Origin of the sequence: Roseomonas sp. KE2513, assembly GCF_016107305.1 — a bacterium.
In the GTDB taxonomy this organism is placed as follows: domain Bacteria; phylum Pseudomonadota; class Alphaproteobacteria; order Acetobacterales; family Acetobacteraceae; genus Roseomonas.
The window spans coordinates 1-56,047 of record NZ_RCVR01000029.1 but is presented as its reverse complement, the minus strand read 5'-3'; the positions used below and the strand labels follow the sequence as shown (position 1 = coordinate 56,047).

52 protein-coding genes and 3 tRNA genes (1 of these 55 cut by a window edge) are annotated in these 56,047 nt (G+C 68.8%); 42 read left to right on the top strand and 13 right to left on the bottom strand.

Annotated elements, in window-relative coordinates; translation table 11 throughout:
- The 4 genes in view from D9599_RS22670 to D9599_RS22655 are tightly spaced (each overlapping or abutting the next) and all read right to left on the bottom strand, a layout consistent with a single transcriptional unit that may run on beyond the window.
- A protein-coding gene (locus D9599_RS22670; protein WP_198383574.1) for an acyl-CoA dehydrogenase family protein crosses the window boundary here: on the bottom strand, positions 1-968 show its 5' portion. It extends 193 nt beyond the left edge of the window; only the first 968 of its 1,161 coding nucleotides appear in the window; the start codon lies at positions 966-968; the stop codon falls past the left edge of the window.
- Positions 968-1,777 (bottom strand): enoyl-CoA hydratase family protein, encoded by an 810-nt coding sequence (locus D9599_RS22665; RefSeq protein WP_198383573.1) that lies wholly within the window; start codon positions 1,775-1,777, stop codon positions 968-970. Before D9599_RS22665 ends, D9599_RS22670 begins: the two co-directional genes overlap by 1 nt.
- Positions 1,774-2,280, bottom strand: coding sequence for a MarR family winged helix-turn-helix transcriptional regulator (locus D9599_RS22660; RefSeq protein WP_198383572.1), 507 nt, complete (start codon positions 2,278-2,280; stop codon positions 1,774-1,776). Before D9599_RS22660 ends, D9599_RS22665 begins: the two co-directional genes overlap by 4 nt.
- Complete coding sequence (locus D9599_RS22655; protein WP_198383571.1) at positions 2,277-3,029, bottom strand: SDR family NAD(P)-dependent oxidoreductase; 753 nt, start codon at positions 3,027-3,029, stop codon at positions 2,277-2,279. Before D9599_RS22655 ends, D9599_RS22660 begins: the two co-directional genes overlap by 4 nt.
- A 108-nt stretch (positions 3,030-3,137) precedes the next feature.
- Here D9599_RS22655 and D9599_RS22650 point away from each other — a divergent pair, with 108 nt between their 5' ends.
- The 3 genes from D9599_RS22650 to D9599_RS22640 all read left to right on the top strand — a co-directional run bounded on the left by D9599_RS22650 (position 3,138) and on the right by D9599_RS22640 (position 6,924).
- Complete coding sequence (locus D9599_RS22650) at positions 3,138-5,453, top strand: bifunctional salicylyl-CoA 5-hydroxylase/oxidoreductase (protein ID WP_198383570.1); 2,316 nt, start codon at positions 3,138-3,140, stop codon at positions 5,451-5,453.
- 77 nt (positions 5,454-5,530) lie between these two features.
- Entirely contained in the window at positions 5,531-5,932 is a 402-nt protein-coding gene (locus D9599_RS22645; RefSeq protein WP_198383569.1) for a DUF2382 domain-containing protein, read from the top strand.
- 68 nt (positions 5,933-6,000) lie between these two features.
- Positions 6,001-6,924 carry a YsnF/AvaK domain-containing protein gene (locus D9599_RS22640; protein ID WP_198383568.1) on the top strand — a complete coding sequence of 308 codons (924 nt, stop codon included), beginning with the start codon at positions 6,001-6,003 and terminating at the stop codon, positions 6,922-6,924.
- A 57-nt stretch (positions 6,925-6,981) separates the two neighbouring features.
- On the opposite strand, the gene lpxB is transcribed toward D9599_RS22640, so the two are convergent.
- Positions 6,982-8,124 (bottom strand): lipid-A-disaccharide synthase, encoded by a 1,143-nt coding sequence (lpxB, locus tag D9599_RS22635; RefSeq protein ID WP_198383567.1) that lies wholly within the window; start codon positions 8,122-8,124, stop codon positions 6,982-6,984.
- Positions 8,125-8,241: 117 nt separating this feature from the next.
- Between lpxB and D9599_RS22630 the strand changes: the two genes are divergently transcribed.
- Entirely contained in the window at positions 8,242-8,496 is a 255-nt protein-coding gene (locus tag D9599_RS22630; RefSeq protein ID WP_198383566.1) for a SemiSWEET transporter, read from the top strand.
- A gap of 7 nt (positions 8,497-8,503) precedes the next feature.
- Here D9599_RS22630 and D9599_RS22625 read toward each other — a convergent pair whose 3' ends face one another.
- Positions 8,504-9,166 (bottom strand): GPP34 family phosphoprotein, encoded by a 663-nt coding sequence (locus D9599_RS22625; RefSeq protein ID WP_198383565.1) that lies wholly within the window; start codon positions 9,164-9,166, stop codon positions 8,504-8,506.
- A gap of 74 nt (positions 9,167-9,240) precedes the next feature.
- Positions 9,241-9,693 carry a phosphoribosyl-AMP cyclohydrolase gene (hisI, locus tag D9599_RS22620; protein WP_198383564.1) on the bottom strand — a complete coding sequence of 151 codons (453 nt, stop codon included), beginning with the start codon at positions 9,691-9,693 and terminating at the stop codon, positions 9,241-9,243.
- Between the two features lie 56 nt (positions 9,694-9,749).
- Between hisI and D9599_RS22615 the strand changes: the two genes are divergently transcribed.
- The 4 genes from D9599_RS22615 (at position 9,750) to D9599_RS22600 (ending at position 14,039) form a co-directional block, all read left to right on the top strand.
- A complete protein-coding gene (locus tag D9599_RS22615; RefSeq protein ID WP_198383563.1) occupies positions 9,750-10,235 on the top strand; it encodes a Fur family transcriptional regulator in 486 nt (161 codons plus the stop codon).
- A gap of 130 nt (positions 10,236-10,365) precedes the next feature.
- Positions 10,366-11,280: an aldo/keto reductase gene (locus D9599_RS22610; protein ID WP_198383562.1), complete on the top strand. Its 915-nt coding sequence runs from the start codon at positions 10,366-10,368 to the stop codon at positions 11,278-11,280.
- The gene (locus tag D9599_RS22605) at positions 11,267-12,616 is read left to right on the top strand and encodes an NTP/NDP exchange transporter (RefSeq protein WP_198383561.1); all 1,350 of its coding nucleotides are present in this window, start codon (positions 11,267-11,269) and stop codon (positions 12,614-12,616) included. Before D9599_RS22610 ends, D9599_RS22605 begins: the two co-directional genes overlap by 14 nt.
- 157 nt (positions 12,617-12,773) lie before the next feature.
- Positions 12,774-14,039: an acyltransferase gene (locus tag D9599_RS22600; RefSeq protein WP_198383560.1), complete on the top strand. Its 1,266-nt coding sequence runs from the start codon at positions 12,774-12,776 to the stop codon at positions 14,037-14,039.
- Positions 14,040-14,070: 31 nt separating this feature from the next.
- On the opposite strand, the gene metC is transcribed toward D9599_RS22600, so the two are convergent.
- From metC to D9599_RS22580, 4 genes are read right to left on the bottom strand one after another with little or no spacing between them, the layout of a single operon-like run.
- On the bottom strand, positions 14,071-15,264 hold the full coding sequence (gene metC, locus D9599_RS22595) for a cystathionine beta-lyase (RefSeq protein ID WP_198383559.1): 1,194 nt from the start codon (positions 15,262-15,264) through the stop codon (positions 14,071-14,073).
- Positions 15,264-16,133, bottom strand: a complete 870-nt coding sequence (locus D9599_RS22590) for a sulfurtransferase (RefSeq protein WP_198383558.1) — start codon at positions 16,131-16,133, stop codon at positions 15,264-15,266. The genes metC and D9599_RS22590 overlap by 1 nt, the downstream gene beginning before the upstream one ends.
- Positions 16,130-16,858: an alanyl-tRNA editing protein gene (locus tag D9599_RS22585; protein ID WP_232480791.1), complete on the bottom strand. Its 729-nt coding sequence runs from the start codon at positions 16,856-16,858 to the stop codon at positions 16,130-16,132. Before D9599_RS22585 ends, D9599_RS22590 begins: the two co-directional genes overlap by 4 nt.
- Positions 16,858-17,553 carry an NUDIX domain-containing protein gene (locus D9599_RS22580; protein ID WP_198383556.1) on the bottom strand — a complete coding sequence of 232 codons (696 nt, stop codon included), beginning with the start codon at positions 17,551-17,553 and terminating at the stop codon, positions 16,858-16,860. Before D9599_RS22580 ends, D9599_RS22585 begins: the two co-directional genes overlap by 1 nt.
- Positions 17,554-17,705: 152 nt before the next feature.
- Here D9599_RS22580 and D9599_RS22575 point away from each other — a divergent pair, with 152 nt between their 5' ends.
- A complete protein-coding gene (locus D9599_RS22575) occupies positions 17,706-18,632 on the top strand; it encodes a DMT family transporter (protein ID WP_198383555.1) in 927 nt (308 codons plus the stop codon).
- Positions 18,633-18,639: 7 nt separating this feature from the next.
- On the opposite strand, the gene parA is transcribed toward D9599_RS22575, so the two are convergent.
- On the bottom strand, positions 18,640-19,263 hold the full coding sequence (gene parA / locus D9599_RS22570; protein ID WP_198383554.1) for a ParA family partition ATPase: 624 nt from the start codon (positions 19,261-19,263) through the stop codon (positions 18,640-18,642).
- A gap of 186 nt (positions 19,264-19,449) precedes the next feature.
- On the opposite strand from parA, the gene D9599_RS22565 reads away from it, so the two are divergent.
- From D9599_RS22565 to D9599_RS22445, 25 genes are all read left to right on the top strand, one after another.
- The gene (locus D9599_RS22565; RefSeq protein ID WP_198383553.1) at positions 19,450-20,901 is read left to right on the top strand and encodes an NAD(P)H-hydrate dehydratase; all 1,452 of its coding nucleotides are present in this window, start codon (positions 19,450-19,452) and stop codon (positions 20,899-20,901) included.
- Positions 20,902-21,002: 101 nt separating this feature from the next.
- A tRNA-Leu gene (locus tag D9599_RS22560) sits at positions 21,003-21,087 on the top strand.
- Positions 21,088-21,145: 58 nt separating this feature from the next.
- A complete protein-coding gene (gene tig, locus D9599_RS22555) occupies positions 21,146-22,489 on the top strand; it encodes a trigger factor (protein WP_198383552.1) in 1,344 nt (447 codons plus the stop codon).
- Positions 22,490-22,683: 194 nt separating this feature from the next.
- Positions 22,684-23,361 carry an ATP-dependent Clp endopeptidase proteolytic subunit ClpP gene (gene clpP / locus D9599_RS22550; RefSeq protein WP_043831266.1) on the top strand — a complete coding sequence of 226 codons (678 nt, stop codon included), beginning with the start codon at positions 22,684-22,686 and terminating at the stop codon, positions 23,359-23,361.
- A gap of 196 nt (positions 23,362-23,557) precedes the next feature.
- Positions 23,558-24,814: an ATP-dependent Clp protease ATP-binding subunit ClpX gene (gene clpX, locus D9599_RS22545; RefSeq protein ID WP_043831265.1), complete on the top strand. Its 1,257-nt coding sequence runs from the start codon at positions 23,558-23,560 to the stop codon at positions 24,812-24,814.
- A 189-nt stretch (positions 24,815-25,003) separates the two neighbouring features.
- Positions 25,004-27,424 carry an endopeptidase La gene (lon, locus tag D9599_RS22540; RefSeq protein WP_198383551.1) on the top strand — a complete coding sequence of 807 codons (2,421 nt, stop codon included), beginning with the start codon at positions 25,004-25,006 and terminating at the stop codon, positions 27,422-27,424.
- Between the two features lie 114 nt (positions 27,425-27,538).
- Positions 27,539-27,610: transfer RNA gene (locus D9599_RS22535), tRNA-Val, on the top strand.
- 71 nt (positions 27,611-27,681) lie between these two features.
- Positions 27,682-27,758, top strand: a tRNA-Asp gene (locus D9599_RS22530).
- Positions 27,759-28,017: 259 nt separating this feature from the next.
- A complete protein-coding gene (locus D9599_RS22525) occupies positions 28,018-28,386 on the top strand; it encodes an NADH-quinone oxidoreductase subunit A (protein WP_043831262.1) in 369 nt (122 codons plus the stop codon).
- A 118-nt stretch (positions 28,387-28,504) separates the two neighbouring features.
- Positions 28,505-29,092: an NADH-quinone oxidoreductase subunit B family protein gene (locus D9599_RS22520; protein WP_198383550.1), complete on the top strand. Its 588-nt coding sequence runs from the start codon at positions 28,505-28,507 to the stop codon at positions 29,090-29,092.
- The gene (locus D9599_RS22515; RefSeq protein ID WP_309228687.1) at positions 29,085-29,762 is read left to right on the top strand and encodes an NADH-quinone oxidoreductase subunit C; all 678 of its coding nucleotides are present in this window, start codon (positions 29,085-29,087) and stop codon (positions 29,760-29,762) included. Before D9599_RS22520 ends, D9599_RS22515 begins: the two co-directional genes overlap by 8 nt.
- Positions 29,763-29,782: 20 nt before the next feature.
- On the top strand, positions 29,783-31,000 hold the full coding sequence (locus D9599_RS22510) for an NADH-quinone oxidoreductase subunit D (RefSeq protein WP_232480793.1): 1,218 nt from the start codon (positions 29,783-29,785) through the stop codon (positions 30,998-31,000).
- Complete coding sequence (locus tag D9599_RS22505; protein ID WP_198383548.1) at positions 30,997-31,653, top strand: NAD(P)H-dependent oxidoreductase subunit E; 657 nt, start codon at positions 30,997-30,999, stop codon at positions 31,651-31,653. Before D9599_RS22510 ends, D9599_RS22505 begins: the two co-directional genes overlap by 4 nt.
- A gap of 2 nt (positions 31,654-31,655) precedes the next feature.
- Positions 31,656-32,966, top strand: coding sequence for an NADH-quinone oxidoreductase subunit NuoF (nuoF, locus tag D9599_RS22500; RefSeq protein ID WP_198383547.1), 1,311 nt, complete (start codon positions 31,656-31,658; stop codon positions 32,964-32,966).
- 5 nt (positions 32,967-32,971) lie between these two features.
- Positions 32,972-35,035, top strand: coding sequence for an NADH-quinone oxidoreductase subunit NuoG (nuoG, locus tag D9599_RS22495; RefSeq protein WP_198383546.1), 2,064 nt, complete (start codon positions 32,972-32,974; stop codon positions 35,033-35,035).
- Positions 35,035-36,045 (top strand): NADH-quinone oxidoreductase subunit NuoH, encoded by a 1,011-nt coding sequence (nuoH, locus tag D9599_RS22490; protein ID WP_043831495.1) that lies wholly within the window; start codon positions 35,035-35,037, stop codon positions 36,043-36,045. Before nuoG ends, nuoH begins: the two co-directional genes overlap by 1 nt.
- Before the next feature lie 44 nt (positions 36,046-36,089).
- Entirely contained in the window at positions 36,090-36,578 is a 489-nt protein-coding gene (gene nuoI, locus D9599_RS22485) for an NADH-quinone oxidoreductase subunit NuoI (protein WP_198383545.1), read from the top strand.
- Positions 36,575-37,270, top strand: a complete 696-nt coding sequence (locus tag D9599_RS22480; protein ID WP_198383544.1) for an NADH-quinone oxidoreductase subunit J — start codon at positions 36,575-36,577, stop codon at positions 37,268-37,270. Before nuoI ends, D9599_RS22480 begins: the two co-directional genes overlap by 4 nt.
- Complete coding sequence (nuoK, locus tag D9599_RS22475) at positions 37,270-37,581, top strand: NADH-quinone oxidoreductase subunit NuoK (RefSeq protein WP_043831248.1); 312 nt, start codon at positions 37,270-37,272, stop codon at positions 37,579-37,581. Before D9599_RS22480 ends, nuoK begins: the two co-directional genes overlap by 1 nt.
- A gap of 6 nt (positions 37,582-37,587) precedes the next feature.
- Positions 37,588-39,504 carry an NADH-quinone oxidoreductase subunit L gene (gene nuoL, locus D9599_RS22470; protein WP_198383543.1) on the top strand — a complete coding sequence of 639 codons (1,917 nt, stop codon included), beginning with the start codon at positions 37,588-37,590 and terminating at the stop codon, positions 39,502-39,504.
- Positions 39,501-41,012 (top strand): NADH-quinone oxidoreductase subunit M, encoded by a 1,512-nt coding sequence (locus D9599_RS22465; protein WP_198383542.1) that lies wholly within the window; start codon positions 39,501-39,503, stop codon positions 41,010-41,012. The genes nuoL and D9599_RS22465 overlap by 4 nt, the downstream gene beginning before the upstream one ends.
- Positions 41,013-41,016: 4 nt before the next feature.
- Entirely contained in the window at positions 41,017-42,438 is a 1,422-nt protein-coding gene (gene nuoN, locus D9599_RS22460; RefSeq protein ID WP_198383541.1) for an NADH-quinone oxidoreductase subunit NuoN, read from the top strand.
- The gene (locus D9599_RS22455) at positions 42,435-43,157 is read left to right on the top strand and encodes a biotin--[acetyl-CoA-carboxylase] ligase (protein ID WP_309228686.1); all 723 of its coding nucleotides are present in this window, start codon (positions 42,435-42,437) and stop codon (positions 43,155-43,157) included. The genes nuoN and D9599_RS22455 overlap by 4 nt, the downstream gene beginning before the upstream one ends.
- A 22-nt stretch (positions 43,158-43,179) precedes the next feature.
- On the top strand, positions 43,180-44,001 hold the full coding sequence (locus D9599_RS22450; RefSeq protein ID WP_198383540.1) for a type III pantothenate kinase: 822 nt from the start codon (positions 43,180-43,182) through the stop codon (positions 43,999-44,001).
- Positions 43,998-45,650 (top strand): ribonuclease J, encoded by a 1,653-nt coding sequence (locus D9599_RS22445; protein WP_198383539.1) that lies wholly within the window; start codon positions 43,998-44,000, stop codon positions 45,648-45,650. Before D9599_RS22450 ends, D9599_RS22445 begins: the two co-directional genes overlap by 4 nt.
- Before the next feature lie 7 nt (positions 45,651-45,657).
- Here D9599_RS22445 and D9599_RS22440 read toward each other — a convergent pair whose 3' ends face one another.
- The gene (locus D9599_RS22440) at positions 45,658-45,945 is read right to left on the bottom strand and encodes a hypothetical protein (protein ID WP_198383538.1); all 288 of its coding nucleotides are present in this window, start codon (positions 45,943-45,945) and stop codon (positions 45,658-45,660) included.
- Between the two features lie 83 nt (positions 45,946-46,028).
- Here D9599_RS22440 and D9599_RS22435 point away from each other — a divergent pair, with 83 nt between their 5' ends.
- The 8 genes from D9599_RS22435 (at position 46,029) to D9599_RS22400 (ending at position 55,938) form a co-directional block, all read left to right on the top strand.
- The gene (locus tag D9599_RS22435; RefSeq protein WP_198383537.1) at positions 46,029-46,289 is read left to right on the top strand and encodes a DUF1467 family protein; all 261 of its coding nucleotides are present in this window, start codon (positions 46,029-46,031) and stop codon (positions 46,287-46,289) included.
- Positions 46,290-46,605: 316 nt separating this feature from the next.
- Positions 46,606-47,922, top strand: a complete 1,317-nt coding sequence (gene proS / locus D9599_RS22430; RefSeq protein WP_198383536.1) for a proline--tRNA ligase — start codon at positions 46,606-46,608, stop codon at positions 47,920-47,922.
- The gene (locus D9599_RS22425; RefSeq protein WP_198383535.1) at positions 47,922-49,175 is read left to right on the top strand and encodes a lipoprotein-releasing ABC transporter permease subunit; all 1,254 of its coding nucleotides are present in this window, start codon (positions 47,922-47,924) and stop codon (positions 49,173-49,175) included. Before proS ends, D9599_RS22425 begins: the two co-directional genes overlap by 1 nt.
- A complete protein-coding gene (locus D9599_RS22420; protein ID WP_198383534.1) occupies positions 49,168-49,872 on the top strand; it encodes an ABC transporter ATP-binding protein in 705 nt (234 codons plus the stop codon). Before D9599_RS22425 ends, D9599_RS22420 begins: the two co-directional genes overlap by 8 nt.
- 49 nt (positions 49,873-49,921) lie before the next feature.
- The gene (locus D9599_RS22415) at positions 49,922-50,884 is read left to right on the top strand and encodes a tripartite tricarboxylate transporter substrate binding protein (RefSeq protein WP_198383533.1); all 963 of its coding nucleotides are present in this window, start codon (positions 49,922-49,924) and stop codon (positions 50,882-50,884) included.
- Positions 50,884-52,113 (top strand): M28 family metallopeptidase, encoded by a 1,230-nt coding sequence (locus D9599_RS22410; protein WP_198383532.1) that lies wholly within the window; start codon positions 50,884-50,886, stop codon positions 52,111-52,113. Before D9599_RS22415 ends, D9599_RS22410 begins: the two co-directional genes overlap by 1 nt.
- Positions 52,114-52,167: 54 nt before the next feature.
- Complete coding sequence (gene dnaE / locus D9599_RS22405; RefSeq protein ID WP_198383531.1) at positions 52,168-55,626, top strand: DNA polymerase III subunit alpha; 3,459 nt, start codon at positions 52,168-52,170, stop codon at positions 55,624-55,626.
- Between the two features lie 141 nt (positions 55,627-55,767).
- Positions 55,768-55,938: a hypothetical protein gene (locus D9599_RS22400; protein ID WP_198383530.1), complete on the top strand. Its 171-nt coding sequence runs from the start codon at positions 55,768-55,770 to the stop codon at positions 55,936-55,938.
- The last annotated feature ends 109 nt before the right edge of the window (positions 55,939-56,047 follow it).

Below are 56,047 nucleotides of genomic sequence, written 5' to 3'. Positions count from 1 at the left end.
TGGAGCTTCGCCATGGAGGCTTCGCGGGACACGCGGGGCGTGCCGGAATCCTTCAGCCAGGCGGCGCGATAGACGAGGAGGGCGGAGGTTTCCACGTCCACCGCGCTCTCGGCGATGGCAGCCTGGGTCATCTGCTGGTCGAAGAGCGGGCCGCCGAAGAGCTGGCGGTTGGTGGCGCGGGCGACGGTGAGGTCGAGCGCGTGGCGCGCGAAGCCGAGGGCCGCTGCACCCACTGTGGCGCGGAAGACGTCGAGCGTGGCCATGGCGACCTTGAAGCCGTCTCCCGGAGCACCGAGGCGGTGGCTGTCGGGCACGCGCATCGCGTCGAAACGGAGCGTCGCGAGGGGGTGGGGGGCGGAGACCTCGATGCGCTCGGCAATGGTGAGGCCGGGTGTGTCGGCGGGGACGAGGAAGGCGGTCAGGCCCTTGGCGCCGAGAGCCTCGCCGGTGCGGGCGAAGACGACATAGGTGCCGGCGATGCCGCCGTTGCTGATCCAGGTCTTGGAACCGTCGATCCGCCAGTGGGCGTTGCCGTCGCGGGTGGCGGTGGTGGCGAGGGCCGCCACGTCCGAGCCTGCCTCTGGCTCGCTGAGGGCGAAGGCGGCGAGCGAGGTGCCGGCGCGGGCGGCGGGAAGGACCGCCTCCCGCAGGGCGGCGTCGCCGAAGAGGGTGACGGAGCCGGTGCCGAGCCCGGCCATGGCGAAGGCGAAGTCGGCGAGGCCGGAGTGGCGCGCGAGGGTTTCGCGGGCGATGCAGAGGGAGCGCACGTCAAGGCGGCCGTCCTCGGGGACGGCGACGCGGAGGAGTCCGGCCTCGCCCATGGCGCGGGTGAGATTGCGGACGGCGGTGTCGGTGTCGCCTTCCGACAGGCGCTCGGCGTTGGAGGCGGCCCAAGCCTCGACCTCGTCCGCCCAGGCGCGGTGGCGAGGTTCGAGGAAGGGCCAGAGGAGGAAGTCGCGGTCTGCCATCAGTCGCCCTCGAAGACCGGGCGCCGCTTCGCCACGAAGGCGTCGTAGGCGCGGCGGAAGTCTCTGGTGGTCATGCAGAGGGCCTGGGCCACGGCCTCGGCCTCGATCGCCTGCTCGACGGACATGGACCACTCCAGGGAGAGCATCCGCTTCGTCATGGCATTGGCGAAGCCGGGGCCTTCCACCACCTGGCGGGCGAGGTTGGCGGCGGCCTCCATCAGCGCCTCCGGCTCCACGGCGCGGGAGAAGAAGCCCCAGTCCAGCCCCTCCTGCGCGGACATGGAGCGACCGGTGTAGAGCAGCTCGGAGGCGCGGCCCTGGCCGATGATCCGGGGCAGGATGGCGCAGGCGCCCATGTCGCAGCCGGCGAGGCCCACGCGGTTGAAGAGGAAGGCGACCTTCGCGCGGGGGGTGGCGAGGCGGATGTCGGAGGCCATCGCCATGATGGCGCCGGCACCGGCCGCGACGCCGTCCACGGCCGCCACGATCGGCTGCGGGCAAGCCCGCATGGCCTTCACCAGCTCACCCGTCATGGCCGTGAACTGCATAAGGCCCTTGGTGTCGCGGTCGAGCAGCGGGCCGATGATCTCGTGCACGTCGCCGCCGGAGCAGAAGTTGCCGCCCGCGCCGGAGAGGACGAAGGCGCCGACCTCCTCGTCGTTCGTGCCTGCGCGGAAGATGGCGGCCAGCTCGGCGTAGGACTCGAAGGTCAGAGGGTTCTTCCGCTCGGGACGGTCGAGCAGGATGGAGGCGACGCGGCCCTCCACGGTGAGGCGCACGTGTTCCGCGCGGAAATTCCTGAGGCTCATGCGCCCCCCTCTGACATGGCGGCGCGGACTCCGCGGCGCGTGCGGTCCAGCAGGCGCAGCAGGGCCGCGCGGTCGGTGGCGGAGAGGCCGCCGAGAAGCTCGGCCACCCATTCCTCATGCGCCGCGGTCTGGCGCGCGAACTCGCGCCGGCCCTGGGGCGTGAGCCGGAGGGTGACAGCGCGGCGATCCTCACGGACGGCACGGCGCTCGATCAGCCCTTCCTCCTCCAGCCTCGCGGCGAGGCCGGTGACGTTGCCGCCGGTGACCATCATGCGCCGGCTGATCTCGCCGGGGGTAAGGCCTTCGGCCGCGCGCTCGAGCTGGGCGAGGAAGTCGAAGCGGGGCAGGGTGGTGTCAAAGCGGGCGCGGAGGCGGCGGCGGATCTCGGCCTCGATCAGCCGCGCGCAGGAGAGCATGCGCAGCCAAAGGCGGAGGTCGTCCTTGTGCCCGGCCGGGGAGTGGTCGAGGGCGGTTTCCGCATCGACATGGGTGTCGGGGATCATGGGACCTCTCCGCCATCCACCGCGAGGGCGCGGCCGTTGACCGCGCTCGCGGCATCGGAGCAGAGGAAAGCGACGGCGGCCGCCACTTCCTCGGGCTTGACGAGGCGGGCCTGGGGGTTGTGGCGGGCGAGTTCGGCCCGGGCCTCGGCCTCGCTGCGGCCGGTTTTCGCGGTGATGCGGGCGACGCTCTCGGCCACGATGTCGGTCTCGGTGAAGCCGGGGCAGACGGCGTTCACCGTGACGCCCTTGGTGGCTACTTCCAACGCGAGGGCGCGGGTGAGGCCAAGCAATCCGTGCTTGGCGGCGGTGTAGGCGGTGACATAGGGGTAGCCGCGGAGCGCCGCGGTGGAAGCGATGTTGACGACGCGGCCCCAGCCGGCCTCCAGCATGGCCGGCAAGGCTGCGCGGGTGGCAGAGGCAGCACCGAGGAGGTTCACGCGCAGCATCCGCTCCCAAAGGGTGTCGTCGGTGCGGAGGAAGGGGGCGCTTTCCGCCGCGCCGGCGGCATTGACGAGGATGGCGGGGTGGCCGGCACGGGTGAGGGCGGCGGCAAAGGCGCCGGGCTCGGTCACGTCGGCGGTCTCGAAGCCGGCGGCACGGCCGGACTCCACGGCGGCGCGGAGAGGGGCCTCGCGGCGGCCCGTCACGGTCACGCGGGCGCCGGCGCGGGTGAGAGCTTCCGCCACGGCCAGGCCGATGCCCGTGCCGCCTCCTGTCACAATCGCATGGCGTCCAGTGATGCCGTTCATGATCCTTGAAGCCTAAAGGAATACGGCAGCGACCCGCAAGCGCCAGTTGAAACCTTGAAAACTTGAAGCCTAAACTATCTTCTGTCCCGGCAGCCCAGGAGATTTCCCATGCGGATCGCGGTCATCGGCGGCGGGCCCGCCGGGCTTTACTTCGCCATCCTGATGAAGCGCGACCGGCCTGAGGCGCGGATCACGGTGATCGAGCGCAACCAGGCAGACGACACCTTCGGCTTCGGCGTGGTGTTCAGCGACCAGACGCTGGAGACCTTCGAGCGCGCGGACCGGGAAAGCTACAAGGCCATTACGGACGCCTTCGCCTACTGGGACGATATCGAGATCGTGGCCAAGCGGGGCAACGAGGTGGCGGCCCATCGTATCGGGGGGAACGGTTTCTGCGGCTGCTCCCGCCGGACGCTGCTGATGCTGTTGCAGGCGCGTGCCCGGGAACTGGGGGTGGAACTGGAATTCGGGCGGGAGGCGATGCCCGAAGATTTTCCGGATGCCGATCTCGTCGTGGCGGCCGATGGCATTAACAGCCCGGTGCGGCAGCGCGACCTCGAGCACTTCAAGCCAACGGTGGATCTGCGGCCAAACCGCTTCGCCTGGATGGGCAGCACCCGGCCCTTCGACGCGTTCACTTTCTTCTTCAAGGAGCGGCCGGAGGGGATCTTCATCGCGCACTGCTACCAGTACGAGAAGGGTGCCAGCACCTGGGTGCTGGAGACGGACCCCGAGACGTTCGAGCGGGCCGGGCTTGGTTCCATGAGCGAGGCCGAGAGCGCGGCCTTCATGGAGGAGGTCTTCGCGGAGGAGCTGGAAGGCCACCGGCTGATCACCAACCGCAGCATGTGGCGGCGCTTCCCGATGATGCGCTGTGCGCGGTGGTCGAAGGGCAATGTCGTGCTGCTGGGGGACGCGAAGGCGACGGCGCACTACTCCATCGGTTCCGGCACGAAGCTGGCGATGGAGGATGCCATCCACCTACACGCTGCCTTCATGCGCGGCGGCACGGTGGAGGAGGCGCTGGCGCGCTTCGAGGGCGGGCGGCGCGAGGAGGTGGAGAAGATCCAGCACGCGGCGGACGTCTCGCTCGTGTGGTTCGAGCATGTCGCCCGCTTCTGGGACATGCCGGCGACCCGCTTCGCCTTCGGCGTGATGACGCGTTCCAAGGCGATCACCTGGGAGAACCTCTCGCTGCGCGCGCCGGAGTTCGTGGAGGAATCGCGCGCGCTGTTCGAGGAGGAGGTGCGCGCGCAAGGGCTACCCGCCGTCGAGGGCGCGCCGCCGATGTTCCAGCCCTTCCGCCTGCGCGGGATGGATCTGGCGAACCGCGTGGTCGTCTCGCCGATGTGCCAGTATTCGGCCACGGACGGGATGCCGGACGACTGGCACCTCATGCATTATGGCGCGCGCGCGACGGGCGGCGCGGGGCTGATCTTCACGGAGATGACCTGCGTCTCGCCGGAGGCGCGGATCACGCCGGGCTGCACGGGGATCTGGAACGACGCGCAGGAGGCCGGGTGGAAGCGCATCGTCGATTTCGTGCACGCCCATGGCGGCAGCCGGATCGCGCTGCAGCTCGGCCATGCCGGGCAGAAGGGCGCGACGAAGCTCATGTGGGAGGGGATGGACCAGCCCTTGCCGGAGGGCGGCTGGCCGATCGTCTCGGCGAGCGCCATCCCATATTTCCCGAACAGCCAGGTGCCGCGCGAGATCACGCGGGCGGAGATGGACCGCGTGCGCGACGACTTCGTGGCGGCGGCGGTGCGCGGCGCGCGCGCGGGCTTCGACATGGTCGAGTTCCACTGCGCGCACGGCTACCTCATGGCGAGCTTCCTCTCGCCGCTGACGAACCGCCGCACCGACGCCTATGGTGGAAGCCTCGAGAACCGGCTGCGCTACCCGCTGGAGGTCTATCGCGCGCTGCGGGCGGCCTGGCCCTCGGACCGGCCGATGAGCGTGCGTGTCTCCGCGACCGACTGGGCGGAGGGCGGCGTGACGGATGAGGAGACGCTGACTATTGCCCGCGCCTTCGCGGAGGAGGGCTGCGACCTGCTCGATGTCTCCACGGGGCAGACGGTGGCGGGCAGCGCGCCGCATTACGGGCGCATGTTCCAGGTGCCGTGGTCGGACATGATCCGCAACGAGGCGAAGGTCGCCACGATGTGCGTGGGCAGCATCACCTCGGCGGACCAGGTGAACACGATCCTCGCGGCCGGGCGCGCTGATCTGGTGGCGCTGGCGCGCCCGCATCTCGTCGATCCCGCCTTCACGCTGCACGCGGCCGCCCGTTACGGCGTGCGCACGGCCTGCCCGCCGCAGTACCGCTGGGGGCAGGACGCGCTTCTGCGCAATGCCGTGCGCGAGGAGGCGGAGCTGATGGAGCTGCGCCGCAAGGCCCGCCCGAAGCGGCACGCGTTCTAAACGCCAGACCGTTCCGCAGTCGGGGGCAACCGGCTCACGACTCGGCCGTTTTCAGAACGGTCCGAGGTGAGGTTGCGATGACGGCTGAGACAACTGCCGAGGCCGTGATTCCTCTCGTCGAGGAAACCCTTCTGCTGAGCAAGCGGCAGGTGGAGACGGGTCGTGTTCGCGTCGCTCTCACCACGGAAGTGGTGGAGGAGGTGCTGCGCGAGACGCTGCACAGCCGCCGCGCCGAGGTGGAGCGCCGGCCCGTGGGCACGACGGTCACCGAGGCGCCCCAGGTTCGGCAGGAGGGGGACGTGATTATCATCCCCGTGGTCGAGGAGGTTCTCGTCGTCGAGAAGCGCCTTGTCCTGCGGGAGGAGATCCACCTCCGCATGATTAACGAGGAGAAGGCGGTGGAGCAGCCGGCGACGCGCCGGGTGCAGCATGCCGCCGTCGAGCGGATCACCCCCACGGGCGAGCGGACGGAATCCTGAACCCGAGCCCTGCCCGCGCCGTCCACGGAATACGCACGATACAGTTCTCATCAGGAAGGAATTCACGCATGACCCGCACGATCACCGGCTTGTTCGACAGTCGCGCCGAGGCGGAGGCCGTCGTTGAGCACCTGCGCACGCATGACCGCATCGATTCGAACCATGTCGCCATCCACGGCAATACCGGGCAGACGACCGGCACCAGCTCGGGCGACACCGGCTTCTGGGCCTCGCTGAAGGACCTCTTCATCGCCGACGAGGACCGCCAGGCCTATGCGGAGGGTATCCGCCGCGGCGGCTACGTCGTCTCCGCTCAGGTGGACGACAGCGTCGTCGACCACGCCCTCGACATCTTCGAGGCGCATGGCGCGGTGGATCTCGACTCCCGCGAGGCCGAGTGGCGCGCGAGCGGCTGGAACGGCTCGGTGGACGACGCCGCCGGCACGGGCACGCCGATGAACACCTCGGGTGCGGTCGGCGCGGCCACGATGGGCGGTACCTCCACGCCGGCCGTCGGCACGGGCAGCACTGCGGCCGCCATGGGGACGGGCACGACCAGCTCCGCGACGGGTACGGATCGCGAGGAGCGGATCCCGGTTGTCGAAGAGCAGCTGCGCGTCGGCAAGCGCGAGGTCGATCGCGGCCGCGTGCGCGTGCGGTCCTACATTGTCGAGACGCCCGTTAGCGAGAACGTGACGCTGCACGAGGAGCACGTCTCGATCGAGCGCCGCGCCGTGGACCAGCCGCTCTCGGCCGCCGACGACGCCTTCCGCGAGCGCGTGATCGACGCCGTCGAGCACAGCGAGGAAGCGGTTGTCTCCAAGGAGGCGCGCGTTAAGGAGGAACTGGTCATCCGCAAGGATGTGTCCGACCGCACGCAGACCGTGAGTGACACGGTGCGCCACACCGAGGTGGAGGTGCAGGACGACCGCACCGCCGGGACGACCACGGGGACCACCACCGGCGGCACCACGGGCAAGCCGCGCGTCTGACGCTCGCCCGCAAGGGTTGGAGGGGGCCGCGGCGGAAGCTGCGGCCCCTTCCGCGTTTCAGGGGCCGATCATCTTCAGCACGGCGCGCGCCGCCGCCTCGCTCGGGCTGCCGCCGCCGGGCGGGGAGAGAAGCGACATGACGCGGGCGAAGCCCTCCCGCTGGGCGGCGACGCCCTCTCCATCCAGGAGCTTGCCGAGTTCCCGAGCGAGGAGCGGCGGGCGGCAATCCTCGATCAGCAGTTCCGGGATGACCGGCGCGTCGGCGAGGAGGTTGACGATGCTCGCGTATTTCACCTTTGCCAGGCGGCGGATGATCCAGCCGGTGACCGGGTTCATCTTGTAGGCCACCACCATCGGCACCCCGGCGATCGCGACCTCGAGCGAGGAGGTGCCGGATTTAATCAGCCCCACCTCGGCGGCGGCGAAGGCGTCGTGCTTGTCGTCGATACCGCGGACGAGGATGGGCGCGGGGCTCCAGCCGGTGGCGGCGGCGCGCACGGCTTCCTCCACCGGGCCGGCCAGCGGCACGACAGGGCGGAGGTTCGGGTGACGGGCGGCGAGGAGGCGCAGCGTCTCCCGGAAGATGGGCAGCAGGCGGCCGACCTCCGTGCGGCGGCTGCCGGGCATCACCAGCACCACCTTTTCCCCGGGTGCGATGGCGTGGCGGGCGCGGAAGCGGGCGGCGTTGCCGGTGGCGGCCCCGCTCTCCAGCACGGGATGGCCGACGAAGGTGACGGGGATGCCCGCCCGTTCGAAGAAGGGGGCCTCGAAGGGCAGGAGGGCGAGGATACGGTCCAGCTTCCGGCCCATCTTCTTTACCCGCCCCTGTCGCCAGGCCCAGACCTGGGGCGCGACATAGTGGATGACGGGGATACCGAGCGGGCGCACGCGCGCGGCCACGCGAAGGGCGAAACCCGGGCTGTCGATGGTCACGAGGGCGGCGGGGCGGCGGTCAGCAATATCGGCCACCGTTTCGTCCAGGCGGCGGGCGAGGCTGCGGATGTTGGGCAGCACCTCCAGCAGGCCCATTAGGGCGAGTTCGCGCATGGGGAAGAGGCTGTTGACGCCCGCCTCCGCCATGCGGTCGCCGCCGATACCGGCGAAGCGGAGGTCCGGCCTCGCCTCGCGCAGCCGGGCGATGAGGCGGGCGCCGAGCACGTCGCCGGAGGATTCACCGGCCACGACGTAGAGGAGGGTCATGCAACACCCGCAGGGAAGATGGCGGTGGCCTCTTGCCGAAGGTGGATTTCGATCATGCACTGATGCATAGGCGGGGGCGGCGCCGATAGGAAGCGGAACGGTGCCCGGGGAGCGGCGATGAACGGTGTCGAGTGGCTGGGCGTGGTCGCGGGCATCCTCACGACCGTCGCTTTCGTGCCGCAGGTGCTTCGAACGCACCGCACGCGCTCGGCCAACGACCTCTCGATGCCGATGCTGCTGCTCTTCACGACCGGGGTCGGGCTTTGGCTCGCCTACGGGCTGCTGATCGGGAGCAACGGGATCATCATGGCGAATGCGGCCACGATGATCCTCTCGGCCTATATCCTCGGGATGAAGCTGCGCTTCGGTTGACGGCGCCTCACATCAGGGGCGTGTAGCGGGCCATTTCCACGAAGATGTCGCGCACCGCGTTGCCGAGGGAGCGGCTCAGCTCCTCGAGGTTCGCGACCTGGGCGATGCGCGGCTCGGCAGCCTCCAGCGTGTCCGGCGCCAGGATCAGCGGCAGCAGGCCGGCGGCGCGGACGAGGCCGATGAGGAGGCTGTCGCGGGGCTCGGGGATGTCATCCTCGAAGATCACGCCCATGAGGCGGGCCTTCACCTCGCGCTCCTCCTTGTCGGAGATCATGGGGTAGCGGCGCTCGGGGAAGATCCAGAGGAAGCGGCCCTCCTCGGCGCGGAGGATGCCGTGGGCGACGAGGCGGGCGAAGATTGTGTCACGGAAGCGGTCCGCCTCCTGGCCGAGGGTTTCTATCCACCAGCGGCTGTCATGCGGCTCGCTTTCCGGGGCAGGATCGGCCGCGATGCGGGCGAGCACGGGGTCGAGCAGGCTGTCCCCGGTCGGCGTGGCGTCGGCGACGAAGAGGCGCTGCGGGTCGGTGTCGATGCGGTTGCGGAGCGCGAGTTCCGCGAGGATAGCGCCGGCGATGGCGTAGCCGGAGGCAGGGCCGGCGGCCTCGTTCAGCCGCCCCGTGCGGTCGTCCAGCATCAGGAGGATGAGTTCCTCCGGCATGGTCAGCGGCATGGCGTGTCCCGATTCCCTTTGGCCCGGCCGCAGGGAAGCCCTCCGCGGGGGCGGCCGTCAATCGCGCGTCCGGGTCAGCTGTCCGTGGCGTAGAGCGTCGCGGGATCGGCCAGGACCGGCTCGAGCGGGGCGACTTCCCCGGCGGAAAGGCCCCAGGAGAAGCAGGAGCGGCGGCCGGTGTGGCAGGCGACGCCGTCCTGGTGGACGGTGGCCAGCAGGGCGTCGCCGTCGCAGTCGAGGCGCAGGTCGATCAGATGCTGCACCTGGCCGGATGTCTCGCCCTTGCGCCAGAGGGCGCGGCGGGAGCGGCTGTAATAGGTGACACGGCCGGTCTCGAGAGTTTCCGTGACCGATTCGGCGTTCATCCAGGCGAGCATCAGCACCTCCCCGGTGCCGTGGGCCTGGGCGATGGCGGCGACGAGGCCGTTGCTGTCCGGCTTCAGGGCGGCGACGAAGGCGGCGCGGGCCTCGGGGGAGGGGGGCTGCCAGGAAGGGAGGTCTGCGGGGCGGTTGGGGGGCGTGGCCATCGGCTCTATATAGGAGGTGCCGGCGCGCGCGTCCCTTCCAGCCGGCCGAGGACCGGATGCCCCACGGCGACCACCATCATTCCCTGATCGACGGCACGGCCGGCGCCCTGCGTGAGGCAGAGGACTCCTGCCTTCGGCGAGGCGTGCAGCTCACGCCGCTGCGGCGCCGGGTGCTGGAGATGGTGATGGAGGCGGGGCAGCCGGTCGGCGCCTATGCCCTACTGGACCGGCTGCGGGCCGAGCGGCCGGGGGCGGCGCCGCCCACCGTCTATCGCGCGCTGGATTTCTTGATGGCGCAAGGATTGATCCATCGGATCGAACGGCTGAACGCCTTCCTGCCCTGCATGGAGGTCTCGCAGGGGCATGAGCACGACCATCCTCACCAATTCCTCATCTGCCGCAATTGCGGGCGGACGGCGGAGCTGTCGGACGATTCGGTGGCCAAGGCAGTAGCCGCAGCGGCGCGGGCGGCGGGGTTCAGCCCGCTGCGGGCGACCGTGGAGGTTGAGGGCACCTGCGGGGACTGCGCCGCGCCGGACTGAGCGCCCCGCAACCCGGCGAGCGGGGCCATTCACGCGCCACGCCATTCGGGCCAAGCTTCCCCTCCACGAGCCACGACGCCGTCCGGCCGCGCATCCTACTTCGGCCGGTTCCTCCGGGGGAGACGACGCCATGAATGCCACCCGCCGCACCGCGCTGGCCGCCCTGGGGGGCGGGTTGGTCGCCGCCGCGCTTGAGCGCGGGGCTGCCGCGCAACCGGCGCTGATCCGAAAGCCGATCCCCTCCTCCGGGGAGATGATCCCGGTGATCGGCCTCGGCTCCGCCCGCCGCTACGAGGACGCGAAGACGGAAGAGGATATCGGGCCGTTGCGGGAGACCTTCCGGCGGTTCCAGGCCCTCGGCGGAACGGTGCTCGACACCTCGCCGACCTATGGGGTGGCGGAACCCGTCATGGGCGGGCTGATGGCGGATCTCGGCATCCGCTCCTCCATGTTCGTCTGCACGAAGGTGGCGGTGGACAACAAGGAGCAGGGGCGGGAGCAGATAGAGCAATCCTTCCGCAACCTGCGAACGGACCGGATCGACCTCATCGCCGTGCATAACCTGCGCGACATCACCAACGAGCTGGCGACGCTGCGGGAGCTGAAGGCGGCCGGGCGCATCCGCTATGTCGGCGCCACCACCTCCTTCGACCGGCAGTACGAGGCCTTCGAGGCGATGATACGGCGGGAGGCGCTCGATTCCATCCAGATCGACTACGCGCTGGACAACCGCAACGCGGCCGAGCGGATCATCCCGCTGGCGCGGGACCGGGGGATGGCGGTTTTCATCAACCTTCCATTCGGGCGGGGCAGCGTGTTCCGGGCCACCCAGGGCAAGCCGCTGCCGGACTGGGCGGCGGAGATCGACTGCACGAGCTGGGCGCAGGTGATGCTGAAGTACATCGTCTCCCACGAGGCGGTGACCTGCGCGATCCCCGGTATGGCCCAGGCCCGCTACGTGGATGACAACTTGAAGGCCGCCCAGGGTCGGATGCCCGACGCCGCGCTGCGCCGGCGGATGGAGGGGTATATTGACAGCCTCTGACACCTCCGCCCCGGCGGAGGGTGGCTGGCTCTTGCAGGCGCTGCGCCGGGTCATCGACGTGCGCCCGGCAGAGGCGCGGGCGCTGGCCTGGTCCTGGCTCTACGTCTTCGCGCTGTTCCTGGCCTATTACGTGCTGCGGCCGATACGGGACGAGTTAGGCGTCGCGGGCGGGGTGCGGAACCTGCCCTGGCTTTTTACGGGCACGCTGGTCGCGATGCTCGCGGTGAATCCGCTGTTTGCCTATGCGGTGCGGCGCTTCCCGCGGGAGCGCTTCATCGCGATCGCCTACCGCTTCTTCATGCTGAACCTGCTGATCTTCATGGCGCTGCTCGGCTTCTCCTCGCCCGAGGCGCATGTCTGGATCGGGCGGGCCTTCTTCATCTGGATCTCAGTCTTCAACCTCTTCGTGGTCTCGGTCTTCTGGTCCTTCGTCGTGGATGTCTTCGACGCGGAGCAGGGAAAGCGACTCTTCGGCTTCCTGGCCGCGGGCGCCACGGTGGGCGGGATCGCCGGGTCGAGCCTCACCTCCGGCTTTGTTGAGCATATCGGGCAGAACTGGCTGCTGCTGGCCTCGATCGCGCTGCTGGAGGTGGCGGTGCTCGCCTCCCGTCGGCTCTCGGCGATCAGCGACGCCTTCCAACGGCCCGTCGCGGGGGATGACCCGCACCGGGCCGTCGGCGGGGGGATCTTCGCGGGGATGACGCATACCTTCCGATCCCCCTATCTGCTGGGGATCGCCTTCTTCATGCTCTTCTACTCCATCACCTCCACCTTCCTGTACTTCCAGCAGGCGACGATCGCCGAGGCCAACTTCGCGAGCCGCGCAGCGCGCACAGCCTTCTTTGCGGATGTCGACTTCTGGGTGAACGTAATCACTCTCGTCTTTCAGCTCTTCCTCACGGGGCGTTTGATGGGCTGGCTCGGGGTGGCGCTTACGCTCTGCGCCCTGCCGCTGTTCAGCGTGGCGGGGTTCGCGGCGCTGGCGGCCTCGCCGGGGGTCGCCGTTTTCGTTGTGGTGCAGGTAGCGCGGCGGGTGAGCAACTTTGCCCTCGCCCGCCCGACGCGGGAGGTGCTGTTCACCTCCGTGCCGCGGGAGGACCGGTATAAGGCGAAGAACTTTATCGACACGGTGGTCTATCGCGGGGGGGATCAGGTGGGGTCCTGGTCCTATGCGGGGCTCGCGGCGCTGGGACTCGGGCTGACCGGCATCTCGGTCGTGGCGGTGCCGCTCTCGGTTATCTGGCTGGGGTTGAGCTTCTGGCTGGGACGGCGGCAGGAGCGGGTCGAGGCCGAGGAGGCGGACGTCGCGGTGCGGAAGGCGGGGGCGCTTGGCTAGGTTCCGGCGAGAACGAAAGTAAGCCGGATTTGGGGAGAAAGGATTGGTGGAGCCCCTGCAACACCGCTTCTGGGAAGTGGCTGATCCTTACCGAACAGCTTGATCCGTGGCGACCCTTCTGCGAAAGCCGGCGCTCGCGCTAGGGTGAGATCGGCTGATGGTGGGCAAGGAGTCGAATGCCGAGGAGGGCCGGATCCTCTTCTTGGATTACTTGCGTGCCCTGGCAGTGTTGCTGGTTGTTTGGGCACACATCTTCATTGTTGGTGTCAACAACCCCGAATCGATGGCCCCTTGGCTGCCGGCACTGACGACGAATGTCTTCGGCTCCACGGCTGTCTTCACCAACCCGCACGGGCAACTCGCCCTCTTCTTTGTGCTGAAGTTTGGAGTGTCGAGCGGGCCGGTCGGCGTTGCCCTGTTCTTTCTCATTAGCGGCTTCGTCATTCTTCGAAGCGTTGACCGTATTTCGCCGATTTCCTTCCTTGTTCAGCGAGCGTTCCGCATTTTCCCAACTTGCGCCACAGTGGTCATTGCAGTGGCGTTGCTCACCGGGCTTTATTGCACCTTAACAGGGACTACTCAGCCACATAGTCTGCTCAGCACGATCACCTCCAGCTTTGCATTATCCGGATTCTTTCAGCTCCAGGGCACGCTACCTGTGCTCTGGTCCCTGACTGTCGAGTTGGCTTTTTACCTGTTGATCGCTCTCGCCGTTGCAAGCTTCGGGCGACTTGGCTTTCGTGCGCTCATCAGCATGGCGCTCGCCTGTCTTGGAGGAGTGGGGATCCTAAACTCGACGGATCTGGGCGCGGTTGTTTCGCCGCGCCTGTGGTCGCAGTTGATCTACGCCAGCACCCTCCTGATCCACATAACATTTATGCTTATCGGTTCGGCGCTTTATCGCGGGTTCTCTGACAAACGGCCTCGCATGGCCGCGATTGTCAGTGTGTTCCTCTTCGGGATCTACGTGGCGGCCTTCGAACTATATCGACATCTTCGCGGAGAGGTTAACATCGGGGCTGCGCCGCAGGATGCTCTAGCGGCCTTGGTGATTATGGCTGCTGCCTTCTGGGCCAAGCTTTCCTGGCGATGGCTGCGGCCACTCCGCTTCGTGGCAGATATCAGCTACCCGCTTTACTTGGTGCACACTCCCATTGGCTGGGCGGTGCTGGTTGGGTTTGGCACCATTGGCTGGAACCTGCACGTAGCAGCGCTCGGTGCAACCTTGGTATGCGTGGTCCTGTCATGGATGCTCCATGTCTGGATCGAGTTGCCGTCGCAGCGCCTGGGCAAGCGGCTGACCAGGTCCCGGCAGACCGTTCCCGCGACCGGAGTTCCGGTGGGAGCGCGAGGCAAGGACGAGCTGATCGCCGCCATCTACGAGGACAAAGCCCCTGGCCTGACAGCCGCGAAGGGCGCCTGACCGGCCCCGTGGGCGGGACCGGCCACGGCCTCTATCGGGGCAGCCGGTCCAGCGCCTGTGCGAGGTCGGCGATGAGGTCCTCCGTCTCCTCCAGTCCGATATGCAGGCGGATCGCCGGGCCGCCGAGGCCCGGGTCCTTCGCCGTGCGGGTGATGGAGGGCGCGGTCGGCAGGGCGAGGCTCTCGTAGCCGCCCCAGGAGGCGCCGATGCCGAAGAGGGCGAGGTTGTCGCAGACCGCCTCCGCCTCTGCCTCCGAGTAGCGGGGCTGGAGCACCACGCCGAAGAGTGAGCAGGGCCCGAGGAAGTCGCGGGCATAGAGTTCGTGCTGCGGGTGGGACGGGAGCGCGGGGTGGAGCAGGCGCAGCACCTCCGGCCGGTTCTCCAGCCAGCGGGCGACGGCGAGGCCGTTCTCCGCCTGCTGGCGCAGGCGCACGGGCAGGGTGCGGAGGCCGCGCAGGCAGAGCCAGCAGTCGTCGGGGCTGGCGAACTGGCCGAGCTGGCTGGCCGCGCCCTTCACCACCGTCCAGTCCTCGGGCGAGTTCACGGCGACGCTGCCGAGGAGGATGTCAGAGTGGCCGCCGGCGTACTTCGTCAGCGCCTGGATGGAGACGTCCACGCCGTGCTCGAAGGGCTGGAAGTTGTAGAAGCCCCAGGTGTTGTCCATCAGCACCTTGGCGCCGGCGGCATGGGCGGCGCGGGCGATGGCGGGGATGTCCTGCACCTCGAAGGTGTGGCTGCCGGGGCTCTCGGTATAGACGACCTTCGTGTTCGGGCGGATGAGCGCGCGCATGCCCGCCTCGTCCACCAGGGGGTCGTAGTAGGTGGTCTCGATGCCCCAGCCCTTCATGAGGCCGTCCGACAGGTTGCGGGCAGGGCCGTAGACGCTGTCGGGCATGAGGCAGTGGTCGCCCGCCTTCAGGTAGGCGAGCAGCGGGACCATGACGGCGGCAAGGCCGGTGCCGACGATGAGGGCGCGGGTGCCGCCCTCGATCTCCGCGATCATGTCCTCGAGCATGTGGTGGGTCGGGCCGCCGGCGGTGCCGTAGGTCAGGACCTGCTCGTAGCGCTGCTTGGCCGCGGACTTGCGGCTCTCGCAGTCGGGGAAGAGCACGGTGGAGCCGCGGTGGACGGGCGGGTTGACGAAGCCGTGCACCTTCGCTCCCGCGCGCCCGTGATGGGACATGCGGGTGGCAAAGCCGAGCTGCTTATCGGTGGGATCGGCCATCAGGCGGCGTCCTTAGTGCTCTTGGGGGTTTCGGGGCGCAGCGCCCATTCGGTCCAGGAGCCGTCGTAGACGGCGCCTTCGGGCAGGCCGGCGCGGACGAGCCCGAGGGCCAGCACGCAGGCGGTGACGCCGGAACCGCAGGAGAGGATGACCGGGCGCTCGCCGTCCGCGCCCGCGCGCTCGAAGCGGGCGCGCAACGCCTCGGGGGGCAGCATTGTGCCCTCGGGGGTGAGAAGTTCGGTGAAGGCGATGTTGGCGGCGCCGGGCATGTGGCCGGAAGGCAGGCCGGGGCGGGGCTCGGGCGCGGTGCCGTCGAAGCGGCCGGCGGCGCGGGCGTCGAGGATCAGCGCCTCTCCGCCGCCCGTGTTTGGGTTGCCTTGCCGGACAATGCGCTTGATGTCGCCGATGCCGCGCAGGCGGTCGGCGCGAAAGTCGGGGGTGAAGGTGGCGGCGGTGGCGGGGGCGGATTCGCCGCTCTCGACCGGGTGGCCCTCGCGTTTCCATTTCGGCAGGCCGCCGTCGAGCACGAAGGCGTTCTCATGGCCCATCAGGCGCATGAGCCACCAGCCGCGGGCGGAGGCGCGCAGGCCGTGCTGGTCGTAGAAGACGACGCGGCTGGCGTTCGAGATGCCGAGCGCCCCGGCCAGCTTTGCGAAGCGGGCGGGCGTCGGGACCATGTGCGGCAGGTCGCTGTCGGGGTCGGCGAAAAGATCGATGTCGAAGAGCCGCGCGCCGGGGATATGGGCGGCGCGAAAGGCCTCGAACTTGTCGCCGGGCTCGTTGGGTAGGAAGAGGGTGCAGTCGAGCACCACGAGGTCAGGCTTGCCGAGCTCGGCGGCGAGCCATTCGGTCGAGACGAGATCGTTCATTGAGCGTCCTCCGCCAGCACGATGTGGATGCGCCGGTTCTGCTTGCCCTTGCTCTCCATCTTCACGACCTCCACGCGGCCGATCTCGCCGGTGCGGCGGACATGGGTGCCGCCGCAGGGCTGGAGGTCGATGGGGGCCTCCTCCGTTCCGATGCGGACGAGGCGGACCTGGCCGGCGCCGCGCGGGGGCTGGACGGAAAGCGTGCGGACGAGGCCGGGATTGGCATCGAGTTCCGCCTCGGTGATCCAGCGCTCGCCGATCGGGTGATCGCCGACGATGAGCTCGTTGAGCTTCTCGGTCACCCATTCCTTGGCAGGCGGATCCGGCAGGTCGAAGTCCAGGCGCGACTTCTCGGCGCCGATCTGGTTGCCGGTGGCGTAGATGCCGGGCATGGCGGCGCAGAGAAGGTGCAGCGTGGTGTGCATCCGCATGTGCCGGTGCCGCCGGGTCCAGTCGAGCCGCGCCTCCACCTTCGCGCCGGCCGGGGGAATGGCGCTGCCGGGAGCGGGGACGTGCAGGGCGGACCCGTCGGGGGACTTGACCGTGTCGGCGACGGTCATCTCGCCGCCGTCCCAGGCAAGGGCGCCAGTGTCGCCGGGCTGGCCGCCGGCGCGGGGATAGAAGACGCTGCTGTCGAGGATCACGCCGGCATCGGAGGACTCGAGCACGGTGGCCTGGTTCGTGGCGGCATAGGCGTCGTCTCGGAAGAGGGGCTGGGTCGGCATCATTCTGTCCATTCGGCCCTCAGGCGGGCGTGGTTCACCTGCAGCCAGAGCAAGGCGAGGGCGGCGGGGGCGTTGCGGATCCGGTTCCCGGCCACCATGGCGAAGGCTTCCGCGGCCGTCACCACCACGACCGCGGTCTCCTCCCCCTCGGCGTCGAGGCCGGCGAGGGTGCCGCCCTCGTCCCGGAGGGAGACCTGGGCGAGGTAGAAGTGGACGCGCTCGTCGCAGGCGCCCTGCATGAGCATGAAGGCGCCGATCGGGACCATGCGGGCGGAATGGAGCCCAGTTTCCTCGGCCAGCTCGCGCCGGGCGGTGGCGTCGGGGGCCTCGCCAGCCTCGACGAGGCCGGCGGGAAGCTCGGTCATCATCGGTTCCTCCCCGGCGGCCAGGGCGGGGAGGCGGAACTGCTCGATGAGGGCGATGCGGTCCGTCACGGGATCCCAGGGCAGGATCACGGTGCCTTGGCCGCGCCGCATCAGCTCCCAGGTGAGGGGGGCGGAGGGGGTGCCGTCGCGCTTCCTGAAGCGGAAGCGCACGCGCTGCACGGGGAAGCGGCCGGCCCAGACCACCTCGTCCGTCTCGGGGATGAGGAGGGGGTGCGAGGGAACGGGCGGGGCGTTCGCCGGCCTCGGCATCGCTCGGGGGGTGGCCGTCGGGGGCGCGAAAGGGTCGGCCGCGCCGTCTTGCTCGCTCATGCGGGCGGGAAGCTACAGCGGAACCGGGCCGCTTGAAATCACCCCTGGGGTGACGAGTGGGAGACAAGGATCGGGCGTGCGGGGGTTGCGGAGGCGGGCGGGGGCGGGAGAATGGCCGGGAGAGAAAGCCGGCCACAAAAAGCGCGAGAGTAATGAACGCCCCCTCAGTGTCCACGGCGCCCGGCGGGCAACCCTCGCCGGGAGGCCGCGCCGCGCGCCTGCGGGCGATCGCCTGCGTTACCGGCTCGGCCGGTCTCTTCGCCCTCGCCGCCGCGGCTGTGAAGGGGTTGCAGGGGGAGGTGCCGCTCTCGGAGCTGGTGTTTTTCCGCAACCTGTTGCCGCTGCCCGTGCTGCTGCTGATGGCACGGGCCTCGCCGGGCGGGCTGCGCGGCGCGCTGCGGACGCGGCACGCCCGGCGGCACCTGGAGCGGCTGGTGGGCGGCTTGCTTGGGATGTACGGCTCCTTCTTCGGCTACGCGCTGCTGCCGCTCGCGACCGTGACGGCGCTGAACTTCACCATGCCGCTCTTCCTCACCGCCCTCTCGGTGATCCTGTTGCGCGAGAGGGTGGGCTGGCAGCGGGTGGTGGTGGTGGTGACCGGGTTCCTCGGCGTGCTGCTGATGCTCCAGCCCGGTGGGGGTGGGCCGCTGCATCTCGGCGCGGCGGGTGCGGTGCTGCTCGGCGCCTTCGGCTGGGCCTGCGCCATGGTCTCGATCCGCCGCATGGGGGAGGCGGGGGAGGCGGGGATTACCATCGTCCTCTGGTTCGCGATCGGGGCGGCCATCGCCTCGGGGATCGCGGCCATTCCCGGCTGGGTGGCGCCGACGGCCTGGCAGTGGGGATTGCTGCTCGTGGTGGGCCTCGTGTCGATCGCGGCGCAGCTGCTGATGACGGCGGCCTACCGGGCGGAGGACACGAGCCTCGTCGCCCCCTTCGAGTACTCGGCCATTCTCTGGACCACCGCGCTCGGCGCCCTTCTCTGGGGCGAGGTGCCCGACGAGTGGGACCTGGCCGGCTTCCTGGTGCTGGTGGGCGCGGGGCTGGCGCTGTGGCGAACCGAGTTGTCGAGGGCGCGGTGAGCGCCGCTCAGGCACTCTCCCGCCGGATGGCCTCGGCGAGAGCCCGGGCCTCGGCCGCGGCCTGGCTGCGGGAGGCGTGCTCGGTGACGCCCATACCCTCCGCGAAGGCGGCGGCAAAGGCGGTGCGATTGCCGAAGGGGGAGGGGAGGAGGGGCAGGTTCCGCTCCTTCAGCGTCGCCGCCACCTCCTGCGCAGCGCGGCCTTGGGCGGGGACGCGATTGAGCATGAGGGCGACGACGCGTTTCTCCGCCGCTGCCACCTCCAGCGTGCCCTCCATGGCCCAGAGGTCGGCGACCGAGGGCTGGAGCGGGATGAGGACGAGGTCGGCCGAGCGCATGGCCAGCCGGCTGTCGGTGTCCGCGTGGGGCGGCGTGTCGAGGATGACGAAGTCCATCTCCTTCCGAAGCCGGGTCACGGCCTGGGGCACGCGCCAACCGGCCGGGTTCTCGAAAGCGAGGTCGCGCGCGCCCGAACCGCGCAGCCCGTGCCAGCGGGTGAGCGTGCCCTGGGGATCGGTGTCGAGCAGCGCGGCCTTCAGGCCGGCCTCCGCCAGGGCGACTGCCAGGTTGGCGGCGACGGTGGACTTGCCCGCCCCACCCTTGCGCTGCGCCACTGCCACCACGAAGGCCATGCCCCGCCTCCTGCCGATTCGGGACCACCCTAGCGCGGATCGGCGGGGAAAGGGCCAGCCCTGGGCATGGCACGGCCCGGCGGGCTGGACGGCATATAAAACCGGTCCCGCCGGCGTTGTGGCCCCATGATCGCCTTCCAGACCGGCCGCGCGCCGCGCGCTTCCCAGCAGCGAGAAAGAGCCGCCATGCGCTTCACCCGCCGTCCCACGGCGCTGCCCTGGCCCATCGATCTGCTCTCCCCCGCCGCGATGGCGCGGGCGGATGCCGCTTCCGCCGTGCCCGTGGAGCAGCTGATGGAGGCGGCGGGCGAGGCGGTGGCGCGGGCGGCGATGGCGCGGTTCCGTCCCTGCCGCGTGCTCGTGCTGGCCGGACCGGGGAACAATGGCGGCGACGGCTATGTCGCGGCACGGCGGCTGGAGAGAGCGGGTTGGGGCATCTCGGTCGCCACCATGGCGCCCCCGCGGCCGGGCGGGCCAACGGCGCGGGCGGCAGCCCGCTGGCGCGGGCCCGTGGTGCCCTTCGAGCCAGCCGAGGCGGCGCGGGCCGGGCTGGTGATCGACGCGCTGCTCGGCGCCGCCCCCTCCCGGCCTCTGGAAGACGGAGCGGTGGCGGTCTTGCGGGCGGCCGGCGGGCCGATCTTGGCCGTGGACGTGCCGAGCGGGCTGGACGGCGCGACGGGGCAGGCATTGGGCGAGGTTGCGGCCGCCGCCGTCACGGTCACCTTCGCGCGGCTGAAGCCCGGACACCTTCTGCTGCCGGGCCGGCTGCTCTGCGGGGAGCTGGTGCTGGCGGATATCGGCCTCCCGGAGGCGGCGCTGGCCGCGGCACTGGTGGGGCAGGAGGGGCGCAGCTTTCGCAACGCGCCGGGCCTGTGGCGGCCGCCCGCCCTTAATGTAGAGGGGCACAAGTACCGGCGCGGCCATGTGGTGGTGGCCGGGGGCGCCATGCCCGGCGCCGCGCGGCTGGCGGCTTCGGCCGCGCGGCGAGCGGGGGCCGGGCTGGTAACCCTCGCGGCGGCGACGGCGGAGGCGGCGGCGGCCTTCCGGGCGGGCGAGCCTGGCGCGATCGTGGCGGACCCGCCGGTCCGGCCCCTGCTGGAGGACGAGCGGCGCGGCATATGGGTGATCGGCCCCGGCCTGCCGCCCGACGAGGCCACTCGGGAATTGCTGGATGCCGCCATCTGGGCCGGGCGGACGATCGTGGCCGATGCCGGGGCGCTCGGCGCCTGCGCGGGGCAGCCGGACGCGCTGCGGGGGGCGGCGGTGCTGACGCCGCACTCTGGGGAGTTCGCGCGCATCTTCGGGGAGGCCGGTCCGGATCGGCTCTCTGCCGCTCGTGATGCCGCCTGGCGGACCGGGGTGGTCGTCGTCCTCAAGGGGCCCGACACCGTGATCGCGGCGCCGGATGGACGGGCGGCGATCAACCACAACGCGCCGCCGAGCCTGGCCACCGCCGGTACGGGGGACGTGCTGGCGGGCACGCTGGGCGGGCTGCTGGCCCAGAGCATGCCGCCCTTCGAGGCCGCCTGCGCCGCCGTCTGGCTTCAAGGTGCGGCGGCGCCGGACGCACCTGGGGTGGTGGCGGAGGACGTGGTCGCGGGGCTTCCCGCCGCCCTTCGAGCCGCCGCCGGGGCTTGAGCGGGATGGCTGGGGCTCTCATTACTTGCGGCGCGAATCCGGCGCCGCTTGGAAAGCGGGCGCGGGTGCGCTATGGCCGCGCCCTTCGGTGCCGCCGATGGGCGGGCGTGGTGGAACTGGCAGACACGCTGGATTTAGGTTCCAGTGGCGCAAGCCGTGGGGGTTCAAATCCCTCCGCCCGCACCAAACGCTTCGGCGCCGCCAGAATTGCCCCTTTTAATGTCCTGGATGTGGAACTGAGCGAATGCAGGTGACGGAGCTCTCGGCCGAGGGGCTGAAGCGGTCCTTCTCGGTGGTTGTGCCGGCGGCCGAACTCGAGGCGACGCGCGACAAGCGGCTCGCGGCGCTGGGCCGCGACCTGCGGATGCCCGGCTTCCGCCCGGGCAAGGTGCCGATGTCGGTGGTCAAGAAGCGCTACGGCACGGCCGTGACCGGCGAGGTGCTGGAGGAGCAGGTGCAGAACGCGACGCGCGAGCTGCTGACCGGCCGCGGCCTGCGCCCCGCCCTGCAGCCGAAGGTGGAGCTGGCCGGCGAGTTCGCCGATGGCCAGGACCTGACCTTCAACATCGAGATGGAGCTTCTGCCCGAGATCCCGATGCCCGATTTTTCGGGGATCGAGGTGGAGCGCCCGCGCGCCGAGCCCTCGGACGAGGAGGTGCAGAAGGCGCTCGACGGCCTCGCCTCCCGCAACGCGAAGCTTGAGGACGTGACCGAGGACCGCCCCGCCGAGAAGGGCGACACGGTCGTGTCCGACTTCGTGGGCCGGCTGGTCGAGGGCGAGGGCGAAGAGGCGACCGTCGGCGAGCCCTTCCCGGGCGGCACCGCCCAGGACATGCCGATCGACGTGGGCGGCGAGGGCTTCATCCCCGGCTTCACCGAGGGGCTTGAGGGCATCCGCGTGGGCGAGACCCGCAAGGTTCGCGTGAGCTTCCCCGAGGCCTACGGTTCCTCCGAGCTGGCCGGCAAGCCCGCCGAGTTCGAGATCACGGCCAAGGCCCTGAAGAAGCGCGCCGCCGCGCCGGCGGACGACGAGTTCGCGAAGTCCCTCGGGCTTGAGAGCGCCGAGAAGCTGCGGGACGAGCTGCGCGCCTCCATCCAGCGCGAGTACGACCAGCTCACGCGGCTGCGGGTGAAGCGCTCGCTGCTCGACCAGTTGGCGGAGCGGGCTGATTTCCCGGTGCCGGAGGGCATGGTGGAGGCCGAGTTCGGCCAGATCTGGGGCCGCGTGGAGGAGGACCGCAAGGCGGGCCGCCTGGACGCCGAGGACGCCGGCAAGGACGAGGAGACGCTGCGCGCCGAGTACCGGAAGATCGCCGAGCGGCGCATCCGGCTGGGCCTGCTGCTCTCCGAGATCGGACGGACGAACAACATTCAGGTCGGGCAGGACGAGCTGGCCCAGGCCATGCGCACCGAGGCCAGCCGCTATCCGGGTCAGGAGAAGCAGGTCTTCGAGTTCTTCCAGAAGAACCCGCAGGCGCTGGAGAACCTGCGTGCCCCCATCTTCGAGGAGAAGGTGGTGGACTTCATGCTTGAGCTGGCCAAGGTGAACGACACGACCGTTTCGCCTTCCGACCTCCAGGCGGCCTGAGGAAGGCTCTCCGGCGGCCTGATAGAGGCCTGCTGAATCCCGGCCGCCCCCCTTTCGCGGGGGGGCGGCTTGCCCCATCTTGGGGTGGAAGATTGCCGGCAGGATGGGCCGGGCGGATGCCGCGGCCTGGCCGGGCGTCTCTCCGGGCGGTGCCATCGGGGACGCGCCTCCTCGCCGGTGGGGAAGGACAAACGATGACTCGCTCAGTATTCGTCGATCGCGATCCGGTGGAGCTGTACAACAACTCCCTCGTTCCCATGGTGGTCGAGCAGACCGCCCGCGGGGAGCGCGCCTTTGATATCTATTCGCGCCTGCTGAAGGAGCGGATCATCTTCCTGACGGGTCAGGTTTACGACCAGATGTCGTCGCTGATCTGCGCGCAGCTCCTCTTCTTGGAGAGCGAGAACCCGAACAAGGACATCGCCTTCTACATCAACAGCCCGGGCGGCGTCGTCTCGGCCGGCCTCGCGATGTACGACACGATGCAGTACATCCGCAGCCCCGTCTCGACGGTCTGCCTCGGCATGGCGGCCTCCATGGGCTCGCTGCTGCTGACCGCCGGCGAGAAGGGGAAGCGCTTCGCTCTGCCGAATAGCCGGATCATGGTGCACCAGCCCTCCGGCGGCGCCCAGGGTCAGGCAACGGACATCGAGATCCAGGCGCGCGAGATCCTCAGCCTGCGCCAGCGGCTGAACCAGATCTACGTTCACCACACCGGGCAGCCGATCGAGGAGATCGAGAAGAAGCTCGAGCGCGACAGCTATATGTCCGCCGAGGAGGCCCAGCAGTTTGGGCTGATCGATCAGGTGGTGGTGAAGCTGCCGGCGGGCGCCAACGTGGCAACCCCCGCGGTGGAGCCGCCGCGCCCCTGATGGACAGGCTTCCGCCCGTGCCGCCCGGCTCAGGCATTTCCGGGCTTCGGCCCGGGCCTAGGGCAGGCACCGGCCGGTCGGGAGGCGTGTCCTTCACGATTTCGTCCCTCGCTTCCCCCAAGGGGGAGGCGGGGTTATCTTGCTTTCTTGACGCCTTTGTTGCGCCGCATGGCCGGCCCGGGGGCGAGGAGCGCGCATGAGCAAGTCCGCCGATTCCAAGAATACCCTGTATTGCTCGTTCTGCGGCAAGTCGCAGCACGAGGTGCGCAAGCTCATCGCGGGCCCGACCGTGTTCATCTGCGATGAGTGCGTCGAGCTGTGCATGGACATCATCCGCGAGGAGCATAAGACGCACCTCGTGAAGTCCCGCGACGGGGTTCCGACGCCCAAGGAGATCTGCAAGGTCCTCGATGACTATGTCATCGGGCAGGAGCACGCCAAGAAGGTGCTCTCGGTGGCCGTGCACAACCACTACAAGCGGCTGGCGCATGGCGCCAAGACCGGTGAGGTGGAGATCGCCAAGAGCAACATCATGCTCGTTGGCCCCACCGGCTCGGGCAAGACGCTGCTGGCCCAGACTCTGGCCCGTATCCTTGATGTGCCCTTCACCATGGCCGACGCGACCACGCTGACCGAGGCCGGATACGTGGGTGAGGATGTCGAGAACATCATCCTCAAGCTGCTCCAGGCCGCGGACTACAACGTCGAGCGGGCGCAGCGCGGCATCGTCTATATCGACGAGGTCGATAAGATCTCCCGCAAGTCGGACAATCCCTCGATCACCCGGGACGTCTCGGGCGAGGGCGTCCAGCAGGCGCTGCTGAAGATCATGGAGGGCACGGTCGCCTCCGTGCCGCCCCAGGGTGGCCGGAAGCATCCCCAGCAGGAGTTCCTGCAGGTGGATACCTCCAACATCCTCTTCATCGTGGGCGGCGCCTTCGCCGGGCTCGAGAAGATCATCGCGGCTAAGGGCAAGGGCTCGGGAATCGGCTTCGGCGCCGAGGTCCGTGGTCCCGACGAGCGCCGGGCCGGGGCGATCCTCCGCGAGGTGGAGCCCGAGGATCTGCTTAAGTTCGGCCTGATCCCCGAGTTCATTGGCCGCCTGCCGGTGATCGCGACCCTTGAGGACCTCGACGAGAAGGCTCTCATCGAGATCCTGACAAAGCCGAAGAACGCCCTGCTGAAGCAGTACCAGCGGCTGTTCGAGATGGAGGGGACGAAGCTCACCTTCACCGAGGACGCGCTGAAGTCGGTTGCGACCCGCGCCATCCAGCGCAAGACCGGCGCCCGCGGGCTCCGCTCGATCATGGAGGGCATCCTGCTCTCCACCATGTTCGAGCTGCCGGGCCTGGAGGAAGTCGAGGAGGTCGTGGTCAACAAGGAGGTTGCCGAGACCCGGGCGCAGCCGCTGTTCATCTATGGTGAACGGGCGGCGGAGCAGACTAGCGCCTGAGCCGGGTTGGCCGTCCTTCGGGGCGGCTCTTCCTTTTCAGGGGCATCCTTCTTGCAAGGTCCCTTTTGACCGGGGCGCCGTCCCACTGTTGTGCGGAAGGCGCCCCGGTACCACATAGGGCATTCCCCCGTGGCAAGGGGCCGTGCCTGTTTGGGGCGGTCCCGCGCCGACTGTCCAAGTGAGGTCCCGATGGCGGATTCCGATGTGGAGCTGATCAAGGGCGAGGCCCTGCCCGTCCTTCCTCTCCGCGATATCGTTGTTTTTCCACATATGATCGTCCCGCTTTTCGTGGGTCGAGAGAAGTCCGTCCGCGCGCTGGAAACAGTGATGCGGGAGGACAAGCAGATCCTGCTGCTGGCTCAGCGCAATGCCTCCCAGGACGATCCTGGCGCCGGTGACCTCTTCGATGTCGGCACCGTCTCCACCGTGCTTCAGCTCCTGAAGTTGCCGGATGGCACCGTGAAGGTGCTCGTCGAAGGCGGGCGGCGTGCCCGCGTTGCGGGCTGGAAGGAGACCGGCACCCATTTCGAGGCTTTCGCCGAGACCATTGAGGAGGCGGCCACCGAGCCGCGCGAGGTCGAGGCGCTCAGCCGCTCGGTGGTCAGCCAGTTTGAGGGCTACATCAAGCTCAACAAGAAGATCGCGCCCGAGGTCCTCGTCTCGATCAACCAGATCGAGGAGCCGGCGAAGCTCGCCGACACGGTGGCGGCCCACCTCAATCTCAAGATCGCCGAGAAGCAGGAGCTGCTGGAGACGGTGGGCGTGCCCGCCCGGCTCGAGCGCGTCTTCGCCCATATGGAGAGCGAGATCGGCGTCCTTCAGGTCGAGAAGCGCATCCGGAACCGCGTGAAGCGGCAGATGGAGAAGACCCAGCGCGAGTACTACCTGAACGAGCAGATGAAGGCGATCCAGAAGGAGCTGGGCGAGGGCGAGGAGGGCAAGGACGAGGTCGCGGAGCTGGAGGCCAAGATCAAGGCCACCAAGCTCTCCCCCGAGGCGCGCGACAAGGCTATGGGCGAGCTGAAGAAGCTGCGCGGCATGTCGCCGATGTCGGCCGAGGCGACGGTCGTTCGCAACTACCTCGATTGGATGCTGACCATCCCCTGGAAGAAGCGCACGAAGGTGCGGATCGACCTGGAGGCGGCGCAGAAGGTGCTCGACGCCGACCACTTCGGCCTGGAGAAGGTGAAGGAGCGGATCATCGAGTACCTGGCGGTGCAGTCGCGCAGCCAGAAGATCCGCGGGCCCATCCTGTGCCTCGTCGGGCCTCCGGGCGTGGGCAAGACCTCGCTCGGCAAGTCGATCGCCAAGGCGGTGAACCGCAACTTCGTCCGGATGTCGCTCGGCGGCGTGCGCGACGAGGCGGAGGTGCGCGGCCACCGGCGGACCTATATCGGCTCCATGCCCGGCAAGGTCATCCAGGGCATGAAGAAGGCTAAGAGCTCCAACCCGCTCTTCCTGCTGGACGAGATCGACAAGCTCGGCGCCGACTGGCGCGGGGACCCGTCCTCGGCCCTGTTGGAGGTGCTGGACCCTGAGCAGAACGGCACCTTCAACGACCACTACCTCGAGGTGGACTACGACCTGTCGGACGTGATGTTCATCACGACCGCCAACTCGCTGAAGATGCCCCAGCCGTTGCTGGACCGCATGGAGATCATCCGCATCCCCGGCTACACCGAGGATGAGAAGATCGGCATCGCGCGGCGGCATCTGATCGCCAAGGTTTCCGAGGCGAACGGGCTGAAGGCGGGCGAGTGGAGCGTGACGGACGAGGCCGTTCGCGACCTGGTGCGCTACTACACGCGCGAGGCCGGCGTTCGTAACCTTGAGCGGGAGATCGGTGGTCTTGCGCGCAAGGCCGTGCGCGAGATCGTCTCAGGCAAGGCGACGCAGGTCGAGATCACCGCGGAGAACCTTGGCAAGTACGCGGGCGTGCGGAAGTTCCGTTACGGCGAGGCCGAGGCCGAGGACATGGTGGGCGCCGTCACCGGCCTCGCCTGGACCGAGGTTGGCGGCGAGATCCTGACGATCGAGTCGGTGCTGCTGCCCGGCAAGGGCGCCGTGAAGCACACGGGCAAGCTCGGCGATGTCATGCAGGAGAGCGTCTCGGCGGCGGTGTCCTATGTCCGCAGCCGGGCGACCAGCTTCGGGATCAAGCCGAACATCTTCGAGAAGCGGGACATCCACGTCCACGTGCCCGAGGGTGCGACTCCGAAGGACGGGCCTTCCGCGGGCATTGCGATGGCGACGAGCATCGTTTCGATCCTGACGGGCATTCCGGTCCGCAAGGATGTGGCGATGACCGGCGAGATCACGCTGCGCGGGCGGGTGCTGCCGATCGGCGGGTTGAAGGAGAAGCTGCTGGCGGCCCTGCGGGCCGGCGTCGGCACCGTCTTCATCCCGAAGGAGAACGAGAAGGATCTGGCCGATATCCCGGAGAGCGTGACCAAGGTGCTGAAGGTCATCCCCGTCTCCCACGTGGACGAGGTGATCGCTGAGGCCCTGGTGCGCCGGCCGGAGCCGATCGACTGGATCGAGCCGGAGGAGGTCACGCCCTCCAAGCCGGCGGCCGGCGACCCGGCGGCGACGGCGTTGCTGCCGCACTGATCCTGCGGCGCTAAGAGGCGGGGAGGGGCGTCGGCGGGAGCTGGCGCCTCTTTCCTTTGTCCAGGGCCGTGGCGTGGCGGGCAAGGCTCGGCTAGGCTGTGTTCGCGGGCTTGTGGGCGCTTAGCTCAGCGGTAGAGCGCCTCGTTTACACCGAGGATGCCGGGGGTTCGAATCCCTCAGCGCCCATTCTGCCTTACGGCGTCCGGGTCGGGTTGACAGGCCCTGCCAGACCCCATAAACGGCCCCTCACGACGCGAGCGGGTGTAGCTCAGTTGGTTAGAGCGCCGGCCTGTCACGCCGGAGGTCGCGGGTTCGAGCCCCGTCACTCGCGCCACGCGACGAAATCGAAGCGCCGCCCCTCACCGGGCGGCGTTTCGTTTTTCCGGCCCTGTGCGGGCAGAGGATGATGTTGCGAACCGCTCGCAATCGTTGATTAAGCTGCGTTTAATCTGCAACAGCCCGGCCGCAGCCCTATGGCGGAAGGGAACGGGGGCCTATATGTAGCGTGCGTTGCGCTGCGGCATCGCCTCAGCGCCCATGGGCGTATCCGGTGACTCCAGGGGAGCCGGGTCCCGGAAAGCACTGAGGGCACGATGACCCAGCCGCTGCTGGCCAACTACTTCCCCATCCTGATCTTCCTCGCCATTGCCGCGGCGATCAGCATTGCCATGGTCGGGGGTTCTGTCCTCGCGGCGCGGCAGAAGCCGGACTCCGAGAAGCTCTCGACCTACGAGTGCGGATTCGAGCCCTTCGACGACACGCGGCGCCGATTTGACGTGCGATTCTATCTCGTGGCGATCCTGTTCATCATCTTCGACCTGGAGGTGGCCTTCCTGTTTCCCTGGGCCGTGTCCCTGGGCGGGATCGGTTGGGTGGGCTTCCTCTCGATGATGGGCTTCCTCGGCCTGCTGACGGTCGGCTTCGTATACGAGTGGCGCAAGGGCGCGCTGGACTGGGAATGAGCCGCGCGGCAGCGCGCGGAGAGACGAGCCGCGCGCGGCTGTGCGGCGAGACGCGCCGGCCCATCCGGGGCCTGGCGCGCAAGAACATGACGCGCGGTGACGTGCGGAGGGCGATGCGATGAGCGGCGTCGGCGAACAGACGAACATCAGCGGGGCGAACACCACCCCGATTGCCTGGAACGGCAAAGCCCTGCCGCCCGGCCCCGAGCAGGACGCCGTCCTGCGCGGCGTGACTGACGAGGTCGAGGAGAAGGGCTTCGTCGTCGCCAACCTGGACAAGGTGGTGAACTGGGCCCGCACGGGCAGCCTCTGGCCGATGACCTTCGGCCTGGCCTGCTGTGCCGTGCCAATGATCCACGCCTACATGGCGCGCTACGACCTCGACCGCTTCGGCGTGATTCCGCGGGGGTCACCGCGGCAGTCCGACGTGATGATCGTGGCCGGCACGCTGACCAACAAGATGGCCCCCGCGCTGCGCAAGGTCTACGACCAGATGAGCGAGCCGCGCTGGGTGATCTCCATGGGGTCCTGCGCCAATGGCGGCGGGTACTACCACTGGAGCTACAGCGTGGTGCGCGGCTGCGACCGGATCGTGCCGGTCGATGTCTATGTGCCGGGCTGCCCGCCGACGGCGGAGGCGCTGGTCTACGGGATCATGCAGCTCCAGAAGAAGATCCGCAGGACGGGGACGATCCTTCGTGGCTGACCTCTCCGCGCTCGGCACCGCCATTGCCGAAACCCTGCCGGCGGGCGTGCTGCTCGAGGCGAACATTGCCCGGGGCAACGAGCTCGCGATCCGCATTCACCGCGACCAGGTGCGGAACGTGATGACGGTGCTGCGCACCGACCCGCGCTTCGCCTTCGAGCAGTGCATGGACATCTGCGGCGTGGACTACCCGGAGCGCGAGGAGCGGTTCGAGGTGGTGTGGAACCTCCTCTCGCTCACACATAACCACCGGATTCGCGTGCTGGCCACGACGGATGCCGATCACGCGGTGCCGAGCGTCTCCGCCATCTGGCCGACGGCCACCTGGTTCGAGCGCGAGGCCTGGGACATGTACGGCATCGCCTTCGAGGGGCAGGAGGACCTGCGCCGGATCCTCACGGATTACGGCTTCAAGGGTCATCCGCTCCGCAAGGACTTCCCGCTGACCGGTCATGTCGAGGTCCGCTACGACGCGGAGCGGCGCGAGGTGGTCTACGAGCCGGTGAAGCTCCAGCAGGATTTCCGCAATTTCGACTTCCTCTCTCCCTGGGAGGCGATGACGACGCTTCCGGGTGACGAGAAGGTCCATCTGAACCGCATCGCGCCCTCCGAGACCTCGCTGCTCGACAAGCCCCAGGTTGAGGATGGGACCGCGGAGAAGCAGCCATGAGCCTGACGACCGCCGATTCCATGCCGCTCGGCGCGGCGGCGCCCGAGACGGCCGCCGAGACGCGCCGCGTCGAGGTGGACAGCCACACGATCAACTTCGGCCCGCAGCACCCGGCGGCGCACGGCGTGCTTCGCCTCATCCTGGAGATGAAGGGCGAGGTGGTGGAGCGTGCCGATCCGCATATCGGCCTGCTGCATCGCGGCACCGAGAAGCTGATCGAGTACAAGACCTACATCCAGGCGATGCCGTATTTCGACCGGCTCGACTACGTCTCGCCGATGTGCATGGAGCACGTCTTCGCGCTGGCGCAGGAGCGACTGCTCGGCATCGAGGCGCCGGAGCGCGGCAAGTACATCCGCACGATGTTCGCCGAGATCACGCGCATCGCGAACCACCTGCTGAACATCACGACCTACGCGCTCGACTGCGGCGCCATTACGCCCTCCCTCTGGGGCTTCGAGCAGCGCGAGACGCTGCTTGAGTTCTACGAGCAGGTTTCGGGCAGCCATTACCACGCGAACTACTTCCGCCCGGGTGGCGTGGCGAAGGACCTGCCGCCGGGGCTGACGGACCGTATCCGCGCTTGGTGCGATCAGTTCCCGAAGTTCATCGACGAGCTCGCCGGGCTGCTGACGGACAACCGCATCTTCAAGCAGCGCACCGTCGATATCGGGGTGATGACGGCCGAGCAGGCGATGGAGTGGGGCTTCTCCGGCCCCTGCCTGCGCGCTTCGGGCCTCGCCTGGGACCTTCGCCGGCAGCAGCCCTATGACATGTACGACCGGATGGATTTCGAGATCCCGGTCGGGCGCCACGGCGACTGCTACGACCGCTATCTCGTCCGCATGGCGGAGATGCGGGAGAGCCTGAAGATCATTCACCAGTGCCTCGACCAGATGCCGGAGGGTCCGGTGAAGGTGGAGGACCGGAAGATCGTCGGGCCGAAGCGCGGCGAGATGAAGCGCTCGATGGAGGCGCTGATCCATCACTTCAAGCTCTACACCGAGGGCTACCACGTGCCGGAGGGCGCGACCTACACGGCGGTCGAGGCACCGAAGGGGGAGTTCGGCGTCTACCTCGTCGCCAACGGGACCAACCGGCCCTACCGCTGCAAGATCCGGGCACCGGGCTTCGCGCATCTCCAGGCCATGGAGGTGCTCTCCAAGGGGCATATGCTGGCGGACGCGGTCGCGGTGATCGGCAGCCTTGATATTGTTTTCGGGGAGATCGACCGATGACCGAAGCTGCGACCGATCACCTCGACCCGAACTGGCGCAACAGCCGCGCCGAGCCGGACAGCTTCGAGTTCGACGCGGAGAGCGAGGCGCAGATCGCGAAGATCCTTGCGCGCTATCCGGAGAGCAAGAAGGCCTCCGGCGTGATCCCGCTGCTCTATGTCGTGCAGAAGCAGATGGGTCGCCAGACGGGCTCCGCCTGGGTGCCGCGCATCGCGATGGATCGCGTGGGTGAGCGGCTCGGCATGGCGCCGATCCGCGTCTACGAGGTTGCGACCTTCTACTTCATGTTCAACACGAAGCCGATCGGCCGGTTTCACCTCCAGGTCTGCGGGACGACGCCCTGCATGCTGCGCGGCTCGGACGACGTGTTCCAGGCCTGCAAGGACGCGGCGAAGGTCCAGGGCTACGGCCACACGAGCGAGGACGGGCTGTTCACGATGACCGAGGTGGAATGCCTCGGCGCCTGCGTGAACGCGCCCATCCTGCAGGTGGACGACGACTACTACGAGGACCTGGATTACGACCGCACGGTCCAGCTGATCGAGGCGCTGCGCCGCGGCGAGCGCCCGGCGCCGGGCAGCACCATTGGGCGCCAGACGAGCGCGCCGGAGGGTGGCCCGCTGACGCTGCTCGACGTCCCGGGAGGGGACTGACCATGGCTCTTCAGGATAAGGACCGCATCTTCACGAACCTCTACGGCACCCAGCACTGGGGGCTGCAGGCGGCGCAGAAGCGCGGGAATTGGGACCGCACGGCGGAGATCATCGCCAAGGGCCGGGACTGGATCATCGAGGAGGTGAAGCAGTCCGGCCTTCGCGGCCGTGGCGGCGCGGGCTTCCCGACGGGGTTGAAGTGGTCCTTCATGCCCAAGTCCAACCCGGACGGGCGGCCCTCCTACCTCGTCGTGAACTGCGACGAGTCCGAGCCGGGCACCTGCAAGGACCGTGACATCATCCGCCACGACCCGCATACGCTGGTCGAGGGCTGCCTGATGGCAGCCGTCGCGATGAACGCCTCGGCCGGCTACATCTACGTGCGCGGCGAGTACTACAACGAGCACCTCATCCTGCAGGCCGCGATCGACGAGGCCTACTCGGCGGGGCTGCTCGGGAAGAACGCGGCGGGCACCGGGTACGACTTCGACCTCTACGTCCACCGCGGCGCCGGTGCCTATATCTGCGGCGAGGAGACGGCGCTCATCGAGTCTCTCGAGGGCAAGAAGGGCATGCCGCGGCTCAAGCCGCCTTTCCCGGCGGCGGTGGGGCTGTATGGCTGCCCCTCCACGGTGAACAACGTCGAGACGATCGCGGTGGTGCCGGAGATCCTGCGGCGCGGGGCGAGCTGGTTCGCGGGCTTCGGGCGGCCGAAGAATTCGGGTACGAAGATTTTCTGCATTCAGGGCCACGTGAACAAGCCCTGCAACGTGGAGGAGGAGATGAGCATCCCGCTGCGGGAGCTCATCGAGCGCCATGCGGGTGGCGTGCGCGGGGGCTGGGACAACCTGCTCTGCGTCATTCCCGGTGGGTCCTCCACGCCGCTGCTGCCGAAGCACATCTGCGACGACGTGCTGATGGATTTCGACGCGTTGCGCGAGCACAAGTCGGGCCTGGGCACGGCGGGGGTGATCGTGATGGACAAGTCCACAGACCTGATCCGCGCGATCGCGCGCCTTTCAAAGTTCTACAAGCACGAGAGCTGCGGCCAGTGCACGCCCTGCCGCGAGGGCATGGGCTGGGTGAGCCGGGTGATGGACCGGATGGTCGAGGGCCGGGCGGAGATCGATGAGATCTCGGTGCTGGAGGATGTGACGAAGCGCATCGAGGGGCACACGATCTGCGCCCTTGCCGATGGTGGCGTCTGGCCGGTGCAGGGCCTCATCCGCCACTACCGCCCGATGATGGAAGAACGCATTGCGGCCTATAAGGCGCGAGTTGCCGCACCGGTCATGCCGATGGCGGCGGAGTAGGAGCCATGAGCGAGGTGAAGCTCATCAAGGTCACAGTGGACGGCAAGGAGATCGAGGTGCCGCTGGGCGCCACGGCTCTCCAGGCCGCCGAGCTGGCCGGCGCGGAGATCCCGCGCTTCTGCTACCACGAGCGCCTGTCGATCGCCGGCAATTGCCGGATGTGCCTGGTGGAAGTGGAGAAGGCGCCGAAGCCCGTCGCCTCCTGCGCCTTCCCGGTGATGGACGGCATGAAGATCATCACGGACAGCCCGACCGTGCGCAACGCGCGGCGGGGCGTGATGGAGTTCCTGCTGATCAACCACCCGCTGGACTGCCCGATCTGCGACCAGGGCGGCGAGTGCGACCTGCAGGACCAGGCGATGGCGTATGGCGGCGACAGCAGCCGCTACCACGAAAACAAGCGTTCGGTGACCGACAAGTATCTCGGCCCGCTGATCAAGACCATTATGACGCGCTGCATCCAGTGCACGCGCTGCGTCCGCTTCGCGACCGAGGTGGCCGGCGTGCCGGAGCTCGGCGCGGTCGGCCGCGGCGAGGCGATGGAGATCACGACCTATGTCGAGAAGGCGCTGTCCTCCGAGCTGTCGGGCAACCTGATCGACATCTGCCCGGTCGGCGCGCTGACCAGCCGCCCCTACGCCTTCATGACCCGGCCCTGGGAGCTGGCGAAGACAGATAGCATCGACGTGCTGGACGCCATGGGCACGAATATCCGCGTGGATGCGCGCGGGCCGGACGTGCTGCGCATCCTGCCGCGCGTGCATGAGGAGGTGAACGAGGAGTGGATGGCCGATCGCGGCCGCTTCTCCTTCGACGCCCTCAAGAAGCGCCGGCTGGACCGTCCCTGGATCCGGGAGAGCGGCAAGCTGCGCGCGGCGAGCTGGCCGGAGGCTTTCGGGGCGATCGCCGCGAAGCTGAAGGGCCTGCCGGGCGAGCGCATCGGTGCCGTGGCCGGCGGGCTGGCCGATGCCGAAAGCATCGTGGCGCTGAAGGACCTGATGGGGTCGCTCGGCTCCCCCAACCTCGACTGCCGCGAGGACGGGGCGGCGCTGGATGGGTCGAACCGCGCCTTCTACCTGTTCAATTCCGGGATCACCGGGATCGATGTGGCGGATGCGGTTATCATCATCGGCAGCAACCCGCGGCTTGAGGCGCCGGTGCTGAACTCGCGCATTCGGCGCAAGGTAATGAACAACCGCATGCCGGTCGCGGTGATCGGGCCGCGGGCGGACCTCACCTATCCTGTGCAGTATCTGGGCGAAGGGCCGGCGGCCATCACCGAGGTGCTCGGCGGCGCCTTCGGCGAGGTTCTGCGCAACGCCAAGCGGCCGATGATCATCCTCGGGCGCGGGGCGCTGGCGCGGCCGGACGGTGCGGCGGTGCTGGCGGCCGCCTGGAGCCTGGCCGGGTCGCTGAACGCGGTGCGCGAGGACTGGAACGGCTTCAACCTGCTGCACACGCAGGGCGGGCAGGTCGCGGCGCTCGATCTCGGCTTCCTGCCGGGGCAGGGGGGCAAGGACCTGGGCGCGATGCTCGGCGGCGGGGTGGATGCGCTCTGGCTGCTGGGTGCTGATGCCTTCGATCCCGCGCTGATCGCGCCGGGCACCTTCGTGATCTACCAGGGGCATCACGGGGACCGCATGGCGAGCCGCGCGGACATCATTCTTCCGGGCGCGACCTACCTGGAGAAGGACGGCACCTATGTGAGCACGGAGGGCCGGGTGCAGCGTGGCCGCCGCGGCGTCTTCCCGCCGGGCGAGGCGCGTGAGGACTGGCGGATCATCCGCGCGGCGAGCGAGCTGCTCGGGCATCCGCTGCCCTATGACGATCTCTTCGCGGTTCGCTCGCGGCTGGTCGGGGCAAACCCGGTCTTCGAGCGCATCGACGAGCTGGCGCCGCCGGCCGCCGTTTCCGCCACGCCCGCCGGCGATGCCGGGGCGGTCGGGAGCGAGCCCTTCGTGCCCTTCATCACGAACTACTACCAGGCCGATGTCATGGGCCGGGCGAGCGACGTGATGGCGGAATGCGCGCGCACCCATGCGCCAACCCCCGCGATGGCGGCCGAGTGATGACCGATTTCCTCAACTCTCCTATCGGGGTGCTGTCGCTGACGCTGGCCCAGGCGCTGGCGCTGCTGGTGCCGCTGCTGATCTTCGTCGCCTACCTCACCTGGGCGGAGCGCAAGATCCTGGGCGCGATGCAGCTGCGGAAGGGGCCGAACGTGGTCGGCTTCTTCGGGCTGCTGCAGCCCTTCGCCGATGCCGGCAAGATGCTGATGAAGGAGACGATCGTGCCGGCGGGCGCGAGCCGGGTGCTCTTCATCATGGCGCCAATGCTCACCTTCTCGCTCGCGATGATCGCCTGGGCGGTGATCCCCGTGAACGAGGGCTGGGCGGTGGCCGACATCAATGTCGGCGTGCTCTACCTCTTCGCGATCTCGTCGCTCGGCGTGTACGGCATCATCATTGCGGGATGGGCGTCGAACTCGAAATACGCCTTCCTCGGCGCGCTCCGCTCGGCGGCGCAGATGGTGTCCTACGAAGTTTCGATGGGCTTCGTGATCGTCACCGTGCTGCTCTGCGTGGGTTCGCTGAACCTGACGGACGTCGTGCTGGCGCAGAAGACGGTGTGGTTCTTCATCCCGCTCTTCCCGATGTTCGTCATCTTCTTCATCTCGACGCTGGCGGAGACAAACCGGGCGCCCTTCGACCTGCCCGAGGGTGAATCCGAGCTGGTGGCGGGGTTCTTCGTGGAATACTCCGCGATGACCTTCGCCCTCTTCTTCCTCGGTGAGTACGCGAACATGATCCTCATGTCCTCGCTCACCACCATCCTCTTCCTCGGGGGGTGGCTGCCGCCCTTCGATGTGGCGCCGTTGAACCTCGTGCCCGGGCCTGTCTGGTTCATCCTGAAGGTCTGCTTCTGCCTCTTTGTCTTCGTCTGGGTCCGCGCGACCTTCCCGCGCTACCGCTACGACCAGCTCATGCGGCTCGGCTGGAAGGTCTTCCTTCCGATCAGCCTTATCTGGCTGGTGATCACGGCCGGCGTGCTGAAGGTCGCGGGCTGGCTTCCGACATGAGTTCGACACTTCGGCGCAACCTGCGCCCGCGAAAGGTCCGCTGAATGGCGACGCTCGACCGTATCGCGCGCAGCCTCCTTCTGACGGAGATCATCTCCGGCATGGGGCTGACGCTGCGTGCCTTCTTCAAGCCGAAGGCCACCATCAACTACCCCTCCGAGCGCTCTCCGCTGAGCCCGCGCTTCCGGGGGGAGCACGCGCTGCGCCGCTACCCCAACGGGGAGGAGCGCTGCATTGCCTGCAAGCTCTGCGAGGCGGTCTGCCCGGCCGTCTGCATCACCATCGAGGCCGAGCCGCGCGAGGACGCCTCCCGCCGCACGACCCGCTACGACCTCGACATGACCAAGTGCATCTACTGCGGGCTCTGCGAGGAGGCCTGCCCGGTGGATGCGATCGTCCTCGGCCCGAATCTTGAGTTCGCGACCGAGACCCGCGAGGAGCTGCTCTATAACAAGGAGAAGCTGCTCGATAACGGCGATCGCTGGGAGCCGGTGCTCGCGGCCCGCCTGAAGGCGGATGCCCCCTTCCGATGATCGCTGGACTCGCCTTCTACGCCTTCGCCGCGGTGCTGATCGCCAGCGCCGTGATGGTGGTCACCAGCCGGAACCCGGTGCACAGCGTGCTGTACCTGATCCTGGCCTTCTTCAACGCCGCCGCCCTGTTCCTGATCGCGGGCGCCGAGTTCCTGGCGATGATCCTGGTCATCGTCTACGTGGGCGCGGTCGCGGTGCTGTTCCTGTTCGTCGTCATGATGCTCGACATCGACTTCGTGCGACTCAGGCAGGGCTTCCAGCGCTACGCGCCGATCGGGGCGGTGATCGGCGGCATCCTGTTCCTGGAGCTGGTCTTCGTGCTCGGCGCCTGGCAGTCGAGCGGGCAGGCGCCGGAGCTTCGGCTGAACGCCATGCCGGCGGACGTGCAGAACACGGTGGCCATCGGCCGGGTGCTCTATACGGACTACGTTTTCCTCTTCCAGGGCGCGGGGCTGGTGCTGCTGGTCTCGATGATCGGCGCCATCGTGCTGACGCATCGGGACCGCGTGCAGAGCAAGCGCCAGAACATCGAGGCGCAGGTGACGCGGCGCACGCAGCTCGACATGGCGAAGGTGCCGGTCGGGGCCTCCATCGGGGCGCTGGGCATCCTTCGCCCGCCGGTGCCGGAGGAGAAGCCGAAGGTCATCGCGCATGACGACGATCACGGCCATGGTCACGGGGGGCACCACTGATGCTCGATATCGGCCTCGGCCACTATCTCACGGTCGGCGCGATCCTCTTCGTGCTGGGCATCTTCGGCATCTTCCTGAACCGGAAGAACATCATCGTCATCCTGATGTCGGTGGAGCTGATCCTTCTCTCGGTGAACCTCAACCTGGTGGCCTTCTCCTCCCAGTTGGGTGACCTGACGGGGCAGATCTTCGCCATGTTCATCCTGACCGTCGCGGCCGCCGAGGCGGCGATCGGGCTGGCGGTCCTCGTCATCTACTTCCGCAACACCGGCAGCATCGAGGTGGAAGACGTGTCCACCCTGAAGGGTTAGGGCGCCATGTTCGTCGGTGCCGTCTTCTTCCCCCTGCTGGGCGCGACGCTCGCGGGCTTTTTCGGCCGCTGGCTGGGCGACCGCCTGTCTATGTGGGTCTCGGTCGGCTGCATGGTGCTGGCCGCCATCTGCGGCGTCTCGGCCTTCGTCGAGGTGGGGCTGCACTCCGCGCCCCGCACCATCACGATCTCCGAATGGATCGACGTGGGCGGTCTGAGCGTCGACTGGGCGCTCCGCTACGATACGCTGAGCGCGATGATGGTGGGGATGGTGACCTTCATCTCCACCTTCATCCACCTCTACAGCGTCGGCTACATGTCGCATGACGCGACGCCGCCGCGCTTCTTCGCCTATCTCGGCCTCTTCACCTTCGCCATGCTGATGCTGGTGACGGCGGACAACCTCGTGCAGCTCTTCTTCGGCTGGGAGGGCGTCGGCCTCGCGAGCTACCTGCTGATCGGCTACTGGTACGACCGCGAGAGCGCGAACCGGGCGGCGATGAAGGCCTTCATCGTGAACCGCGTTGGCGACCTCTTCTTCATGCTCGGCATGGCGCTGACCTTCTGGACCTTCGGGGCCCTGAACTTCGGCGACATCTTCGGCCGGGTGGAGGAGATGCGCTCGGCCACCTTTGCGGGAATGCCGGCGCTCGAGGTGATCTCGGTGCTGCTGTTCCTGGGAGCCTGCGGCAAGTCCGCGCAGCTCGGCCTGCACACCTGGCTGCCGGACGCGATGGAGGGCCCGACCCCGGTCTCCGCCCTCATCCACGCGGCGACGATGGTGACGGCGGGGGTGTTCCTGCTGGCGCGCATGTCGCCGATCTTCGAGTATGCGCCGAATGCGCTCACGCTCGTCACGATCGTCGGCGCCTCCACCGCCTTCTTCGCGGCGACGATCGGCTGCGTGCAGAACGACATCAAGCGGATCATCGCCTACTCGACCTGTTCGCAGCTCGGCTACATGTTCTTCGCGATCGGGGTGGGCGCCTACCAGGTGGCGGTGTTCCACCTCTTCACCCACGCCTTCTTCAAGGCGCTGCTGTTCCTATCCGCCGGCTCCGTGATTCACGCGATGTCGGACGAGCAGGACATCCGTAAGATGGGCGGCATCTGGACGAAGATCCCCGTCACCTATGCCGTGATGTGGATCGGCAGCCTCGCCCTGGCCGGCATCCCCTTCTTCGCGGGTTACTATTCGAAGGACGCGATCCTGGAGAGCGCCTTCGCGGCCCACACCGGCGCCGGCATTTACGCCTTCGCCATGGGGCTGATCGCGGCCTTTCTGACCGCCTTCTACTCCTGGCGCCTGCTGATCCTGACCTTCCACGGCCGCCCGCGCGCCGATCACCACACCATGGAGCACGTGCATGAGAGCCCCGCGGTGATGCTAATCCCGCTGCTGGTGCTGGCCCTGGGCGCGCTCTTCACCGGTGCGGCCTTCTCGGACCTCTTCATCGGCCACCACGAGCGTGAGTTCTGGAACGGCGCCATCTTCAACGGCGAGCACAACCACATCATGCACGCGATGCACGAGGTGCCCGGCTGGGTGCCTCTGGCGCCGACGGTGATCGCTATCGCCGGCATCGCGCTCGCCTACCTGTTCTACATGTTCGCACCCGGGCTGCCGGTGCGGCTGGCCGAGACCTTTCCGGCCGTCCACCGCTTCCTGCTGAACAAGTGGTACTTCGACGAGCTGTACGACGCGATCTTCGTGCGGCCCTTCCGGCGCCTGGCCGCTGTGCTCTGGCGGACCGGTGACGCGAAGATCATCGACGGCGTGCCGAACGGCGTCGCGGCCGTCACGGTCGACGCCGCGCGCGGCGTCGCTCGTTTCCAGACCGGGCGCGTGGCCAACTACGCCTTCACCATGATCGCCGGCCTCGTCGTCTTCGTTTCCGTCATCTTCCTGGGCTTCACCCGATGAACGCCGCCGGCTTCCCGCTGCTCTCCCTTCTCACCTTCCTGCCGCTGGCGGGGGTGGTGGCGATCCTGGCCATCCGCGGGGACGAGGCGACCGTCGCCTCGAATGCCCGCTGGACGGCGCTGTGGACGAGCCTGATCGTCTTCGGCCTCTCGCTCATCCTCTGGGCGCGCTTCGACGCACGCTCGCCCGACGCGCAGTTCGTCGAGCAGGTGAGCTGGCTGCCGGAGTTCGGCGTGAACTACCACATGGGCGTGGACGGCATCTCGATGCTCTTCGTCCTGCTCTCCACGCTGCTGACGCCGATCTGCATCCTTGCCTCGTGGGAGGCGGTGCAGAACCGGGTACGGGAGTACATGATCGCCTTCCTCGTCCTCGAGACGATGATGGTCGGCATGTTCTGCGCGCTCGACCTCATCATCTTCTACGTCTTCTTCGAGGGCGTGCTGATCCCGATGTTCCTCATCATCGGGGTTTGGGGCGGGCAGCGGCGCGTCTACGCGGCCTTCAAATTCTTCCTCTATACGCTGCTCGGCTCGGTGTTGATGCTGCTGGCGATCCTCGCCCTGTGGTATCACGCGGGCACGACGGACATCGCGGGGCTGATGCAGCATCCGGTGCCGGTGAGCTGGCAGTACTGGATGTTCCTCGCCTTCTTCGCCTCCTTCGCGGTGAAGGTGCCGATGTGGCCAGTGCATACTTGGCTGCCCGACGCCCACGTCGAGGCGCCGACGGCCGGCTCCGTGATCCTGGCGGGCGTGCTGCTGAAGATGGGGGGCTACGGCTTCCTCCGCTTCTCCATCCCGCTCTTCCCGGACGCCTCGGCCTATTTCGCGCCGCTGATGTTCGCCCTCAGCGTCATCGCGGTGATCTACACGAGCTGCGTGGCCTTCGCGCAGGACGACATGAAGAAGCTGATCGCCTATTCCTCGGTCGCCCATATGGGGATCGTGACGATCGGGCTCTTCACCTTCAACCAGCAGGGCATCTCGGGCGCGATCTTCCAGATGCTGTCGCACGGCGTGGTCTCCGGCGCGCTCTTCCTCTGCGTGGGTGTGCTGTACGACCGCGTTCACTCGCGGGAAATCGCGCGCTACGGCGGGGTGGCGAAGATCATGCCGGCCTACGCGCTCGTCTTCATGCTCTTCACCATGGCGAGCGTGGCGCTTCCGGGCACAGCGGGCTTCCCGGGCGAGTTCCTCGTGATCACGGGTGCCTGGAAGTCCAATGGCTGGGTGGCGCTTGGCGCGGCGATGGGGATGATCCTTGGCGCGGCGTATATGCTCTGGCTCTACCGCCGGGTGATCTTCTCCAAGGTGACGAAGGCCGAGGTGAAGGCGCTGCTCGACCTTTCCCCGCGGGAACTGGCGATCTTCGCGCCGCTGATCCTGCTCACTCTCTGGATGGGGCTCTATCCCTCCTCCTTCACCCATGTCTGGGAGGCCTCGGTCGCCGCGCTCGTCGAGCGGCATGAGGCTGCCCTTGCGATCCCCCGGCTGGCGGGGCTGTGAGACGATGAACTGGACCCTCGCCCTTCCCGAGACCGTGCTCTCGGTCGCCGGTCTCGGGCTGCTGCTCGCCGGCGTGATCCCGAAGCGGGATACGACCTTCCCGATCACCATGGGCACGCTCGGCGCGCTGCTCGTGGCGGCAGTGCTTGTGCTGGGCGCGCCGGACGGCCAGGCCTTCCATGGCCAGTTCGTCTCAGATGCCTTCGCGCGCTTCGCCAAGCTGCTCATCCTGCTCGGCGCGGCGACGGGGCTGCTGCTGGCGCTCGACTGGAACGAGAAGCAGGGGATCGCGCGCTTCGAGTTCCCGATCCTCGTGCTGTTCAGCACGGTGGGGATGATGGCCATGGTCTCGGCCTCGGACCTCATCACGCTGTATATGGGGCTAGAGCTGCTCTCGCTCTCGCTCTACGTCATCGCGGCCTTCGACCGTGACAACGCGCGCTCCGCTGAGGCCGGGCTAAAGTACTTCGTGCTCGGCGCGCTGGCCTCCGGCCTTTATCTCTACGGCGCGAGCCTTACCTACGGCTTCGCCGGCACCACCAACTTCTCGGCCATCGCGACGGCGGTGTCGGGGGAGGGGGGCGTCTCCCTCGGCGTGCTGGTGGGCATGACCTTCGTCGTCGCGGCGCTGGCCTTCAAGATCTCGGCCGTGCCCTTTCACATGTGGACGCCCGACGTCTACGAGGGCGCGCCGACGCCGGTAACAGCCTTCTTCGCCTCCGCGCCAAAGGTGGCGGCGGTGGCGCTGCTGGTGCGGGTGCTGGCCGATCCCTTCGCGGAGCTGGCGGAGCAGTGGCAGGGGGTGATCTGGCTCGCCTCGCTCGGCTCGATGCTGCTCGGCTCGCTCGCCGCGATCCGCCAGTCCAACATCAAGCGGCTGATGGCCTACTCCTCCATCGGCCATGTCGGCTACGCGCTGATGGGCCTGGCGGTGGCGACCGATGTCGGGCTGCGCGGCGTCATGCTCTACATGGCAATCTACATCATCATGAACGCGGGGGTCTTCGCCGTGCTCGTGGCGATGCGGCGCCAGGGGCGCTCGCTGGAGCGGATCGAGGACCTCGCCGGCCTCGGCCGGACGGATCCCGCGATGGCGCTGGCCATGGCGATCTTCATGTTCTCGATGGCGGGCATCCCGCCGCTCGCGGGCTTCTTCTCCAAGCTCTACGTCTTCCTGGCCGCCGTGCAGGAGGGCTACTGGGTGCTCGCGACGGTGGGCGTGCTGACCAGCGTGGTGGGCGCCTACTACTACCTTCGCATCATCAAGATCATGTATTTCGACACCGCCGAGGCGGCGCTCGACCGCCGCTCCTCCGCCGTTTCCTTCGTGCTCGCGGGGGCCGGGCTGTTCAACGTGCTGTTCTTCCTCTTCCCGGCGCCGCTGGTTGCGGCGGCGGCGGCGGCAGTGGCGGCGCTGGCGGGGTGAGCAACCTGCCGGCGGGCTGGCGGATGCTGGTTCACGACCAGCTCCCCAGCACCGCCGATCTTCTCCGCCAGAAGGCGGAGGGCGGGGCTCCGGAGCGCCTCGCTATCCTCGCCCGCCGGCAGACGGCCGGGCGGGGCACGCGCGGGCGGACCTGGGAGTCGCCGCCGGGCAATCTCTATCTTTCCGTGCTTCTCCGGCCCACCGCCCCGGTGCGGGAGGTCCCACAATGGGGGCTGCTGGCGGCGGTCGCGCTGCACGCGGCCGTTTCGCCGTTCGCGGCCGGGCTGTCGTTGAAATGGCCGAACGATCTACTTCTCGGCGGGGCAAAATGCGCGGGCATTCTCTCGGAGGCCGCGCTGCGTCCGGATGGCCGGCTGGACTGGCTCGCCTTCGGCATCGGAGTGAACCTCGCCTTTGCGCCCGAGGTGCCTGGGCGGCGAACGGCCACCCTGCCGGCCCCCGTCCTGCCACCTGAAGAGGCTGCGGCGCGGCTCATGGGATCGCTCGACCATTGGCGGGAGGTTATGGAAACCAGGGGTTTCGCGGCAATCCGTGAGGCTTGGCTTGAGCGGGGCCCACCCATCGGCACGCCGATCTCCGTCACCGCTCCTGCCGGCCCGCTCCTCGGCAGCTTCGAGGGGCTGGACGGGACCGGTGCATTGCTTATCAGCACCGCAGGCGGCATGGAAACGGTAACGGCCGGGGACGTTCACCCCTGAGGAGCCGAGAGGGACCCCAGCGATGCTCCTGGCGATCGATGCCGGCAACACGAACGTCGTCTTTGCCGTCCATGACGGCGAGGAGTGGCGCGGCCGCTGGCGGATCGCGACCCGGGCAGACCGGACGAGCGACGAGTACGCGGTATGGCTGCTCGCCCTGCTGTCGCATACAGGACTGAAGCCTTCCGACATCACCCAGTGCGCCCTGGGCACCGTGGTGCCGGCCGCCCTCTACAGCCTTCGCCGCCTCGTGCGGGACTGGTTCGGCTGCGAACCCCTGGTTGCCCGCGGGGACAGCGTGAACTGGGGGTTCGAGATCCTGATGGACCGGCCGAAGGAGGTGGGGGCCGACCGGCTGCTCAATGCGCTGGCCGCCCACCACCACTACAGCGGTCCGCTGATCGTGATCGATTTCGGCACCGCCACGACCTTCGACGTGGTGGGGGAAGGGGGCGCCTATGTCGGCGGCGTCATCGCGCCCGGTATCAATCTTTCCATCGAGGCGCTGCACCGCGCCGCCGCCCGCCTGCCCCGCATCGGCATCGGCCGACCGCAGGCGGTAATCGGTCGGGACACCGTGCCAGCCATGCAATCCGGCATCTTCTGGGGCTATGTCGGCCTCGTCGAAGGGCTGGTCGCGCGCATTCGGGCGGAGCACGGCAGTCCCCTTAAGGTGATCGCGACCGGCGGCCTCGCCCCCTTGTTCGCTGAGGGCACGACGGTCATTCAACATACTGACCCTGATATCACGCTGGAGGGGCTGCGCCTGTTGGCTGCCCGCAACCCGCCCCCCATCTTCCACAAGACAACGCTTCCAGAATCTCTCAAGAACGAGAACGAATGACCTTCGAGACAACGGACGACCTTGCCTTCCTCCCCCTGGGGGGGACGGGCGAGATCGGAATGAACCTTAATGTCTATCGCCTGGACGGGGCCCTCCTGGCGGTGGACTGTGGAATTGGGTTCGGGGGAAGCGAATTTCCGGAAGCGGAGATCCTGGTCCCCGATCCTGCTTGGTTGACGGAGCGGCGGGACCGGCTGGTCGGGCTGGTCATCACCCACGCGCATGAGGACCATCTGGGGGCGGTCGCTTCCCTCTGGCCGCTGCTGCGCTGCCCACTCTATGCCAGCCCCTTCGCGGCGGCGGTGCTGCGGCGCAAGCTTGGTGAGGCCGGGATCCTCGGTGAGGTGAAGCTGCACACGGTGCCGCTGGCCTCCCGCCTGCTGGTCGGCCCCTTCGATCTCCAGTTCCTTCGCGTCGCGCACTCGGTGCCCGAAGCCCAGGCGCTAGCGATCCGGACGCGCTACGGCACCGTCCTCCACACAGGCGACTGGAAGCTGGACGCCGATCCGCTGATCGGGCCGCCCACCGACGAGGCCGGCTTCGCGGCCCTCGGCCGGGAAGGGGTGCTCGCCATGGTCTGCGACAGCACCAACGCGCTGGTGGACGGCTTCTCCGGCAGCGAGGCCGGCGTGCGCGTGGCGCTGACGGAGCTGATTGCCGAACTGAAGGGCCGGGTGGCCGTCGCCTGCTTTGCGACCAATGTGGCGCGGGTGGAATCCATCACCCGCGCGGCCATGGCGGCCGGCCGGCGGGTCGCGCTCTTCGGCCGCTCGCTCCGCAACGCCGATGCCGCCGCGCGGGAGACCGGCTACTTCAAGGACATCCCGCCCTTCCTCGACGAGGAGGAGGCCGGATACCTGCCGGACGACGAGCTGCTGATCATCTGCACCGGCAGCCAGGGCGAGCCGCGCTCGGCGCTGGCCAAGATTGCGGCCGATACGCACCCCCAGATCTCGCTCGGCGAGGGGGACACGGTGATCTTCTCCTCCCGCATGATCCCGGGGAACGAGAAGGCGATCATGGCGGTGGAGTCCGCCCTGTTCCGCGCGGGCTGCCGGGTCATCACGCCTGATTCGGAGCACCCTGTGCACGTCTCCGGCCACCCCGCGAAGGAGGAGCTGCGCCGGCTCTACGAACTGGTGAAGCCGCGCCACGCCGTGCCCGTGCATGGGGAGTGGCGCCACCTGCAGCAGCACGCGGCTCTGGCCCGTGACTTCGGCGCCATCCCGCACCTGATCGAGGACGGTGACATGCTCCGCCTCGGTCCGAACCCGGTCGAAGTCTGCGAGACTGTGCAGAGCGGCAAGCTGGCGGTGGATGGGGCGCGTCTGCTGCCGTTGGAGGGCAACGTGCTCGGCGCACGCCGGCGGATGCTGTTCAACGGCGTGGTTGTCGGCTCGCTTGCCGTGGATGAGGCGGGACGGGTTCGCGGGCAGCCGCAGATCTCCGCCCCTGGCCTCTTCGACCAGGGGGAGGAAGCGACCAACCAGATCGCCACCGACCTCGCGCGGCTGGTGAACGACATGCCGGCGGGGCTGCGCCGCGAGGATACGGCCCTGCGAGAGGCTGCCCGCACGGCGCTGCGCAAGGCGATCGGCCGACGGGTGCGCAAGCGCCCGCTGGTGGAGTTGCACCTCCTCCGGGTCTAGCGCCCGTTCAGCGGAGGTTGAACTGGAGCGTCACGCCAGGGGCGGGTGGCGCGTAGGCCATGGGCGGGGCATAGGCGTTGTGGCGGCGCCAGCGCTCCTCCCGCCAGGCCTCGCGCCTCGCGGCCTCACGGCGCCAGGCCTCGCGGCGCCAACGTTCCTCGCGCCAGGCTTCGCGGCGGTCCCAATCGCGCCGGTCCTCCCAGCCGCGCTCCCAGGGCGGACGGGCCTCGGCCGCCTGGGGCAGCAGGGGCATCGCCGATAGGGCGAGGCCCGCGAGGAGGATGATGCGTCGCATGGCGGTCTCCTTCCGGGTCGGTTATCTCCCCAACGCACGACCGGCCCGCGGGATTACGGCACCGGAATGGCAAGGAAGCGGACATGGGCTGGGTGACGGGCACCGTCGTGTACTTCCTCGTGTGGTGGACGGTGCTTTTCGCCGTGCTGCCGCTGGGGGTGAACCCCGATCCCGATGGGGAGGCGACGGGCGGCTGGCGCGGTGCGCCCCGCCAGGTGCGGGTGCTCAGGGTCGTGCTTATCACGACCTTGCTGTCGCTTCTCGTCTGGCTCCTCATCGAGTGGCTGGTACGGGCGGATTGGCTCTCCTTCCGGGAAGGATGGCTTGCAAAGCCCAATGATTAGGCATTCGCCTGCGCTCACGATTTTGTAGCTAATAAATCGATCATTCGGATGCGTGCTTCGCCACTTTTTTCATCTTGTGCGGCCTGAAAATTCTTCCGTGCTCCGCTGGCCTGACGCATCATCGGGACATGGAAGAGGGCTTTTCCTCTTCCGCCGTGTGACTGGCGTTTCCTCCCTAAACTCGGGCCGTCCCTTCGGGGCGGCCCTTCTTTTTTGCCCCATGCGCCGCAGGGCGCCTCTGGCGCATTGCGCCCCCAGCGCCTTGCTCTAGGTTGCGCGCCGAACGACCCCCCTGGCCTTACCGGAGCCCGCCCACTTGCGCCTGTCCCGCGCCTTCCTGCCCACGCTGAAGGAAACGCCCGCCGAGGCGCAGATCGTCTCGCACCGCCTGATGCTGCGGGCGGGCCTCATCCGCCAGACCAGCGCGGGCATCTATGCCTGGCTGCCGCTCGGCCTGCGCGTGTTGCGCAAGGTGTCGGAGATCGTGCGCCAGGAGCAGGACCTCGCGGGCGCGCAGGAAATCCTGATGCCGACCGTCCAGCCGGCCGAGCTCTGGAAGGAGAGCGGCCGCTACGAGGACTACGGCAAGGAGATGCTCCGCATCACCGACCGGCACGACCGGGAGATGCTCTACGGCCCAACCAACGAGGAAATGGTCACGGACATCTTCAAGGGTTACGCAAAGTCCTACCGCGACCTGCCGCGCAGCCTCTACCACATCCAGTGGAAGTTCCGGGACGAGATCCGCCCCCGCTTCGGCGTGATGCGCGGGCGCGAGTTCCTGATGAAGGACGCCTATTCCTTCGACATGGATGCGGAGGGCGCGCGCAAGTCCTACCGCCTGATGTTCCGCGCCTATCTCCGCACTTTCGCGCGGATGGGGCTGAAGGCCATCCCGATGCAGGCCGATACGGGGCCGATCGGCGGCGACCTCTCGCACGAGTTCATCATCCTGGCGGATACGGGCGAGAGCCTCGTCTACCTGCACAAGGACCTGCTCGATTTCGACGTGCTGGCGCAGGATCCGACCGGCACGGGCGATCCCTCTCCAGTCGTGGATTTCTGGACCAGCCGCTACGCCGCGACGGACGAGAAGCACGACGAGGCCGCCTGGGACGCCATTCCCGCGGAAGCGCAGGTCACCGCGCGCGGCATCGAGGTGGGGCATATCTTCTACTTCGGGACGAAGTACTCGAAGCCGATGGGTCTGACCGTCGCGGGGCCGGACGGCACGCCGGTAATCCCCGAGATGGGTTCCTACGGCATCGGCGTCTCCCGCCTGCTGGCCGCGATCATCGAGGCGGGGCACGATGAGGAGGGCATCATCTGGCCCGACGCCGTCGCACCCTATGCCTGCGCCATCCTCAACCTCAAGCCCGGCGATGCCGCGGCGGATGCGCTCTGCGAACAGCTCTACGGTGCGCTGGGGAGCGAGGCCGTGCTCGACGACCGGCCTGAGCGTGCCGGCGCCAAGTTCGCGGATGCGGACCTTGTCGGCTACCCTTGGCAGGCGATCGTCGGCCCGCGCGGCGCGGCGAAGGGCATCGTGGAGCTGAAGCGCCGCGCGACCGGCGAGCGGCTGGAGCTGCCGCTCGAGGAAGCGCTGGCGAAGATCCGCGCGACGCTTCCCTGATGTTCTCCCCTTTCGAGCGCGCCGTCGCCTTCCGTTATCTCCGCGCCCGCAAGGGGGAGCGGTTCGTCTCGGTCATCGCGATCTTCTCGCTCGTGGGGATCGCGCTGGGGGTGGCGACGCTCATCATCGTCATGTCCGTGATGAACGGGTTCCGGCAGGAACTGCTGGGGCGGATCCTCGGGCTGAACGGGCATCTCGGCGTCTATGCCGCTGACAATGCGGGGCTCAGGAACTTCGACGACATCGCGGCCCGCATCCGCAGCCTGCCCGGCATCGCCTCCGCCACGCCCATCGTGGAGGGGCAGGTTCTCTTCACCAGCGAGGAGGGCGGCGCGACGGGTGGCCTGGCTCGTGGCATCCGGCCGGAGGACCTTCGGGCGCGGCCGCTGATCGCGGGCAATATCCGCGCGGGCGATCTCTCGCGCTTCGGCGGGGACGACACGATCGTCATCGGCACGCGCCTGGCGCGGAAGCTCGGCATCCGCGTGGGGGAGAGGATCACGCTCGTCTCGCCGCAGGGGCGCGCGACGGTCGTCGGCACCGTGCCGCGACTGCGCGCCTACGAGGTGGTCGCGCTCTTCGAGGCGGGGATGCAGGAATACGACGCGAGCTACGTCTTCCTGCCTTTCGGCGCCGCGCAGATCTACTTCCAGCACCGCGACAGCGCGACGCAGGTGGAGGTCTTCGTGGACGACCCATCCCGCGTGCGGCTGGCCACGCGGGAAATCTTCCAGGCCCTGCGCGGCATGCCCGTGCGGGTGCTGGACTGGCAGGATTCCAACTCCTCCTTCTTCAACGCGGTGCAGGTGGAACGGAACGTGATGTTCCTCATCCTCACCCTCATCATCATCGTGGCGGCCTTCAACATCGTCTCGTCACTGATCATGCTGGTGAAGGACAAGGGGCGGGACATCGCGGTGCTGCGGACGGTGGGCGCGACGCGCGGCGCCATCCTGCGGATTTTTCTGCTTGCCGGGGCCTCGATCGGGGTTGCGGGCACGCTGATCGGTTTCCTCATCGGCCTCGTCTTCTGCTTGAACATCGAGAACATCCGGCAGTTCCTGCAGTCGCTGACCGGCACGGACCTGTTCAGTGCCGAGATCTACTTCCTGACAAAGCTGCCCGCCGTGGTGGAGCCGATGGAGGTGGCGCAGGTGGTCGGCATGGGGCTCGCGCTCTCGCTGCTGGCGACGATCTATCCCTCCTGGCGCGCGGCGCGGCTGGACCCGGTGGAGGGGCTGCGCAATGCCTGACGCGCCGCTCGCATCGCCGAATGGAACGCCTCTGGCGCTGCGCGCCGTCGAGCGCCGCTACCGCACGGAGGCGGGGGAGCTGCCGGTGCTGCGTGGCGCCAGCCTCGATCTGGTGGCGGGCGAAATTGTCGCCTTGGTCGCGCCCTCCGGCACCGGCAAGTCGACGCTGCTGCATGTGGCGGGCCTGCTGGAGAAACCTGATGGCGGCCAGGTTCTCGTCGGGGGCCGCGACTCCGGCAACCTGCCCGACGACGTCCGCACGGCGCTGCGGCGGGACACGATTGGCTTCGTCTATCAGTTCCACCACCTGCTGCCGGAGTTCACGGCGGAGGAGAACATCGTGCTCCCGCAGCTCGCCGCCGCCCGCCCGCGACGCGAGGCGGAGGCACGGGCGCGCGAGCTTCTCTCGGCCTTCGGCCTGTCGGATCGGGGCCATCACCGGCCGACGCGCCTCTCGGGCGGCGAGCAGCAGCGGGTGGCGATCGCGCGCGCCTTGGCGAACAGTCCGAAGGTGCTGCTGGCGGACGAGCCCACCGGGAACCTCGACGTGGCCACCGCCGACCGTGTCTTCGCGGAGCTGCTGGGAGCCGTGCGCGGACGCGGCGTCGCCGCGCTGATCGCGACCCACAACCCGGAACTGGCGGCGCGGATGGACCGTACCGTCACGCTGCGGGACGGGCTGATCGTCCCGGGTTGACGAACCGTCGATGGACAGGGAGCGGCGCCCGCTCCTAGGCTCCGCGCCCATGCCTATCAGCCGCCGATGCCTCCTTTTCGCCCCCACCGCACTGGCGGCGCCTGCCGCGCTTGCGCAGGGCGCTTGGCCGCAGCGTCCGCTCCGGGTGATCGTGCCCTATGCGGCGGGTGGGCCCTCCGACATCGTCGCACGCCTCCTCACGCCCGGGCTGGCGGCGGCGCTCGGCCAGCCAGTAGTCGTCGACAACCGCCCGGGCGCGGGCTCGATGCTCGGCACCGAGGCGGCGGCGCGCGCGGCGGATGGCCATACCGTCCTGCTCGCCGACTCACCCTTCACCATCATCCCTGCGGTTCAGGAGCGCGTGCCTTACGATGCCGCGGCGGACCTTGCACCCGTTACGCTTATCGGCGCGGTCACGATGATCCTTGCCGTGAACAGCGGCTTTCCCGCCCGCAGCGCCTCCGCCCTGGCCGAAGCGGCGAAGTCGCGTCCGGACACGGTTTCCTTCGGCTCCTCGGGCATCGGCAGCCTCTCGCATCTTCTGCCGGAATGGTTCGGCCAGCTGACGGGCGCGCGCTTCGCCAACGTCGCGTATCGCGGCGCGGGGCCGGCGCTTCAGGACGTCGCGGCCGGGCAGATCAATGCGATCTTCTCCTCGCCGGCCTCGATTGAGGGGCCGCTGCGGGCGGGGCAGGTCACCCCTATCGCCGTCGCGGCTCCTCAGCGCCTGCCGGCGATGTCCGAGGTGCCGACACTGCTGGAGGGCGGCATCGACCTCATCGCCGACAACTGGTTCGGCGTGCTGGCGCCCGCCTCCGTGCCGGTGGAGGCGCGGGCGCGGCTGGCAGCGGCCCTCTCCGAGGTGATTGCCAGCGAGGACGTGCGTGCCCGCCTTACTACCCTTGGCCTGGAGCCCCGACCGGCGGGGCCCGAAGCCTTCGCCCGCGTGCTCGACGCAGAGTTCCGCCGCTGGGCGTCGGTAGCCCGCGCGGCGGGTGTGAGCGTCCGCTGATGGAGGCCTTTCTCGGGCGGCTGGCCGCCGATTCTGGACTTCGCGCCGACTTCGAGGCTCTCTGCGACTTTGGTGGCCGCGTGCAGGGCAGCGCCTCGGCCGAGGCAGCCTTCGCCTGGACCCTGGCGCGCCTGCGCGAGACCGGCCCTGCGACGGAAGAACCCGTCCCCTACGGCGGTTGGACGCTCCGCCGTGCCGCCTTGTCGCTGCCGGACGGAACGGCGCTTCCACATGTGCCGCTCTTCGGCTCCGGCAGTACCGGGCCCAACGGGCTGGAGCTGGAGGTGATTGATCTTGGCCGCGGCGCGCCGGAGGACATCGCGGCGGCTGGGGAAGCGGTGCGCGGCAGGGCCGTGCTGCTGCGGCACGAGTATCCCTTCGCCCCCTGGACCATCCACCGCCGCTTCAAGCTGGCGGCCGCGGCCGCCGCAGGCGCGGCGGCGGCGCTGATGGTGCAGCCGGAACCGGGCATTGGGCCGGTCTCGGGTGGCGCGAACGGCGTGCCGATTCCCTGCTTTGGCGTGGGGATCGAGGTAGCGGCCCGGATCGCCGGCCGCCGCGCCCGCTTCTTTCTGGAAGGCGAGGCCGCCCCGGCGACGGCGCCGACCCTGGTGCTGGACCTTCCTGGTGGAGGTGAGGGCCGCGTCGTGCTCTCCGCCCACCTCGATGGCCATCCACTGGGCGAGAGCGCGATGGACAACGCCACCGGCCTCGCCGCCGCGCTGGCTCTTGCGCGCGCGGTGGCGCCCGACCTGGCCTCCTGCCGGCGCGGCCTCACCCTCTGCGTCTTCGGGGCGGAGGAGTGGGCGCTCTCGGGCTCGAAGGCCTGGCTCGCCGCGATGAACCCGGCACAGCGCGCGGCCATCCGGTTCAACCTCAACCTCGACAGCATCGCGGGCCATCCGCGGCTGACGGCGCTGACCAGTGGCTTCCCAGCTCTCTCCCCGTTCCTGCGGCGGGCCACCGCGGCGATCGGGGCTGAGGTCGCGGTGCATCTTCCCCTCATGGTCAATTCCGACCACGCCAATTTCGCCGCCGTCGGCATTCCGGCGCTGCGCCTCATCGCCGGCTTTGATGCGCCGGAGGGGGCACTGCGACATCTCCTCACCGGCGCCGACACTCGCGCCGTGGTGCCGCCGGGCGAGCTGAAATCGGCGGCGATTACGGCCGGCGCCATCCTCTGGGCAGCCCTGAACGCGAGCGACGAGGAGATCGCGGCACTCGCCTGACCGTTCCGCTCCTTAAACCGCGCGAATCGGGCGGAGCGGGCCTATATTCAGGGCATGCCCTCCAGCTTCGTGCACCTCCACGTCCATTCCGCCTATTCGCTGGCGGAGGGCGCCATCAAGGCCGACAAGCTGCCGGGCCTGGCCCGCAAGGCCGGGATGCCCGCGCTGGCGCTGACCGACACCGCCACGATGTTCGGCGCGCTGGAGTTCAGCCAGTACGCGACGAAGGAGGGGGTGCAGCCCATCATCGGCTGCCAGCTCTGGCTGGCGCGCGCGAAGGAGCCGGAGCGGCCCGAGGCGGCGCGGCTGCCGCCGGACCCGGTGGTGGCGCTGGCGATGAACGGGGCGGGGCTGCAGAACCTCCAGCGCCTCTCCTCGCTCGGCTGGCTGGGGGAGGACCCCTCGGGCAAGCCCGCGATCAACCTCGACCAGCTCCGCTCCCACGCGGAGGGGGTCTTCCTGCTGACGGGCGGCACGCTCGGCCCGCTGGGCCGCCTGCTGGCGGAAGGTCGGCGGCCGATGGCGGAGGGGCTGCTGGCCGCGCTGCGCGAGGCCTATGGCGACAACCTGGCGGTGGAGCTGACGCGCCACGGGACGGAGCGCGACCGCGCGGTGGAGCCGGGCCTGCTGGCTCTGGCCGATGCCGCGGCCACGCCGATCGTCGCCGCCAACGACGTGTATTTCGCAACCGAGGCCGGGCACGAGGCGCATGACGCGCTGCTCTGCATCGCCGAGGGCCGGACCCTGGCCGAGCCCGACCGGCGGCGCCTGACGCCCGAGCACTGGTTCAAGCCGCCGGCCGCCATGCGCGCCCTGTTCGCCGACCTGCCGGAGGCCTGCGACAACACGCTGGCGATCGCCCGCCGCTGCGCCGTGATGGCGGAGACGAAGAAGCCGGAGCTGCCGATCTGCCCAAAGGTGCAGCCCGGCATGACCGAGGCCGAGACCGTGCGCGACATGGCCACGCGCGGGTTGGAGGGGCGGCTCGACGCCCAGGGCACGCCCGAGGAGAAGCGGCCGGAGTACCGGGAGCGCCTCGACTTCGAGCTGGGCATCATCGAGAAGATGGGCTTCTCCGGCTACTTCCTCATCGTGGCCGACTTCATCCAGTGGGCGAAGGAGCACGGCATTCCCGTGGGCCCCGGCCGCGGATCGGGCGCGGGCTCGGTCGCCGCCTGGGCGCTGCTGATCACCGACCTCGACCCCCTCCGCTTCGGGCTGCTGTTCGAGCGCTTCCTGAACCCCGAGCGCGTCTCGATGCCCGACTTCGACATCGACTTCTGCCAGGACCGGCGGGAAGAGGTGATCCAGTACGTGCGCCGCGAGTATGGCGAGGACCGCGTCGGCCAGATCATCACCTTCGGCCGGTTGCAGGCGAAGGCGGTGGTGCGCGACGTCGGCCGCGTCATGGGCATGCCCTACGGCCAGGTGAACCGCATCGCGGAGCTCATCCCCTTTAACGCCGCGAAGCCGCCGACGCTCCAGGAGGCGCTGGACGGCGAGCCGCGCCTGAAGGAGATGCGCGAGACCGACGAGAACGTCGATCGCCTCATGCACACGGGCCTGCAACTCGAAGGCCTCTACCGCAACGCTTCCACCCACGCGGCGGGCGTGGTGATCGGGCGCAAGCCGCTGATCGAGATCGTGCCGCTCTACCGCGATCCGCGAAGCGACATGCTGGTGACGCAGTACTCGATGAAATACGTCGAGAGCGCTTCGCTGGTGAAGTTCGACTTCCTAGGCCTCAAGACGCTCACCGTGCTTGAGCGCGCGGTGAACATCCTAAAGGGCCAGGGGATCGAGGTGGACCTGACCACCATCCCGCTGGATGACGCGAAGACCTACGCCATGCTCGCCAAGGGCGACGCGGCCGGCGTGTTCCAGTTCGAAGGCCAGGGGATGCGGGACTGCCTCCGCATGATGCGCCCGGACCGCTTTGAGGACCTGATCGCCGCCGTCTCGCTCTACCGCCCGGGCCCGATGGCCAACATTCCGGCCTACTGCGCGCGCAAGCACGGCGAGCCCTGGGAGCCCGTGCACCCCGCGATGCGCCCGCTGGTGGAGGAGACCTACGGCATCCTGGTCTACCAGGAGCAGGTCATGCAGATCAGCCAGGAGCTGGCAGGCTACTCGCTCGGCGGCGCGGACCTGCTGCGCCGCGCCATGGGCAAGAAGATCCGCTCGGAGATGCAGGCCCAGCGCGCGATCTTCGTGGAGGGCGCGACGGCCCGCGGCATCCCGAACGACAAGGCTGGCGAGATCTTCGACCTGATGGAGCGCTTCGCGGAATACGGCTTCAACAAGTCGCACGCCGCCGCCTACGCGCTCGTCTCGTACCAGACGGCCTGGTTGAAGGCGAACCACACGGTCGCCTTCCTCGCGGCCTCCATGACGCTCGACATGGCGAACACCGACAAGCTCGCCTCACACCTGCAGGAGGCGTCGCGCCTCGGCATCAAGGTGCTGCCGCCCGACGTGAACCGCAGCGCCGCCGAGTTCACAGTGGAGGTACAGGAGGGGGAGGACGGCACGAAGGTGGAGTCCATCCGCTTCGCGCTGGCTGCGGTGAAGCGCGTGGGCCTCGCTGCCATGCAGGACCTCGTGCGCGTGCGCGGGGAGGGCGGGCCCTTCCGGTCCCTCTCGGACTTTGCGGACCGTGTGGACCCGAAGCAGCTCAACAAGATGCAGGTGGAGAACCTCGCCCGCGCCGGCGCCTTCGAGTGCCTGGACCCCAACCGAGCGCGGGTGACGGAGGGGGCGGAGCTTATTCTCCGCCGTGCCCAGGCGGCTGCCGAGGACCGGGGTAGCGCCCAGATCGGCCTTTTCGGCGCGCCGGGCGCCTCCCCGGACACGCCGCCGCTGCGGCTGCGGGACATGCCGGACTGGCCGCAGCTCGACCGGCTGGAGAAGGAGGCGGAGGCGATCGGCTTCCACCTCTCCGCCCATCCGCTCGACACCTATATCGACACGCTACGCAAGCTGAACGTCTGCCCCATCGCGAAGATGACGGAGCGCGCCCAGGCCGGGGCCGGGCGGCTGAAGCTCGCCGGCACGATCATCGGCGCGAAGGAGCGCACGACGAAGACCGGCAGCCGCATGGCCTGGATCCGCATCTCGGACGCCAGCGGCAGCACGGAGGTCACCTGCTTCTCCGAGATCCTCGGCAAGTGCCGGGAGATGCTGGTGGAGGGCAATGCCGTGATTTTCTCCGCCGAGGTGCGGGTGGATGGCGAGGCCGTGCGCCTCACCGCGCTCGACTGCGAGCCGCTTGAGCGCGCGGCCCAGTCCATCGGCCAGGGCCTGCGGATCGAGGTGGCGGCGATGGAGGCGATCGACGCTCTCCGAGCCCTGCTCGAACGGGAAGGAAAGGGCAGGGGAGAGGTCATCCTCATCCCCCGCACCGGGCCCGGGCAGGAGGTGGAGCTGACCCTTCCCGGTCGCTGGAACGTCTCGCCGCGACTGGCCCAGGCGATGAAGGTGATCCCAGGCGTGGAGGCAGTCGAGGCGGCCTGAACGTTCCCCCGCACCGGTTCAGGCATTTGTGGCATCCGGCGCGAACGCTTGATAACCTGTTGTCCCGATGCCCTCGGAGCCGAAAAGAGGGGCTGGACGGGTGCAATCGGGGTTCCGCGCCGATCAAGCCTGGAGGCTGTCATGGACCTCTATTCTCCCTGGTGGCGGGTGTCACACCCGGGATCGAGCCTGGCCCTGGCGGTAGTGACTGTCGCCGCCGCGGCTGCTCTCATCCTTTTCGAGTACGTCCTCGACTGGCCGGTCGTGATGGAGACCGAGAGAGCTTCGGAGGCGGGCAGGTCGCAGGGTTGAGGCCGGCCTCCGGCGCAGCCCCGTTCGCCGCGTCTTCCGCCCGCACGTCTTCCCGGCGCCTTCCGGGCCCGGATCTCCTGTGAGGGGTTTGCTTCTGAAGGCCCTCTAG

Coding starts and splice junctions, on each gene's coding strand:
- D9599_RS22435 (WP_198383537.1), top strand. CDS start 46,029: ATGGGCTGGGTGACGGGCACCGTCGTGTACTTCCTCGTGTGGTGGACG.
- nuoK (WP_043831248.1), top strand. CDS start 37,270: ATGCTCGATATCGGCCTCGGCCACTATCTCACGGTCGGCGCGATCCTC.
- lon (WP_198383551.1), top strand. CDS start 25,004: ATGGCGGATTCCGATGTGGAGCTGATCAAGGGCGAGGCCCTGCCCGTC.
- D9599_RS22565 (WP_198383553.1), top strand. CDS start 19,450: ATGCGCTTCACCCGCCGTCCCACGGCGCTGCCCTGGCCCATCGATCTG.
- nuoL (WP_198383543.1), top strand. CDS start 37,588: ATGTTCGTCGGTGCCGTCTTCTTCCCCCTGCTGGGCGCGACGCTCGCG.
- parA (WP_198383554.1), bottom strand. CDS start 19,263: ATGGCCTTCGTGGTGGCAGTGGCGCAGCGCAAGGGTGGGGCGGGCAAG.
- clpX (WP_043831265.1), top strand. CDS start 23,558: ATGAGCAAGTCCGCCGATTCCAAGAATACCCTGTATTGCTCGTTCTGC.
- D9599_RS22440 (WP_198383538.1), bottom strand. CDS start 45,945: ATGCGACGCATCATCCTCCTCGCGGGCCTCGCCCTATCGGCGATGCCC.
- nuoF (WP_198383547.1), top strand. CDS start 31,656: ATGGCTCTTCAGGATAAGGACCGCATCTTCACGAACCTCTACGGCACC.
- D9599_RS22645 (WP_198383569.1), top strand. CDS start 5,531: ATGACGGCTGAGACAACTGCCGAGGCCGTGATTCCTCTCGTCGAGGAA.
- D9599_RS22600 (WP_198383560.1), top strand. CDS start 12,774: ATGGTGGGCAAGGAGTCGAATGCCGAGGAGGGCCGGATCCTCTTCTTG.
- dnaE (WP_198383531.1), top strand. CDS start 52,168: ATGCCCTCCAGCTTCGTGCACCTCCACGTCCATTCCGCCTATTCGCTG.
- D9599_RS22525 (WP_043831262.1), top strand. CDS start 28,018: ATGACCCAGCCGCTGCTGGCCAACTACTTCCCCATCCTGATCTTCCTC.
- nuoI (WP_198383545.1), top strand. CDS start 36,090: ATGGCGACGCTCGACCGTATCGCGCGCAGCCTCCTTCTGACGGAGATC.
- nuoN (WP_198383541.1), top strand. CDS start 41,017: ATGAACTGGACCCTCGCCCTTCCCGAGACCGTGCTCTCGGTCGCCGGT.
- D9599_RS22590 (WP_198383558.1), bottom strand. CDS start 16,133: ATGAACGATCTCGTCTCGACCGAATGGCTCGCCGCCGAGCTCGGCAAG.
- D9599_RS22655 (WP_198383571.1), bottom strand. CDS start 3,029: ATGAACGGCATCACTGGACGCCATGCGATTGTGACAGGAGGCGGCACG.
- D9599_RS22660 (WP_198383572.1), bottom strand. CDS start 2,280: ATGATCCCCGACACCCATGTCGATGCGGAAACCGCCCTCGACCACTCC.
- D9599_RS22650 (WP_198383570.1), top strand. CDS start 3,138: ATGCGGATCGCGGTCATCGGCGGCGGGCCCGCCGGGCTTTACTTCGCC.
- D9599_RS22480 (WP_198383544.1), top strand. CDS start 36,575: ATGATCGCTGGACTCGCCTTCTACGCCTTCGCCGCGGTGCTGATCGCC.
- D9599_RS22420 (WP_198383534.1), top strand. CDS start 49,168: ATGCCTGACGCGCCGCTCGCATCGCCGAATGGAACGCCTCTGGCGCTG.
- D9599_RS22520 (WP_198383550.1), top strand. CDS start 28,505: ATGAGCGGCGTCGGCGAACAGACGAACATCAGCGGGGCGAACACCACC.
- D9599_RS22640 (WP_198383568.1), top strand. CDS start 6,001: ATGACCCGCACGATCACCGGCTTGTTCGACAGTCGCGCCGAGGCGGAG.
- nuoG (WP_198383546.1), top strand. CDS start 32,972: ATGAGCGAGGTGAAGCTCATCAAGGTCACAGTGGACGGCAAGGAGATC.
- D9599_RS22510 (WP_232480793.1), top strand. CDS start 29,783: ATGCCGCTCGGCGCGGCGGCGCCCGAGACGGCCGCCGAGACGCGCCGC.
- D9599_RS22425 (WP_198383535.1), top strand. CDS start 47,922: ATGTTCTCCCCTTTCGAGCGCGCCGTCGCCTTCCGTTATCTCCGCGCC.
- D9599_RS22400 (WP_198383530.1), top strand. CDS start 55,768: ATGGACCTCTATTCTCCCTGGTGGCGGGTGTCACACCCGGGATCGAGC.
- D9599_RS22445 (WP_198383539.1), top strand. CDS start 43,998: ATGACCTTCGAGACAACGGACGACCTTGCCTTCCTCCCCCTGGGGGGG.
- D9599_RS22615 (WP_198383563.1), top strand. CDS start 9,750: ATGCCCCACGGCGACCACCATCATTCCCTGATCGACGGCACGGCCGGC.
- lpxB (WP_198383567.1), bottom strand. CDS start 8,124: ATGACCCTCCTCTACGTCGTGGCCGGTGAATCCTCCGGCGACGTGCTC.
- D9599_RS22580 (WP_198383556.1), bottom strand. CDS start 17,553: ATGAGCGAGCAAGACGGCGCGGCCGACCCTTTCGCGCCCCCGACGGCC.
- D9599_RS22610 (WP_198383562.1), top strand. CDS start 10,366: ATGAATGCCACCCGCCGCACCGCGCTGGCCGCCCTGGGGGGCGGGTTG.
- D9599_RS22450 (WP_198383540.1), top strand. CDS start 43,180: ATGCTCCTGGCGATCGATGCCGGCAACACGAACGTCGTCTTTGCCGTC.
- clpP (WP_043831266.1), top strand. CDS start 22,684: ATGACTCGCTCAGTATTCGTCGATCGCGATCCGGTGGAGCTGTACAAC.
- D9599_RS22465 (WP_198383542.1), top strand. CDS start 39,501: ATGAACGCCGCCGGCTTCCCGCTGCTCTCCCTTCTCACCTTCCTGCCG.
- D9599_RS22415 (WP_198383533.1), top strand. CDS start 49,922: ATGCCTATCAGCCGCCGATGCCTCCTTTTCGCCCCCACCGCACTGGCG.
- D9599_RS22585 (WP_232480791.1), bottom strand. CDS start 16,858: ATGCCGACCCAGCCCCTCTTCCGAGACGACGCCTATGCCGCCACGAAC.
- hisI (WP_198383564.1), bottom strand. CDS start 9,693: ATGGCCACGCCCCCCAACCGCCCCGCAGACCTCCCTTCCTGGCAGCCC.
- D9599_RS22575 (WP_198383555.1), top strand. CDS start 17,706: ATGAACGCCCCCTCAGTGTCCACGGCGCCCGGCGGGCAACCCTCGCCG.
- tig (WP_198383552.1), top strand. CDS start 21,146: ATGCAGGTGACGGAGCTCTCGGCCGAGGGGCTGAAGCGGTCCTTCTCG.
- D9599_RS22625 (WP_198383565.1), bottom strand. CDS start 9,166: ATGCCGCTGACCATGCCGGAGGAACTCATCCTCCTGATGCTGGACGAC.
- D9599_RS22630 (WP_198383566.1), top strand. CDS start 8,242: ATGAACGGTGTCGAGTGGCTGGGCGTGGTCGCGGGCATCCTCACGACC.
- metC (WP_198383559.1), bottom strand. CDS start 15,264: ATGGCCGATCCCACCGATAAGCAGCTCGGCTTTGCCACCCGCATGTCC.
- nuoH (WP_043831495.1), top strand. CDS start 35,035: ATGACCGATTTCCTCAACTCTCCTATCGGGGTGCTGTCGCTGACGCTG.
- D9599_RS22505 (WP_198383548.1), top strand. CDS start 30,997: ATGACCGAAGCTGCGACCGATCACCTCGACCCGAACTGGCGCAACAGC.
- D9599_RS22665 (WP_198383573.1), bottom strand. CDS start 1,777: ATGAGCCTCAGGAATTTCCGCGCGGAACACGTGCGCCTCACCGTGGAG.
- D9599_RS22410 (WP_198383532.1), top strand. CDS start 50,884: ATGGAGGCCTTTCTCGGGCGGCTGGCCGCCGATTCTGGACTTCGCGCC.